The sequence below is a fragment of the Mycobacterium sp. genome (genome assembly GCF_035506235.1).
Lineage (GTDB): Bacteria > Actinomycetota > Actinomycetes > Mycobacteriales > Mycobacteriaceae > Mycobacterium.
The window spans coordinates 1-47,361 of record NZ_DATJPU010000058.1 but is presented as its reverse complement, the minus strand read 5'-3'; the positions used below and the strand labels follow the sequence as shown (position 1 = coordinate 47,361).

General features: G+C 67.0%; 42 protein-coding genes and 3 pseudogenes. 27 read left to right on the top strand and 18 right to left on the bottom strand.

Translation table 11 applies throughout. The annotated features are described in order from the left end of the window. Positions 1 to 537, top strand: a pseudogene (locus VMD50_RS06110) (glucose-6-phosphate isomerase); the annotation flags it as partial. Positions 538 to 558: 21 nt separating this feature from the next. Here VMD50_RS06110 and VMD50_RS06105 read toward each other — a convergent pair. Next, positions 559 to 1,131, bottom strand: coding sequence for a TetR/AcrR family transcriptional regulator (locus VMD50_RS06105; RefSeq protein ID WP_325425864.1), 573 nt, complete (start codon positions 1,129 to 1,131; stop codon positions 559 to 561). 101 nt (positions 1,132 to 1,232) lie between these two features. Between VMD50_RS06105 and VMD50_RS06100 the strand changes: the two genes are divergently transcribed. Beyond that, on the top strand, positions 1,233 to 2,552 hold the full coding sequence (locus tag VMD50_RS06100) for an oxygenase MpaB family protein (RefSeq protein ID WP_325425851.1): 1,320 nt from the start codon (positions 1,233 to 1,235) through the stop codon (positions 2,550 to 2,552). A 23-nt stretch (positions 2,553 to 2,575) separates the two neighbouring features. On the opposite strand, the gene VMD50_RS06095 is transcribed toward VMD50_RS06100, so the two are convergent. The 4 genes and pseudogenes from VMD50_RS06095 to cobF all read right to left on the bottom strand — a co-directional run bounded on the left by VMD50_RS06095 (position 2,576) and on the right by cobF (position 4,967). Beyond that, positions 2,576 to 3,325, bottom strand: coding sequence for an SDR family oxidoreductase (locus VMD50_RS06095; protein ID WP_325425849.1), 750 nt, complete (start codon positions 3,323 to 3,325; stop codon positions 2,576 to 2,578). Between the two features lie 29 nt (positions 3,326 to 3,354). Then, complete coding sequence (locus tag VMD50_RS06090; protein ID WP_325425862.1) at positions 3,355 to 3,825, bottom strand: zinc finger domain-containing protein; 471 nt, start codon at positions 3,823 to 3,825, stop codon at positions 3,355 to 3,357. Positions 3,826 to 3,975: 150 nt separating this feature from the next. Beyond that, a pseudogene (locus tag VMD50_RS06085) lies at positions 3,976 to 4,218 on the bottom strand (DNA-formamidopyrimidine glycosylase family protein); the annotation flags it as partial. Between the two features lie 5 nt (positions 4,219 to 4,223). Then, positions 4,224 to 4,967: a precorrin-6A synthase (deacetylating) gene (gene cobF, locus VMD50_RS06080; RefSeq protein WP_325425847.1), complete on the bottom strand. Its 744-nt coding sequence runs from the start codon at positions 4,965 to 4,967 to the stop codon at positions 4,224 to 4,226. A 105-nt stretch (positions 4,968 to 5,072) separates the two neighbouring features. On the opposite strand from cobF, the gene VMD50_RS06075 reads away from it, so the two are divergent. The 4 genes from VMD50_RS06075 to VMD50_RS06060 all read left to right on the top strand — a co-directional run bounded on the left by VMD50_RS06075 (position 5,073) and on the right by VMD50_RS06060 (position 9,438). Beyond that, positions 5,073 to 5,978, top strand: a complete 906-nt coding sequence (locus VMD50_RS06075; protein ID WP_325425845.1) for an AurF N-oxygenase family protein — start codon at positions 5,073 to 5,075, stop codon at positions 5,976 to 5,978. 230 nt (positions 5,979 to 6,208) lie between these two features. Then, positions 6,209 to 7,177, top strand: a complete 969-nt coding sequence (locus VMD50_RS06070) for a DUF4873 domain-containing protein (protein WP_325425861.1) — start codon at positions 6,209 to 6,211, stop codon at positions 7,175 to 7,177. A gap of 469 nt (positions 7,178 to 7,646) precedes the next feature. Continuing rightward, positions 7,647 to 8,420 carry an STAS domain-containing protein gene (locus tag VMD50_RS06065; RefSeq protein WP_325425843.1) on the top strand — a complete coding sequence of 258 codons (774 nt, stop codon included), beginning with the start codon at positions 7,647 to 7,649 and terminating at the stop codon, positions 8,418 to 8,420. A gap of 151 nt (positions 8,421 to 8,571) precedes the next feature. Next, a complete protein-coding gene (locus VMD50_RS06060; protein ID WP_325425841.1) occupies positions 8,572 to 9,438 on the top strand; it encodes an LLM class flavin-dependent oxidoreductase in 867 nt (288 codons plus the stop codon). Between the two features lie 3 nt (positions 9,439 to 9,441). Here VMD50_RS06060 and VMD50_RS06055 read toward each other — a convergent pair whose 3' ends face one another. Then, positions 9,442 to 10,239 (bottom strand): enoyl-CoA hydratase/isomerase family protein, encoded by a 798-nt coding sequence (locus VMD50_RS06055; RefSeq protein ID WP_325425859.1) that lies wholly within the window; start codon positions 10,237 to 10,239, stop codon positions 9,442 to 9,444. Between the two features lie 84 nt (positions 10,240 to 10,323). On the opposite strand from VMD50_RS06055, the gene VMD50_RS06050 reads away from it, so the two are divergent. Beyond that, positions 10,324 to 11,241 (top strand): class I SAM-dependent methyltransferase, encoded by a 918-nt coding sequence (locus VMD50_RS06050; RefSeq protein WP_325425839.1) that lies wholly within the window; start codon positions 10,324 to 10,326, stop codon positions 11,239 to 11,241. A 63-nt stretch (positions 11,242 to 11,304) separates the two neighbouring features. On the opposite strand, the gene VMD50_RS06045 is transcribed toward VMD50_RS06050, so the two are convergent. Continuing rightward, positions 11,305 to 13,254, bottom strand: coding sequence for a fumarylacetoacetate hydrolase family protein (locus VMD50_RS06045; protein ID WP_325425837.1), 1,950 nt, complete (start codon positions 13,252 to 13,254; stop codon positions 11,305 to 11,307). After that, the gene (locus VMD50_RS06040) at positions 13,251 to 15,539 is read right to left on the bottom strand and encodes an ATP-dependent DNA ligase (protein WP_325425835.1); all 2,289 of its coding nucleotides are present in this window, start codon (positions 15,537 to 15,539) and stop codon (positions 13,251 to 13,253) included. The genes VMD50_RS06045 and VMD50_RS06040 overlap by 4 nt, the downstream gene beginning before the upstream one ends. 128 nt (positions 15,540 to 15,667) lie before the next feature. On the opposite strand from VMD50_RS06040, the gene VMD50_RS06035 reads away from it, so the two are divergent. The 3 genes from VMD50_RS06035 to ku all read left to right on the top strand — a co-directional run bounded on the left by VMD50_RS06035 (position 15,668) and on the right by ku (position 18,989). Beyond that, positions 15,668 to 17,083: a mannitol dehydrogenase family protein gene (locus VMD50_RS06035; RefSeq protein ID WP_325425833.1), complete on the top strand. Its 1,416-nt coding sequence runs from the start codon at positions 15,668 to 15,670 to the stop codon at positions 17,081 to 17,083. A 4-nt stretch (positions 17,084 to 17,087) separates the two neighbouring features. Continuing rightward, positions 17,088 to 17,987 (top strand): carbohydrate kinase family protein, encoded by a 900-nt coding sequence (locus tag VMD50_RS06030; protein WP_325425831.1) that lies wholly within the window; start codon positions 17,088 to 17,090, stop codon positions 17,985 to 17,987. Between the two features lie 84 nt (positions 17,988 to 18,071). After that, the gene (ku, locus tag VMD50_RS06025) at positions 18,072 to 18,989 is read left to right on the top strand and encodes a non-homologous end joining protein Ku (protein WP_325425829.1); all 918 of its coding nucleotides are present in this window, start codon (positions 18,072 to 18,074) and stop codon (positions 18,987 to 18,989) included. Between the two features lie 6 nt (positions 18,990 to 18,995). Here the strand turns inward: ku and pstA are convergent, their stop codons facing one another. Genes pstA through pstS (VMD50_RS06010) form a run of 3 tightly spaced genes read right to left on the bottom strand, consistent with a single transcriptional unit; the run spans position 18,996 to position 22,023 of the window. Then, positions 18,996 to 19,898: a phosphate ABC transporter permease PstA gene (gene pstA / locus VMD50_RS06020; protein ID WP_325425827.1), complete on the bottom strand. Its 903-nt coding sequence runs from the start codon at positions 19,896 to 19,898 to the stop codon at positions 18,996 to 18,998. Continuing rightward, positions 19,895 to 20,887 carry a phosphate ABC transporter permease subunit PstC gene (gene pstC, locus VMD50_RS06015; protein ID WP_325425825.1) on the bottom strand — a complete coding sequence of 331 codons (993 nt, stop codon included), beginning with the start codon at positions 20,885 to 20,887 and terminating at the stop codon, positions 19,895 to 19,897. Before pstC ends, pstA begins: the two co-directional genes overlap by 4 nt. A gap of 11 nt (positions 20,888 to 20,898) precedes the next feature. Continuing rightward, the gene (pstS, locus tag VMD50_RS06010) at positions 20,899 to 22,023 is read right to left on the bottom strand and encodes a phosphate ABC transporter substrate-binding protein PstS (RefSeq protein ID WP_325425823.1); all 1,125 of its coding nucleotides are present in this window, start codon (positions 22,021 to 22,023) and stop codon (positions 20,899 to 20,901) included. 280 nt (positions 22,024 to 22,303) lie between these two features. Between pstS (VMD50_RS06010) and VMD50_RS06005 the strand changes: the two genes are divergently transcribed. Together VMD50_RS06005 and VMD50_RS06000 are read left to right on the top strand one after the other, a co-directional pair. Continuing rightward, entirely contained in the window at positions 22,304 to 23,095 is a 792-nt protein-coding gene (locus tag VMD50_RS06005) for an SDR family oxidoreductase (RefSeq protein WP_325425821.1), read from the top strand. Between the two features lie 35 nt (positions 23,096 to 23,130). Beyond that, the gene (locus tag VMD50_RS06000) at positions 23,131 to 24,207 is read left to right on the top strand and encodes an NAD(P)H-dependent amine dehydrogenase family protein (protein ID WP_325425819.1); all 1,077 of its coding nucleotides are present in this window, start codon (positions 23,131 to 23,133) and stop codon (positions 24,205 to 24,207) included. Between the two features lie 21 nt (positions 24,208 to 24,228). Here the strand turns inward: VMD50_RS06000 and pstS (VMD50_RS05995) are convergent, their stop codons facing one another. Further along, entirely contained in the window at positions 24,229 to 25,347 is a 1,119-nt protein-coding gene (gene pstS / locus VMD50_RS05995; RefSeq protein ID WP_325425817.1) for a phosphate ABC transporter substrate-binding protein PstS, read from the bottom strand. Between the two features lie 238 nt (positions 25,348 to 25,585). Between pstS (VMD50_RS05995) and VMD50_RS05990 the strand changes: the two genes are divergently transcribed. From VMD50_RS05990 to VMD50_RS05970, 5 genes are all read left to right on the top strand, one after another. Then, positions 25,586 to 26,842, top strand: coding sequence for an Nramp family divalent metal transporter (locus tag VMD50_RS05990; RefSeq protein ID WP_325425857.1), 1,257 nt, complete (start codon positions 25,586 to 25,588; stop codon positions 26,840 to 26,842). A gap of 236 nt (positions 26,843 to 27,078) precedes the next feature. Then, the gene (locus tag VMD50_RS05985) at positions 27,079 to 27,801 is read left to right on the top strand and encodes a hypothetical protein (protein WP_325425815.1); all 723 of its coding nucleotides are present in this window, start codon (positions 27,079 to 27,081) and stop codon (positions 27,799 to 27,801) included. 157 nt (positions 27,802 to 27,958) lie between these two features. Further along, positions 27,959 to 29,497 (top strand): RNA polymerase sigma factor, encoded by a 1,539-nt coding sequence (locus tag VMD50_RS05980; protein WP_325425813.1) that lies wholly within the window; start codon positions 27,959 to 27,961, stop codon positions 29,495 to 29,497. 121 nt (positions 29,498 to 29,618) lie between these two features. Then, the gene (locus tag VMD50_RS05975) at positions 29,619 to 30,674 is read left to right on the top strand and encodes a poly-gamma-glutamate hydrolase family protein (protein ID WP_325425811.1); all 1,056 of its coding nucleotides are present in this window, start codon (positions 29,619 to 29,621) and stop codon (positions 30,672 to 30,674) included. Between the two features lie 23 nt (positions 30,675 to 30,697). Continuing rightward, positions 30,698 to 31,522, top strand: a complete 825-nt coding sequence (locus tag VMD50_RS05970) for an LLM class F420-dependent oxidoreductase (RefSeq protein ID WP_325425809.1) — start codon at positions 30,698 to 30,700, stop codon at positions 31,520 to 31,522. A gap of 11 nt (positions 31,523 to 31,533) precedes the next feature. Here the strand turns inward: VMD50_RS05970 and VMD50_RS05965 are convergent, their stop codons facing one another. After that, entirely contained in the window at positions 31,534 to 32,706 is a 1,173-nt protein-coding gene (locus VMD50_RS05965; RefSeq protein ID WP_325425807.1) for a CapA family protein, read from the bottom strand. A 180-nt stretch (positions 32,707 to 32,886) separates the two neighbouring features. On the opposite strand from VMD50_RS05965, the gene VMD50_RS05960 reads away from it, so the two are divergent. The 6 genes from VMD50_RS05960 (at position 32,887) to rtcA (ending at position 38,202) form a co-directional block, all read left to right on the top strand. Continuing rightward, on the top strand, positions 32,887 to 34,224 hold the full coding sequence (locus VMD50_RS05960) for a phosphoribosyltransferase family protein (protein WP_325425855.1): 1,338 nt from the start codon (positions 32,887 to 32,889) through the stop codon (positions 34,222 to 34,224). A 339-nt stretch (positions 34,225 to 34,563) separates the two neighbouring features. Continuing rightward, positions 34,564 to 34,875, top strand: a complete 312-nt coding sequence (locus VMD50_RS05955; RefSeq protein WP_325425805.1) for a hypothetical protein — start codon at positions 34,564 to 34,566, stop codon at positions 34,873 to 34,875. Between the two features lie 200 nt (positions 34,876 to 35,075). After that, positions 35,076 to 35,501: a hypothetical protein gene (locus tag VMD50_RS05950; protein WP_325425803.1), complete on the top strand. Its 426-nt coding sequence runs from the start codon at positions 35,076 to 35,078 to the stop codon at positions 35,499 to 35,501. A 107-nt stretch (positions 35,502 to 35,608) separates the two neighbouring features. Further along, on the top strand, positions 35,609 to 36,040 hold the full coding sequence (locus VMD50_RS05945; RefSeq protein WP_414686009.1) for an Hsp20/alpha crystallin family protein: 432 nt from the start codon (positions 35,609 to 35,611) through the stop codon (positions 36,038 to 36,040). Between the two features lie 75 nt (positions 36,041 to 36,115). Then, positions 36,116 to 37,153, top strand: coding sequence for a hypothetical protein (locus VMD50_RS05940; RefSeq protein WP_325425799.1), 1,038 nt, complete (start codon positions 36,116 to 36,118; stop codon positions 37,151 to 37,153). An 11-nt stretch (positions 37,154 to 37,164) separates the two neighbouring features. Continuing rightward, on the top strand, positions 37,165 to 38,202 hold the full coding sequence (rtcA, locus tag VMD50_RS05935; RefSeq protein ID WP_325425797.1) for an RNA 3'-terminal phosphate cyclase: 1,038 nt from the start codon (positions 37,165 to 37,167) through the stop codon (positions 38,200 to 38,202). Positions 38,203 to 38,246: 44 nt separating this feature from the next. On the opposite strand, the gene VMD50_RS05930 is transcribed toward rtcA, so the two are convergent. After that, on the bottom strand, positions 38,247 to 39,185 hold the full coding sequence (locus VMD50_RS05930; RefSeq protein ID WP_325425795.1) for a ribose-phosphate diphosphokinase: 939 nt from the start codon (positions 39,183 to 39,185) through the stop codon (positions 38,247 to 38,249). Positions 39,186 to 39,534: 349 nt separating this feature from the next. Between VMD50_RS05930 and VMD50_RS05925 the strand changes: the two genes are divergently transcribed. Then, positions 39,535 to 40,008 carry a DUF5709 domain-containing protein gene (locus VMD50_RS05925; RefSeq protein WP_325425793.1) on the top strand — a complete coding sequence of 158 codons (474 nt, stop codon included), beginning with the start codon at positions 39,535 to 39,537 and terminating at the stop codon, positions 40,006 to 40,008. Between the two features lie 28 nt (positions 40,009 to 40,036). Here VMD50_RS05925 and VMD50_RS05920 read toward each other — a convergent pair whose 3' ends face one another. The 3 genes from VMD50_RS05920 to polX form a co-directional block, all read right to left on the bottom strand. Beyond that, a complete protein-coding gene (locus VMD50_RS05920) occupies positions 40,037 to 40,915 on the bottom strand; it encodes a universal stress protein (RefSeq protein WP_325425791.1) in 879 nt (292 codons plus the stop codon). A 248-nt stretch (positions 40,916 to 41,163) separates the two neighbouring features. Continuing rightward, positions 41,164 to 41,571 carry an ANTAR domain-containing protein gene (locus VMD50_RS05915; protein WP_325425789.1) on the bottom strand — a complete coding sequence of 136 codons (408 nt, stop codon included), beginning with the start codon at positions 41,569 to 41,571 and terminating at the stop codon, positions 41,164 to 41,166. Between the two features lie 132 nt (positions 41,572 to 41,703). Further along, the gene (gene polX / locus VMD50_RS05910) at positions 41,704 to 43,464 is read right to left on the bottom strand and encodes a DNA polymerase/3'-5' exonuclease PolX (protein ID WP_325425787.1); all 1,761 of its coding nucleotides are present in this window, start codon (positions 43,462 to 43,464) and stop codon (positions 41,704 to 41,706) included. 198 nt (positions 43,465 to 43,662) lie between these two features. On the opposite strand from polX, the gene VMD50_RS05905 reads away from it, so the two are divergent. Continuing rightward, positions 43,663 to 43,884 carry a hypothetical protein gene (locus tag VMD50_RS05905; RefSeq protein ID WP_325425785.1) on the top strand — a complete coding sequence of 74 codons (222 nt, stop codon included), beginning with the start codon at positions 43,663 to 43,665 and terminating at the stop codon, positions 43,882 to 43,884. Between the two features lie 204 nt (positions 43,885 to 44,088). On the opposite strand, the gene VMD50_RS05900 is transcribed toward VMD50_RS05905, so the two are convergent. Continuing rightward, positions 44,089 to 44,436: a DUF4193 family protein gene (locus VMD50_RS05900; RefSeq protein WP_325425853.1), complete on the bottom strand. Its 348-nt coding sequence runs from the start codon at positions 44,434 to 44,436 to the stop codon at positions 44,089 to 44,091. Positions 44,437 to 44,671: 235 nt separating this feature from the next. On the opposite strand from VMD50_RS05900, the gene VMD50_RS05895 reads away from it, so the two are divergent. Continuing rightward, positions 44,672 to 44,965 (top strand): hypothetical protein, encoded by a 294-nt coding sequence (locus tag VMD50_RS05895; protein WP_325425783.1) that lies wholly within the window; start codon positions 44,672 to 44,674, stop codon positions 44,963 to 44,965. Positions 44,966 to 45,211: 246 nt separating this feature from the next. Continuing rightward, a pseudogene (locus VMD50_RS05890) lies at positions 45,212 to 46,777 on the top strand (APC family permease); the annotation flags it as partial. Between the last annotated feature and the right edge of the window lie 584 nt (positions 46,778 to 47,361).

Sequence of the window (47,361 nt, the reverse complement as noted above, 5' to 3'; positions counted from 1 at the left end):
GAAATCTTTTGGGGCGAACCGGGAACCAACGGCCAGCACGCCTTCTATCAGTTATTGCATCAGGGCACGCGGTTGGTGCCGGCCGATTTCATCGGCTTCAGCCAGCCAATCGACGACCTGCCCACCGCGGACGGCACGGGCAGCATGCACGACCTGCTGATGAGCAACTTCTTCGCCCAGACCCAGGTGCTGGCCTTCGGCAAGACCGCCGAGGAGATCGCCGCCGAGGGCACGCCGGCCGACGTCGTGCCGCACAAGGTGATGCCCGGCAACCGCCCGTCCACCTCGATCCTGGCCGACCGGCTCACGCCGGCCGTGCTGGGGCAACTGATCGCGCTCTACGAGCACCAGGTCTTCACCGAGGGCGTGATCTGGGGCATCGACTCCTTCGACCAGTGGGGCGTGGAACTGGGCAAGACGCAGGCGAAGGCGCTGCTCCCGGTGATCACCGGCGACTCCTCGCCGGCACCGCAGTCGGATAGCTCGACCGACGCGCTGGTGCGCCGCTACCGGACCGAAAGAGGGCGCACGAGCTGAGGTTTCGCCGCGAGCGCGCTCTCATCGGTCCGGGATTACGAGCTCGGAACCGAATCTCCGCACGAACGTGCGCAAACGGTCCACGGTCGCGGTCTGCGGATCGCTGAGGTGCAGCTGCAGCAGTTCGCGACCGGCGGCATGCAAGATCCGAGCGGTGTACTCGGGATCGTGCAGCTGGGGATTGATGCGCAGCAGTTCACGGACGAAGAAGTCGATGACGACGGCCTGAGATTGAGCCAGGCGGGCATACAGCTCCGGTGGGGCGCCCTGCGGCGGGAACAAGAACAGCCGCCACGTCGCCGGCTGGGCGTCGACGGCGGCCAGCACCCCGTCGAACGCGAGCACCAGCGACTGATCTTCGGCGGCATCCAATCCCGAAATCGCTTCGGCGAACTGCGCGCCGGCCCGCGCCGCCTCACGCTCGATCAGTTCGACGAACAGCCCCGCCAAGTCGCCGAACTTCTGATAGATCAACGACCGATTGATGCCGGCCTGCTGCGCGATGCGGTTCGGTGTCGCCGCGTGGAACCCTTCGGCGTCGACGATCGCGTGTGTGACGTCGAGAATCTGCTCGCGCCGGCCCTCGGCGGTCATGCGCCGCCTGGGGTTGGCGGGCAGCGAGCTGGTCACCCTTGACAGCATAACTAACACCTTGTGAGTATTACTCACCAACTGTTAGTTAGCAGGAGGCAGCGATGGGCACGTACTACCCCGAACTCGCGCGACGGGTCCGCAGCCAGCGCGATTTGCAGCCCGACCTCTACGGCGACTTCGACTTCGACCGGCAGCCGGACCGCCTGGCAACCGAGCCGGACGTCGACTCCGCGCTGCCCACCTGGGTCGCCGACCGCGCACCGATCCTGGAAGACGACCGAGTCCTCGAATTGATCAGCACCGCAACGCTGCTCGGCGACGTCGTCGCGGATCCCTACGCGGCACTGATGAATACGCACAGTGTCACGCACCTGATCGACATGCTCAAAACGGCCTGCCGCGAGGGAATCGGGGCCGTCCCCGACGCGCCCCCGGAGCTTGTCGCGTTCATCGCCGCCATGGAGGCCACCCCGGAGTGGATCGACTTCGACCTGGTACGCGAAGGCGCTCGCCAAGAGCGCATCCCCGCGGCGCTGCTGGCCCCGTTCATCACCCGGGGTGCGTTCATCGCGACCTTCACCAACACCTACGCCGCGCTGCCGATGGCCCTGACCGGCGCGCTCTCGGGCAAGCGGGCCGCCCGACGGGTCAACGAAACGGCCAGTTTCTTCGCCGTCACCACGCTGCCCGGTGCGCTGGACCGTTACGGCCCGGGCTTCGAGGCCGCCGCCATGGTCCGGCTGATGCACTCGATGGTCCGCTACAACGCGCTGAAGAAAACGGACAAGTGGGATGCCGCCGTGTACGGCATGCCGGTGCCGCAGGTTGACCAGATGCCCGCGGGAATGATCGGCCAGTACCTCCTGGCCCGCAAGGCGCGCCGGCAAGGTCGGGCGGCATTCAGCAAAGAAGAACGCGCCGTCGTCGAATTCGCCAGGTATCGCTGCTTTCTGCTCGGCCTGCCGGAGGAACTCCTACCCGCGGAGCCGGCCGACATCATCCACGTCATGCACGCGCGCTCGGCACTGCTGCGCTACGGATTCGACACCGTCTGCCAGGAGCTCGTCCGCGGCACCATGGCGGCGTACTTGCGCCCCGACACCTCGCTGTTCGACCGTTGCGCCGAAGCGGTCGAAAAGAGTTTCAGTAAGCTCACTTTCGTTCGCACCTTCTGCAACGGTGATCGTGACATCGCCGAGGCCATGGGCGTCTCGATGGGGCCGACGGATCTCCTGCGCGTCGCCCTCACCGCGCCCTTCATCATCGGGCGTTTCACCGCCGTGAGCCACGCGAGCCGCATCCCGCTGCTCCGGGACGTCACCGACGCATACGTCATCGGGCTCCTCAAGCTCCGGCTGGCGACCTACGGCAGACCCGAATTCACCACCGACGCGGCGCATTACACACCTTTCCCGCACTGACGTCGTGGCGCGGGCAGACGCAATCAGGCGAACCATTTGGTGAGCGGGGGCGGCAGCACCCGCATCACCTGCACCAGCGGCGCCCACGGCCACCATGGCACCACCGCCCGGCCGGGCTCGCGTTCCATGGCGGCGACGAGGGCGTTGACGCCAGTCTCGTTGTCCACCATCAACATTGTGCTGTTCGACTTGGCCGTCATCTCCGACTCGATATAGCCGGGCTCGATCACCGAAACCCTGATGGGGCCCTTGGCGTACTCGGCGCGCAGGGATTCACCCAGCGAGCTCAAGCCGGCCTTGCTTGCGGCGTAGGCGGCCTTCACGCCCGGCACTCCCTTGTTGCCGAGAACCGATGAGATGAGTACCAGATGACCCGAACCGCTCTTGTTGAACATCTCCAGCGCATTCTCGATCTGCACCAGCGCGGCCACCAGGTTGGTCTCGATGGTCGCCATGTTCGCCCAGAGCTTGCCGGAGCCGAGCTTCGCGCCCTTGCCGATGCCGGCGTTGACGACGACGCGATCGATCCCGCCGAGCTCGTCGCTCAGCTCACCGAATACCTTCGGCACCTGTTCGTGGTCGTTGACGTCCAGCGCGGCCACGGCGACCTTGATGCCCGGATACTGTTTCGTCAGTTCGGCTTTCAGCTCGTCGAGTCGTTCGGTGCGACGGGCGCACAACCCCAGGTCGCGGCCCTTGGCGGCGAAGGCGCGCGCCATCCCTGCCCCCAGACCGGAACTGGCGCCCGTGATGAGGATCTTCTGACGAGTCACCCGACCAGCATAGCGACCGCGGCCGCCGGCTACTTGAGCAGCCGCGACATGCGCCGGTCGGCCAACACCTTACCGCCGGTCTGACAGGTCGGACAGTACTGAAAAGACTTGTCCGCGAACGACACTTCTCGCACGGTGTCGCCGCATACCGGGCAGGGCAGCCCGGTGCGGGCATGTACCCGTAACCCGGAGCGCTTCTCCCCCTTGAGCATCGCGGCACCCTGGCCGACGGAACGGCTCACCGCGTCGGTCAGCACCGAGATCATCGCGTCGTGCAGGGCGGTGAGCTGTTCGCCGGTCAGCTTGCCCGCGGTGGCGAACGGCGAGATCTTCGCGACGTGCAGAATCTCGTCGCTGTAGGCGTTGCCGATCCCGGCGATCACCTTCTGGTCGGTGATGACGGTCTTGATCCGGCCGGTGTTGCCGGCCAGCAGCCCGGCCAGCTCGTCGGGGCTGAGGTCCAGCGCGTCGGGGCCCAGGGCGGCGATGCCCGGCACCAGCTGCGGATCGTCGACGAGCCACACCGCCAGCCGCTTCTGGGTGCCGGCCTCGGTGAGGTCGAACCCGGGCGCCTCGCCGGGGGTGCCCAGGTGCACGCGCAGGGCGATCGGGCCCTTGCCGGGGCGCAGCGGCGCCGCGGCCAGCTTGTCGGACCACCGCAACCACCCCGCCCGCGACAAGTGGGCGATCAAGAACAGCCCTCCCGCCTGCAGCCCGAGGTACTTGCCCCACCGCTGGGCCCCGGTCACAGGCTGGCCGTGCAGCGCGCTGGTCGGCGGGTCGAAGGTCTTCAGCACGGACAGCGCGCCGACGTCGACGCGGCCGACCGTCGAACCGACGGCGTGGCGGCGCAAATGGTCGACCAGCGCTTCGATCTCGGGCAGTTCGGGCACGCCCTTCAGTCTGCCGGTCTGAGCAAATAGGTGTCCATGATCCAGCCGTGCCGCGCGCGGGCCTCGGCCCGCAGCGTCGCGATGCGCGCCCCGACCTCCCCGACGGTGCCCGCCACCAGGAGCTCGTCGCCGGTGCCCAGGTAGGCGCCCCACCAGATGCGTGTGCCGGGCGGGCACACCTGAAACGAGCAGTCACCGTCGAGCATCACCACCGCCGAGCGGGCCAAGCCGTGCTCGCGCAGCCGCCGGCCGGTGGTGATCAGGACGGGTTCCCCGACCTCGTTGAGTGGGATGCGGTGCCGGGCCGTCAGCGCCTGCACCGCGGTGATGCCGGGAATGACGTCGAAGGTGAACGCGACTTCGGCCGCGACGGCGTCCAGGATGCGCAAGGTGCTGTCGTACAGCGACGGATCTCCCCACGCCAAAAAGGCGCCCACGCCGTCGGGACCGAGCTCGCCGGCGATGGCCGCCGCCCAGACCCGCGCCCGCGCCGCGTGCCAATCCGAAACCGCCTCGCGGTAGTCGGCCCCGGTGAAGCGCTTCGGGTCCGGGAGCTCGACGAAGCGATACCCGGGCTCTCGGATGAACCGGGCGCAGATCTCCCGGCGCAGGGCCACCAGGTCGCTTTTCGCCTCCCCCTTGTCCATCGCGAAGAACACCTGCGTGTCGTTGAGCGCATCGATCGCCTGGACGGTCAGGTAGTCCGGGTTCCCGGCTCCGATGCCGATCACGTGAATATGCCGACCCACGACGCCAGTCAACCGAATCGAAACCTGAAAGACCTAGTCGGGACCCCCAAGTACCCAGTACCATGGGTACCGTCTGAAGCAACCCGATGAAGGGACGCCGGCGCTATGACGACCGTGGTCAAGCCGAGTGGGCCGAGTCGTGAGGAGTTCTCGGACCGTCTGCTGAAAGGCTCGGTCAAGAAGTCCTACGAGCCCGTCGTCGATATCGACTGGGACGCCCCGCTGGACCCGGACAAGTTCTATCTTCCGCCGCGGCTGGTGTCGTTGTACAACACGCCGATGTGGGACGAGATGACCCGCGAGCAACAGATCGACCTGTCCCGCCAGGAACTGGTCAACACGCTGTCGGCCGGGATCTGGTTCGAGAACATGCTCAACCAATCGTTGTTGCGAACCATCCTGCACGAGGACCCCACGAGCTCCTCGACGCATTACAAGCTGACCGAGCTGGGCGACGAGACCCGCCACATGGTCATGTTCGGCAAGGCCATCGAGCGCATCGGCGCAAAGCCGGTGCGGCCCCGGCTGTTTCACCGATGGATTATCAACGCCCTGCCGCTGGCATTTCAGCGCGGCTCGATGCTGTGGGTGGCCGCCCTCATCGGCGAAGAGATCTTCGACTCGCTGCAGCGCCAGATGATGGATGACCCGGAACTGCAGCCAATCATCCAGCGCCTCATGCGGATTCACGTGACCGAGGAGGCTCGCCACATTCAGTTCGCCCGGGACGGCGCGCGCAAGCGTGTCGCCGAGATGCCGCGGCTCAACCGATGGTTCATGGCCAACATCAACGGCCTCGGCGGCTACTTCTTCAACTACTTGTTCAGCAATCCGATTCCCTATGCGCGAGTGGGTCTGGACGCGAAGCGGGCCCGAAAGACGGCGCGCACCAGCCCCCACCGCCGCGAGATGCAGGTTGCCGGCTTCGCTCCGCTGGCGGCGTTTCTGACCGAGGTGGGCCTGCTGGGTCCCATCGCGCGCCGCGGCTGGAAGCGCAGCAGGTTTCTGTGACGCGGGCGCCCGTCGTCGTCGTCGGCGCGGGAGATGGCGGCCGAAGCGCACTCGCCGCGCTGCGGGCCCTTGGCGTTTCCGACGTCGGGAGGCTCGATGGGGACGTCCTCGGGGCACGGTTCGACGACAGCACCGACACCTGGCTGCTGACGGCGGCCGGCGGCGAGACGATCCGCGCTCGCGTCGTCATCGCCGGCTACCGACCGGTGCAGGTCCCGTGGCTCCCCGATCTGCCCGGGCGTGAGGACTTCCTCGGCGAGTCGTTCCACGCGGCGCGGTGGCCACGCGAATTCGACCCTGCCGATAAGCGCGTCGCGATCATCGGGGTCGACGCCACCGCCGGTCATTACCTGCCGTGGCTGACGAAGTCGGCGGCCTCGGTCACCGTCTTCGCGCACCCGCCGCGCAGGTTCGTCACCGAGTTGCCGCTGCCCGCCACCCGCACCAAACGCTGGCTGCGCCACCGCATCCGGCCGGCCACCAGGGCCGAGCCGCGACCTGCGCTGGCGGGATCGGCCATCACTGCCGTCACCGCTTCGGGCATCCGAACCGCCGACGGCTCGGAGGATTGCGCCCACCGCGCCGACACCATCGTCTTTGCGACCGGTTTCGCGGTGCCCGATGCCACACCGGATGCGGCGCTGGTCGGCGCCGGGGGGGTGACCGCCCGGCAGGCGTGGGCCGACGGCTCGGAGCCCTACTTCGGGGTCGCCGTTCACGGCCTTCCCAACTACTTCTTCGTCGACGGCCCCGACGCCGGGGCGCAAGCGCGCTACGTCGCCGAGTGCGTCGGCCTCATGGAGCACACCGGCAGCACCCGCATCGAAGTGCGGCGCAGCAGCTACCAAGTGTTCAACGAGCGCGCCTACCTGGGGCCCGCCCAGCCCCAGCCCGCGGCATCGGCCTTCGACGTGACCTTCGGCGCACGCGGCGACGACGCGACCTACGAGGGCGCGGCGACGTTGACGACAGCCGGGGCCGAGCACCCCGTGCGCGTGCGGCTTGCGGGCCATTTGGACCCGATCGACGGCCATTACCACTGGCAAGGAACGGTTTTTGGGGGAGCCGCGCTCAACGAAACGAGAACCGCGACGCTGACGGTCGGCGAGCGCAGCGCGGCCGCGCGCATCGTCGAGCAAACGCCGTGGGGCACGTACACCGTCGCCGGTGTGGGCGCCCCACCGTACGCGCTGAGCTGACACGCGAGGGGTTCGGCGCCGATTCTGCGCACAGCGCCGTTACGGGTTTGCCGATGACGATTTTCGGGTAGTCGGGATAGTCTAATTTTCATTCCACAGGGGAGGTTGGCCACACGGGCGAAGCGGGTCGTCCCGTCGCGCGTGTGTGTCACGGCAGGCAAGCGAGCGAGAACGGCATGTTCTGCGCGATAGCGGTCGGCCCGCAAGACGGGCGTGGTATGAGCGTGCGCTTTCGAGGCGTTCCGTCGCATCGCATTTTTGCCGCCGAGGGGGGCGGGTTCTCCAGCAATTAACCGGGCGGGAATTCGAGGAGCGGGGATATGGCAGCGGAAGGCCGGATTACGACATCGCGTCCGTCTTCTTTTGAGTTCGGATTCCGTGCGCCTACGTTGCTATTGAGACACGCGCACCCGTGTGGCACTGTTTCGCAGGTCGCGATCGGCGAGGATGAAGCCGTTGACGGAAAGGGGTGGCTGCGGTGAGCGCGGTAGCTGAGTCGCCGAGTTCGCTCGCCGTGGCGACGCGAACGGACGAGTCGGTCGTCATCCTCACGGTCGAGGGCAAGCTCGATGCCAGCAGTTCCGCGGCGCTTCGGGACATGATCATGAAGACCACGCTCGACCAGCCGTCCGCCGTCATCGTCAATGTCTCCAAACTTCAAGTGCCCGCCGAATCGATATGGTCGAACTTCATCGGAGTTCGCTGGCAGGTTCACACTCGGCCCGACGTTCCGATCGTGCTCGTCTGCGCCGATCGCGGCGCCCGCGAGGCGATCACCCGCAGTGGGGTCGCCCGCTTCATGCCGGTGTATGCGACCGAGAAGGGGGCGGCGAAAGCGCTCGGCCGGCTCGCCAGCCGCGACGTGCGGCATGCCGATGCCGAACTGCCCGCCAACCTGACCAGCCTGCGCGAGTCGCGCCGGCTGGTCCGCGAGTGGCTCACCGCCTGGTCGCAGTCCACGCTCATCCCGGTCGCGTTGGTGGTCGTCAACGTGTTCGTCGAGAACGTGCTGGAACACACCGGAAGCGTGCCGATGATGCGCGTCGAGACCGATGGCACGACCGCCACCATCGCGGTGTCCGACGGCAGCAGCACACCCGCCCTGCGCCTGCCGTCGCCGGACAAGGGCATCGACGTCTCGGGGCTGGCGATCGTCGACGCGTTGTCGCGCGCCTGGGGCAGCACGCCGACGTCGTCCGGAAAGACGGTGTGGGCGGTCATCGGGCCCGAAAACCAGCTTTAGCCAGACGACAATGCAGCCCGCTTTAGCGGGGTGAGGAGGAGTCTGGCAATCCAGCTTGAGCCGGCTTGCGCCTTGTCCGGGGACCCTCGCACGGGTAAAAGTAGAACACGTTCTAATCTGGTGTGACGGTCCCTCGAGGAAGGCAGATGACGTGCGGTTCACCTACGCAGAGGCGATGACGGACTTTCGCTACTACATCCCGCTGGCCAAGGCGGCCGAGGCGGCCGGCTACCACGCCATGACGATCGCCGACAGCATCGCCTACCCTTTCGAGTCCGATTCGAAGTACCCCTACACCCCCGACGGAAATCGCGAGTTCCTGGACGGCAAGGAGTTCATCGAGGCCTTCGTGTTGACATCGGCGTTGGGCGCGGTGACCTCGACGCTGCGGTTCAACTTCTTCGTCCTCAAGTTGCCCATCCGGCCACCGGCGCTGGTGGCCAAGCAAATCGGTTCGCTGGCGGCGATGACCGACAACCGAGTGGGGTTCGGGGTCGGCACCAGTCCGTGGCCCGAGGACTACGAACTGCTGGGAGTTCCCTTTGCCAAGCGCGGCAAGCGGATGGACGAATGCATCGAAATCATTCAGGGCCTGACCACCGGTGACTACTTCGAATTCCACGGCGAGTTTTACGACATCCCGAAGACCAAGATGACCCCGGCCCCAACCAAGCCGATCCCGATCCTGATCGGCGGGCACGCCGATGCCGCGCTCCGGCGTGCGGCGCGTTTGGACGGCTGGATGCACGGCGGGGGCGATCCGGAGGAGCTCGACGGGTTACTCGCCAAGCTCAAGCGATTCCGTGAAGAAGAGGGCACGACCGGCCCGTTCGAGATTCACGTGATCTCGGTCGACGGCTTCACGGTGGACGGCGTCAGGCGGCTCGAGGACAAGGGCGTCACCGACGTGATCGTCGGCTTCCGCATCCCCTACATCACGGGCAAGGACACCGAGCCGCTGGACAACAAGATCCGCAATCTGGAGATGTTCGCCGAAAACGTGATCGCGAAGGTTTAGCGGTCACAAGGGGTCCCACTTGGGCGCCCGTTTCTCCATGTGCGCCCTGGCCGCCTCGGCCGGATTGTTGGTGAAACCGCTGAGGATCTGGGTGCGGTTCTCCAGCTCGATGGCGTGCCGCAAGCTCGGCGCGTCCAGCGCCGCGTTGAGCCCAATCTTGGTCTGCCACACGCCATACGCGTTGTTCTCCGCGATCGAGCGGGCCAGCGCCAGCGCCGCCGGCATCAGGTCATCGGGCGCCACCACCTCGTGCACCAGCTTGATGCGATAGGCCTCGGCCGCGTCGATAATGCGACCGGTCAGCATGAGTTCCCGCGCGACGCCCGCGCCGACGATCTTCGGCAGCAGGTAACTGGTGCCCATATCCATCGACGAGAAGCCGGCCTTGATGAACACCGACCCGAACCGGGCGTGTTCGGATGCGACGCGGATGTCGCTGACGAGCGTGAACGCCAGCCCACCCCCGACGGCGACGCCGTTGACCGCCGCGATCACCGGGATGGGCAGCTCGTAGATCCGGGTGAACAGGTCGGCCAGGCGAACCTGGGAGTCGTAGTTGATCTTGAAGGCCGGGGTGGTCGGTTTGGGCTTGGTCCAGGCTTGGCCCGTGCCGCTCAGATCGGCCCCCGCGCAGAATCCCCGGCCCGCGCCGGTCAGGATCGCGACCCGATAGTCGCCGCCGCCGAGCGCGTCCAGGGCTTCCTCCACGCCGTCGATCAGCGAGCCGTCGATCGCGTTCAGGCGCTCGGGCCGGTTCAGCGTGATGCGGGCGATGTCGCGCTCGAGAGTTTCGAATTCCACTGCGGGCATACCCAAACCGTAGGCGACATGGCTTTTTACCGACGAGGCATACCGTGGTTCTGCCGCCTAAACGAAGGAGACACCATGGCACGAACCGAGGGTGACACCTGGGACCTGGCCACCAGCGTCGGGGCCACCGCCACCATGGTCGCCGCCGCGCGAGCGGCCGCGACCAGGGGCCCGCAGCCGGTCATCACCGACGAGTACGCCGAGCCGCTGGTCCGAGCCGTCGGGTTGGACGTGTTCACCAAGTTGGCCGGCGGCGAGATCAATTCCGGCGACCTCGAGAAGGCCGTCGGATTTCCCCGGATGGTCGACACGTTCGCCGCCCGCGCCCGGTTTTACGACGACTACTTCGCCGCGGCCGGCAAGGAGGGCGTGCGCCAGGTCGTGATCGTGGCATCCGGGCTGGACGCCCGCGCGTATCGGCTTGCGTGGCCGGCCGGGACGACGGTGTACGAGATCGACCAGCCCGAGGTGATCGCGTTCAAGACCGCGACGCTGTCGGCGGTCGGCGCGGCCCCGACCGCCGAGCTCCGCACCATCGGCATCGATCTCCGCGAAGATTGGCCGGCGGCACTGCAGGAGGCCGGCTTCGACCCCGCCCAGCCCACGGCGTGGCTGGCGGAGGGGGTGCTCATCGGTTTCCTCCCGCCCGACGCCGAAGTTCGCCTGCTGGACTCGATCACCCCGCTCTCCAGCGAGGGCAGCCGATTCGCCGCCGACTTCGGAACCATCACCGGGTCCTCGGAGGAGTCGCAGGAGCAGGCGCGGCGCACGACCGAAGGCTGGCGACGGCAGGGGCTCGACATGGACATCGCCGCCCTGACCTATCCGGGCGAACACACCGACGTCGCCGCACACCTGCGCGCCGACGGGTGGGACACGACCACCTATGGGCTCAGCGACCTCTTCGCCGCGGCCGGTCTGCCGCAACTCGACGAGCCGGAGCAGCAGAGCGCGGCGGCGACGATCAGTTTCGTTCGGGCGATCAAGACCTGACCGCGAAAGTGCAACTGCCGAGGGCCTCTCTCGGGACACGCGTTGCCAGTCGCACCCTCGCGATCATGCGGACCGTTTGGCGAGCCACTCGGCCTGCATGACCAGCAGGGCCATGATCTCCAATTGTGGTGTGTCGGGGTCGAGTTCGCGGTAGCGCTGGTAGACGTTGACCACGACCCGCTCGGCATCGAGCCACGTCGCGTACTCGCCGAGGTCGACGGTGTCGGCGGCCTCGGCCCACGACAGTCCCCTGCGATGGGCGGCCTCGGCCTGCTCGGCGACGTGGGCGAGATAGCCACGGACCGCGCGGATCCCATCCGGATCGGTGACGGGGCCGTGGCCGGGCACCACCACCGGCGCGTCCAGAGCGATCATCACGTCGCAGGCCCTGATCCAGTTGGCGATGGGGCCGGCCCACACGATCGGGGTGCAGCCGATGAAGAGCAGGTCGCCGCCGAACAACACCCCCGCGTCGGGCACGTGCACCACCGAGTCCGCGGCCGTGTGAGCCGGACCCAGATTGAGCATGTCGACGCGCCGACCGCCGACCTCGACGGTCAGCTCGGCGTCGAACGTCTGGTCGGCGTTGCGCAGTGTGATGCCGCTGAAGTCGAAGGGCCCGAAGCGATCCCGCGCATACGGGGTGGCAACCGGGCCGAGGTTGGCGGTCTGCACCATGGCCAGCATCTCGGGCGCCATCCCGTGCGCGATCTCCTCGGCGGTGCCCCGGGCGGCGAGGATGCGCACCGGGGTGTCGAGCAGTTGGTTGCCGTGGGTGTGGTCGCCGTTGGAGTGGGTGATCAGCGCGTCGGTGATGGGCGCGCCATCGGTGATGGGCTTCATCGCCACGAGCATCTCGCGGGTCAGCGCCAGGTCGAACAGCGTGTCGACGAGCAGCGACGCACCCTCGCCGGCCACCAGCCCGGCGTTGCTCCACCCGTAGCCCCCGTCGGGCAGCGTCCACGCCCACACCCGGCCTGCGACCTCATGCAGGCCACGGGTGTACGGCACCTTGGCCGGCGCGCGGTTGACCCGGGCGGGGGCGGGCGCGGCGTCCGGGTTGGGCCGGGCGGCCAGGGGGTGCGGCGCGCTGCTGGCGCGCACGGTCTGCCGGGTCTCCCCCAGGCCCTCGACCCTCAGGGTGACGACGTCCCCGTCACGCAGCCAGCCGGGAAACGCTTCCAGCGCAGCGGGATTGAGGTGCTCGATGAGCGTGCAGGTCGGCACGGTCCCGGAGCCGATGACGTCGCCGGGGGTGAGCGCCACCCCGCGCGAGACATAGGAGATGACCTCGCCGAAGGTCCAGTCCATCTGGGCGGTCGAACCCGAACCGATCACGACGTCGTTGACTAGCGCGGTCACCTGCAGGTCGAGCTTGCCGTCCCGGCGGTACGGCTCCAGCTCGTCCGGCGTGACCAGATAGGGGCCCAGGGTGACCCCGCTGTCCTTGCCCTTGCCCTGCCCGATCGCGAGCTGGCCCTCCAGCTGCTGCAGGTCCCGCGCGGACCAGTCGTTGAAGATGGTGTAGCCGATGATGGCCCGTTCGGCTTGCTCGACAGAAAGGTCTTTGAGATCCCCGCCGGCAGTGCCGATGACCGCCGCGATCTCCAATTCGAAATCCTGCCAAGCGCTTCCGGGCGCCGTCGGGGCGTCGTCGTAAGGCCCCAAAACGGTTGCCGGACAGGCGAAGTAGAAGGCGGGAATGCGGTACCAGGTGTCGGCGAGCACCCGGCCGGCGCCCAGCGCCGCTTGGCAGTTGCGCATGTGGTCCAGGAAGCACAGGGAATCCCGGATCGACGGCGGGCGCGGAATCGGCGCCAGCAACCTCACCTCGCCGAGCCGCACCACCGCCGTCGGCGAACCAAACGCCTCCTCGCGGGCCTTGCGCAGACCGTCGGCACCGCGACCGATCAGGTCGAGCAGCGTCACGCCCGGCGGCATCGGATGGATGGTGTCACCGGAGAGCACCCCGATGCGTTCGCCAACAGCATCTCGATAGGTCACCCACTTCACTCGCGCACCACCTCACTTGGTTGCTTATCCGGTCGCAGCCCACGCCAACTCGATTGGCGCAACCGGTCATCCGGGGTCCACTCGCTGTAGCGCACTTCGCCGACCAGGACCGGTTCGACGAACGTCACGCCCTTGGCGTCGCGCGTGGGCAGTGGGCCATCGAACGGCGATTGGTCGCTGTGCAACGGCGCCAACGTCTTTTTCAGCTTGGCCAGGTCGCGCTCGGTGAAGCCGGTCCCGACCCGACCCGCGAAGTGCAACCCGTCGGTCGTCGGGATGCCCATCAGCAGCGAGCCGATGCCGCTGGTGCGCCCGCCCTCCCCGGCCTTCCAGCCGCCGATGACGACCTCCTGGGTGTTCCAGTTCTTGTCCTTGATCCAGGAGGCCGAACGCCGGCCCGGCTGATACGTCGAATCGCGCTTCTTGGCGACCACGCCCTCCCAGCCGTGCTTCCGTGAGTGCTCGAGCGCCTGGGCGCCATCACCGGGCAGCGGGTCGGGAACGATCAGATTGCCGTTGGCGGCAAGGGTTTCCAGCAGCTTGCGCCGGTCTTGGTAGCGTGCCCGAAGCAGCGAGCGGCCGTCCAGGTAGAGCAGGTCGAATGCCCAGTACTCGGCGCGGGAGCCGCGGCCCCGGTTCTGCATTTCGTGGAAGCTGGGCACCCCGTTCTCATCCAGGATGACGGCCTCACCGTCCAGCACCACGTGATGGTCGGCCAGATCGGCCGCGAGCGAACGTAGTTCGGGATATTCCTTGGTGACTTCGCGGCCGCGCCGGGACCGTATCCGCACTGCGCCGTGATCGGCCTCCACCAGGATCCGGTAGCCGTCCCACTTGCCTTCGAATGCCCACTGACCGGCCTTGAGCGCGGCCACCGAGCCCTCCGAGGCGAGCATCGGGGTGATGGAGTCGAAGTCGAAGACCTTCTGATCCTTCATCCGGTGCGCCAGCCACTGGTCGCCGTTGGTCTGAATCAGCGCGTAGCGCCCGGAAATCCGGTTGCCGTGCAGGTTGACGATGACCTCCCCATTTTCGCCGGAGTCATTGAACTTCTCGGCTTCGTAGGTCCCGGAATCCCAGATGACGACCTTGCCGGCGCCGTATTCGCCCTTGGGGATGGTTCCCTCGAACGCGCCGTACTCCAGCGGATGGTCCTCGGTGTGCACCGCCAGGTGATTGACGGACGTGGTTTCGGGCAGGTTCTTGGGCACCGCCCACGACACCAGCACGCCATCGTGCTCCAGCCGGAAGTCGTAATGCAGCCGGCGGGCGTGGTGCTCCTGGATGACAAACGTATTGCCGTGGCCGGTAACGGGTCTCGCCGATTTCCCGGTCGGCACCGGCTCGGGGGTTTTCGACGCGTCGCGCATGGTGCGGTACTTGGTCAGCCGATCCCGGGCGGGCAAGTCCGCGTCGAGCGTTGCCAGCAGATCGCCGTCGCGCGTGACCCGTTCGAGCACCTCGTCGTAGCGCAAATGACGCAGCCCCGGGTCTTTGAGCTCCTCCCACGTGCGCGGCGCCGCGACGGTCGGCTGTTCACGCCCGCGCAGCGAGTACGGCGCGATGGTCGTCTTGGAGCCGTTGTTCTGGCTCCAGTCGACAAACACTCTGCCCGCGCGCAGGCTCTTGGTCATGGTCGACGTGACCAACTTGGGCATGGTCGTTTCCAGTTGCTGGGCAACACGTTTGGCCAACACCGTGGCGCCCCTGCTGCTGACCGGCTTGTCCAGCGGCGCGTAAAGGTGCAAACCCTTGCTGCCGCTGGTGAGCGGGAAAGTGGTCAGCCCGATGTCGGTCATCAGATCCCGCACGGCATGGGCCACTTCGCACAGCTGGGGCATCGTCACGCCTTCGCCGGGGTCCAGGTCGAACACCAATCGCGTTGCGGGGCCGGGCTTGAGCTGCTCGGCCCGGCTCCGGGTCCACTCGGCGACGAACCGCCACTGCGGCACGTGCACCTCCAGCGCGGCCTGCTGGGCGATCCAGGCCAGCGCGTCGGGGCTGTCGATGATGGGATAGGTCGTCGTCCCGGAGCGGTGGGTGACGCCGGCCCGCAGCAGCCAGTCCGGCGCCGAGGATGCCAGCTGCTTTTCGAAGAAGGACTCCTGTTCGACGCCGTTGGGCCAGCGCTTGCGGGTGGCCGGGCGTCCGGCGATGTGCGGCAGCATCACCTCGGCGATGCGGGTGTAGTAGCCGAAAACGTCGGCTTTGGTGGTGCCGGTCGCGGGATACAGCACCTTGTCGGCGTTGGTCAGCCTGACCCGCGCGCGCGGTGTTGAGCCCATGATGTCAACGTACGTCCTGAGCGGGCACACCTGAAGCCACCGCGAAAGCGGTAGCGCACGCGCTACCGGGTCCGCGCCGCGCTGCGCGGTCCGCCCGTTGGGGGCCGGGCGCCGGTACCGTCGACACCGTGGTCCGGCTGAGCAGCGCCACCCTGGGGCGGCTGCCGATCGCGACACCGAGCTATGACCGTGACGGCGTCGTGGTCGGCATCGCGCATTTCGGGGTCGGCGGGTTTCACCGCGCCCATCAGGCGGCCTACCTCGATCGGTTGCTGGAGCGGGGTCTGGCGCGGGACTGGGGCATCTGCGGCATCGGGGTGATGCCGGCCGACCGCCGGATGCGCGACGTGCTGCACGCCCAGGACGGCCTGTACACGCTGATCTTGGAGCATCCCGACGGCAACCGCGAAGCGCGGGTGATCGGCTCGATCGTCGGCTACCGCTTCGCACCCGACGATCCCGCGGCGACGATCGAGCTGCTGGCCGCACCGACGACCCGCATCGTCTCGATGACCATCACCGAGGGCGGCTACCAGATCAGGGACCCGGGGTCGGTTTTCGGTCTGATCGCCGAGGCCCTGGCCCGGCGCCGGGATCGCGGCATCGCCGCGCCGACGATCGTTTCGTGCGACAACATCGAGCACAACGGCGACGTCGCGCGCCGCGCCGTCATCGCGCATGCCGATTTGCTCCGCCCCGGCCTGGGCGACTGGGTCGCCGGGCACGCCCGGTTCCCGTGCTCGATGGTGGACCGCATCACGCCGGTCACCACAGGCGACTTCGTGGCCGCCGTGGAGCGCGACTTCGGGGTCGCCGACCGGTGGCCGGTGCTGGCGGAGGGGTTCGCCTCGTGGGTGATCGAGGACGATTTCGCCGACGGCAGGCCGCCGCTGGAAGAGGCGGGCGTGCTGTTGGTCGACGACGTGACCCCGTACGAGGCGATGAAGCTGCGGCTGCTCAACGCCGGACACCAGTGCCTGTGCTACTTCGCCGCGCTGTTCGGATACCGCATGGTGCACGACGCGGCGCGCGACCCGTTGTTGGCCGAATTCCTGCTGGCCTATTTCGACTCCGAGGCCGTGCCGACGCTGCGCGCCGTTCCCGGCATCGACCTGCGCGCCTACACGCGCGGGCTCATCGAACGCTTCGCCAACCCCGGGGTCGGGGACACCGTGGCGCGGTTGTGCGCCTACTCGTCGGACCGGATCCCGAAATGGCTGCTTCCGGTGATCCGCGACAACCTGCGCACCGGGGGACCGATCCGGCTGGCGTCGGCGACGGTCGCGAGTTGGGCGCGCTACGCCGAGGCGGTCGACGAGCGTGGCGCACCCATCGAGGTCGTCGACAACATGGCGGATTCGCTGGTGGCGGTCGCCCGGTCGCAGCGTCTGCATCCGACCGCGTTCATCGAGAACGCGGAACTGTTCGGCGATCTCGCGCACCAACCCCGCTTCGTCGAGGCCTACCGCCGGGCGCTGGATTCGTTGCATACGCGCGGTGCTCGCGCGACCCTCGACACGTTGCTGCACGGCGGGGAAGACTGATGCCATGGCTCGCGGGCTGGTGATCGGCGAGGCGTTGATCGACATCGTCGACCATGTCGAATACGTCGGCGGCAGTCCGCTCAACGTCGCAGTCGGACTCGCCAGGCTGGGTCGCGATGTCGACTTCTTGACCCACATCGGAGACGACGAACGCGGCCGCCGCATCGCCGACTACGTCAATGCCGCCGGCGCACAACTGGTTGCGGGAAGCGCGTCGGCCGAGCGAACGCCGACCGCGGTGGCGACGATCGCAGAGGACGGGTCGGTGTCCTACACCTTCGACCTGGATTGGCAGCTTTCCGGCACCCCCGAGGTCGCGCCGCCGTTGTTCGTGCACACCGGATCGATCGCGGCCGTGCGCGAGCCGGGCTGCCTGGCGGTCGCGGCGCTGCTCGACACCTACCGGGTGTCGGCCACGGTCAGTCTCGACCCCAACGTGCGCCCGTCGCTCATCGACGATCCGGACGCGGCACGCGACCGCATCGCCCGCCTCGTCGAGCGCAGCGACATCGTCAAGGCCAGCGACGAGGATCTGAGGTGGATCGATCCCGACCACGAACCCGACTGGACGGCCCGAAGCTGGCTGGCGTCGGGGCCCGCGCTCGTCGTCGTGACGATGGGCGGGCGGGGCGCGCTGGCGTTCTGCTCGGCCGGCCGGGTCAGGGTGGCCGCCAGGCCGGTTCCGGTGGTGGACACCGTCGGCGCCGGCGACGCGTTCACGGTCGGACTGCTCGACGCGCTCTGGGGATCACTGGGGGCCGACCGGCGCGCCGCCCTGGGTGGGATCGGGCTCGATGCGCTGACGGCGGCGCTCGAATCCGCCAGCCTGTTGTCGGCGCTGACCGTCGGCCGCGCCGGTGCCGATCTACCCGACCGGGCCGCCCTGCAAGCCCATGCCACCTAGGCACGAAGTTAGCTGTGCGCGAATGTAGCGCCGGGGCGGCACGCTGCGCTGTTTTGCTGGGGGCGGTATGGGCATACTGAGTGCATGCGCTCCATCTGGAAGGGTTCGATCGCGTTCGGGCTGGTGAACGTCCCGGTCAAGGTGTACAGCGCCACCGAGGACCACGACATCAAGTTCCATCAGGTGCACGCCAAGGACAACGGCCGCATCCGCTACCAACGCGTCTGCGAGAAAGACGGCGAGGTCGTCGAATACCGTGACATCGCCCGGGCCTACGAGTCCGACGACGGCCGATCGGTGATCATCACCGACGACGACATCGCGACCCTGCCCGAAGAGCGCACCCGCGAAATCGAAGTGCTCGAGTTCGTTCCGGCCAGCGAGGTCGACCCGATGCTGTTCGACCGCAGCTACTTCCTCGAGCCCGATTCCAAGTCGTCCAAATCCTATGTGCTGCTGGCCAAGACGCTCGCCGAGAGCGATCGGATGGCAATCGTTCACTTCACGCTGCGCAACAAGACGAGGCTGGCCGCGTTGCGCGTTAAGGACTTTGGCAAGCGCGACGTCATGGTGGTGCACACCCTGTTGTGGCCCGACGAGATCCGCGATCCCGACTTCCCGGTGCTGGATAAGGAGGTCGACATCAAGCCCGCCGAGCTCAAGATGGCCGGGCAGGTGGTGGAGTCGATGGCCGATGACTTCAACCCCGACCGCTACCACGACACCTACCAGGAGCAGCTGCAGGAGTTGATCGACGCGAAACTCGAAGGCGGCGAAGCCTTTACCGTCGAGGAGCAGCCAAAGGAACTGGATGAGACCGAAGACGTCTCCGACCTGCTGGCGAAGCTGGAGGCCAGCGTGAAGGCGCGTTCCGGCGACGGCAAGGCGCCGGCCAAGAAGGCTGGAGCCAGTTCGGGGGCCAAGAAGTCCCCCGCGAAGAAGGCTGGAGCCAGTTCGGGGACCAAGAAGGCTCCGGCGAAGAAGGCCGCGGCGAAGTCCTGAGCGGACTCAGCGCCGCCGGGTGGACACGAAGCGAAATCCCGCGGCCATCAGGTTGATCACCGCGACGATGATGATCAGGGTCAGCGCCGCGCCCCAGATCCGCAGGAAACCGGCGTGCTCCGGGTTGGTGAGCTCGGTGTAGATCAGCAGCGGCAGCGAGGCCATGTTGCCGTGGAACATGTCGAGGTTGATCGAGCGGCTGTAGCCCACCAGCACCAGCACCGGGGCCGTTTCGCCGATGACGCGCGCGATCGACAACAAGATCCCGGAGACAATGCCCGGCATCGCGATCGGGATGACGATCCGCACGATCGTCTTCCACTTGGGAACGCCCAGCGCGTAGCTGGCTTCTCGCAGGTCGTCGGGCACCAGCCTAAGCATCTCCTCGGTGGACCGCACCACGACCGGCAACATCAGCAGCACCAACGCCAGCGACACGGCAAAGGCGCTTTGCTGGAAACCCAGGGTGGCGATCCACAGGCTGAAGATGAACAGCGCCGCCACGATCGACGGCACCCCGGCGAGGACGTCGACCATGAAGGTCGTCAGCCGCACCAGCCGGCCGGTGCCGTACTCGACCAAGAACACCGCGGTCATCAGTCCCAGCGGCACCGACAGCAGGCCCGCCACCGCGGCCTGCACTACCGTCCCGTACAGCGCGTGGTACACGCCGCCGGCAAACTGCTCCGGCAGCACGCCGCGCAGCGAGTGGGTCCACCAACCCGATCGGGTGACGGCGTACCAGCCCCGCGCGATCACCACCCCGAGCACCCAGACAAGCGGCACCAGGGCCGCGACGAACGAGGCAACGAAAAACGTCGTCGCGGCGTTGTTGGTGATCCGCCGCCTCAAGCTCAAGGGGCTGAACACGTCTGGTTTGACCGGCAGGTCGAGCGCTTCGATACTCATCCGTTCACCTTCCCGCCGGCGATCGCGCGAGCGGTCGCGTTGACGATGAACGTCAGGACGAACAGCGCAAAGCCGGCGGCGATGTAGGCCCCGGTGGGCAACGGCTCGCTGAATTCCGCCGCCGCGGAAGCGATCTTGGAGGCGAACGTGTAGCCGCCGTCGAACAGTGACCAGCTGCCGGCGCGGGCGGCCGATCGCAGGATGATCAGCACCGCCACGGTTTCTCCCAGCGCGCGGCCCAACCCGAGCATCGACGCCGCGATGACACCGCTGCGACCGAACGGCAGCACGGTCATCCGGATTACTTCCCATTTCGTGGCGCCCAAGGCCTGCGCCGCTTCCATTTGAATGGGTGGGGTCTGCCGGAACACTTCACGCGATACCGAGGTGATGATCGGGAGGATCATCACCGACAGCACGATGCCGGACGTGAAAATGGTGCCACCGCCGGCCAGGGAAACGTTGCCCTGCTTGAACAGGAAGAACCAGCCCAGGTTGCGGTTGAGGAATTTTGCGAAGGGTTCGAGTCGGGGTGCCAGCACGAAGATTCCCCACAACCCGAAAATGATCGACGGCACGGCGGCCAGCAGATCAACCATCGCAGCGAACGGTCGCGCGAGCCGTTTGGGCGCGTACTGCGTGAGGAACACCGCGATCCCGACCGCGACCGGCACCGCGATCACCAATGCGCTCATCGAACTCAGCACCGTGACCATGAACAGGTCGCGGATACCGAACGCGAGGTGGTCCGCCCTCGTGGTGTCGAATTCGGCGCTGGTGAAAAAGTTCGCGTGGTTTGCCCGCAATGACGGGACGGCGCGAACCAACAGGAATATCGCGATCAGCGCGATCGCGATGACGATCGTTGACCCGGCCGCCGCGGCGGCCAACTTGAACAGTCGGTCGCCGCGGTGCGGCTTGTGCAGGTCGCTCGCCTTCAGCGCAGGCTGAGTCCCTGTCGAGGGGGTGGCGAGCGTTCCGCGGGTCATGACATTCCGAATCACGCGATCGCGTTGACCGCAGTCGACAACTTCGACTTGAACGAGTCCGGAATCGGGATGTATCCGTTGTCCGCCAAGCCGTTTTGGCCCGCACCGATGGTGCTCTGCAGGAACGCCTTCACTGCCGTACCGACCTGGGAATCGGGATACTTCGAGCAGACGATCTCATAAGTCGCCAGGACGATCGGGTAGGAGCCGGCTTGCGTCGGCTTGTAGAAGGAGTTGGTGTCGAGCACCAGGTCGTTGCCCTGGCCCTTGACGGTGGCGCCGGAGATCGTCTTGCCGACCGAGTCGGCACTGATGGCGACCGCGTCAGGGCCGGCGGAGGTGGTGATCTTGGCCATGTTCAGGTTCTGGGCCTTGGCGAACGACCATTCGTTGTAGGTGATCGAGCCCTCCGTCGCCTTGATGGCCGCCGAGGTGCCGTCGTTGCCCTTGGCGCCCTCGCCGACGCCGCCGTTGAACGTCTTCCCGGTGCCCTTGCCCCACGCGCCGTTGGACGCCGCATCGAGGTAGTGCTGGAAGTTGTCCGTGGTCCCGGACTGGTCGTTACGGAACACCACGTGGATCGGCTCGGCCGGCAGCGTGGTGCCCGCGTTGAGGCCCGCAATCGCCGGATCGTTCCAGGTGGTGATGGCGCCGTTGAAGATCTTCGCCGCGGTCGGGCCGTCCAGGTTCAGCGAGCTGATCCCCTTGACGTTGTAGGTGATCGCGATCGGCCCGAACACCACCGGCAGGTTCCACGCCGGCGAGCCGCAGCGCTGCTGGGCCGCAGTGTATTCGTTGGGGGCCAACGGCGAGTCCGACCCGCCGAAATCGGTTTGGTTGCCGTTGAATTCGCTGATCCCGGCGCCGGAACCATTGGCCGTGTAGTTGAGGGTCTGACCCGGGCAGGCCTGTTCGAACGCGTTGACGAACCGGGTCATCGCGTTGGCCTGGGCCGTCGAGCCGCTGGCCTTCAGCGTCTTCTTCCCGCCGCAACTCACCTGGCCCGCCGACGCACCCGACGCGCCCGTCGAGGCACCTCCACCGCCTGCCTTGTTGTTTTCACTGCCACACCCGGACACCACTAGGGCGGCGCTAGCCAGAACAGTCAGTGCGGCGCCAAATCGGTTCAGTTTCAATTCGCTTCCTTAACAGTAGGGATGAAACATCGCCGCCGCCGGAGGCTGCGGCGCGGCAACCAGCCATCACTCGCAGCCATGTAGCTAACAGCAACAAGGTTAACGTTCGGAGAATTATGTCCGGCGTTCGTCACCGGGTGGCCGAACGGGCAATTGCCGCCGTCGGGGCCATTGCATCGCGACGCCCGTGTGACAAACTAGAACCTGTTTCAAAAATGCGCTTATGGGCGCAGACGGGGTTTGCTACCGTGTCGCCGACGACTCGAACAGAGAGGCCGCAATGATCCTTGACAGGTTCCGCCTGGACGACAAAGTCGCCGTCATCACGGGTAGCGGCCGCGGCCTCGGTGCGGCCATCGCGCTGGCTTTCGCCGAGGCAGGCGCCGACGTCCTCATCGCGTCGCGCACCCAATCTCAACTAGATGCCGTCGCCGAACAGGTCCGCGCCACGGGCCGGCGCGCCCACGCCGTCGCCGCCGACCTGGCCCACCCGGAGGCCACCGCGGAGCTGGCCGGTGAGGCCGTCGAGGCCTTCGGGAAACTAGACATCGTCGTCAACAACGTCGGCGGGACCATGCCCAACACCCTGCTGACCACCTCGACCAAGGACCTCAAGGACGCGTTCACCTTCAACGTGGCAACCGCCCACGCGCTCACCATCGCGGCGGTGCCGTTGATGCTGGAGCACTCCGGCGGCGGCAGCGTCATCAACATCACCTCCACCATGGGCCGGCTGGCGGGGCGCGGTTTCGCCGCCTACGGCACCGCGAAAGCCGCGCTGTCGCACTACACCAGGCTCGCCGCCCTCGACCTGTGCCCGCGCATCCGGGTCAACGCCATCGCGCCGGGGTCGATCCTGACGTCGGCGCTGGAGGTGGTGGCCTCCAACGAGGAGCTGCGCGCGCCGATGGAGAAGGTGACGCCGATGCGCCGCCTCGGCGATCCCGTCGACATCGCCGCCGCCGCGGTCTATTTGGCGTCCCCGGCCGGCAGCTTCCTGACCGGCAAGACGCTCGAGGTCGACGGCGGCCTCACCTACCCCAACCTCGACATCCCCATCCCGGACCTGTGAACTGAAGACCACCGAAGACCGCTAAGGAGCCCGCCATGGCCATACCCGTCGTCCAGTTGGGCACCGGCAACGTCGGCGTCCACGCACTCAAGGCGCTGATCACCAACCCGGAATTCGAGCTCACCGGCGTGTGGGTGTCCTCGGATGCCAAGGCCGGCAAGGACGCGGCGGAGCTAGCGGGACTTTCGGCTTCGACCGGTGTGCTGGCCAGCACCGATCTCGACGCCGTGCTCGCCACCGGCCCCCGATGCGCCGTCTACAACGTGATGGCCGACAACCGCCTGCCCGAGGCGCTGGAGGACTACCGGCGCGTCCTGGCCGCCGGGATCAACATCGTCGGCAGCGGCCCGGTCTTTCTCCAGTACCCGTGGAACGTGATCCCCGAAGAGCTGATCTCCCCGCTGGAAGATGCGGCGCGCGAGGGTAATTCGAGCCTCTACGTCAACGGCATCGACCCGGGGTTCGCCAACGATCTGCTGCCGCTGGCGCTGGCCGGCACCTGTCAGAACATCCAACAGATTCGATGCATGGAGATCGTCGACTACGCGACCTACGACAGCGCCGTGGTCATGTTCGACGTGATGGGATTCGGCAAGCCGCTCGACGAGATCCCGATGCTGCTGCAGACCGGCGTGCTCAGCCTGGCGTGGGGGTCGGTGGTGCGGCAATTGGCCGCCGGCCTGGGCATTGCGCTCGACTCGGTCGCCGAGGAGTACGTCCGCGTGCCGGCGCCCGAGGACTTCGACATCGCGTCGGGTCATATCCCCAAGGGCACCGCGGCGGCCCTGCGGTTCGAGGTGTTCGGGATGGTCAACGGCGACCCCGTCGTCGTCCTCGAACACGTCACCCGCCTGCGCGAGGATCTGTGCCCCGACTGGCCGCAGCCCGCCCAGCCCGGCGGTTCCTATCGCATCGAAATCACCGGCGAACCGTCGTACGCCATGGACCTGTGCCTGAGCAGCCGCCTGGGCGACCACAATCACGCCGGACTGGTCGCCACCGCGATGCGGGTCGTCAATGCGATTCCCGCGGTGGTGGCCGCCCCGCCGGGCATCGTGACGACCCTCGACCTGCCCCTGGTCACCGGTCGGGGGCTCTACGTCCCGGGATGAGGGCCCGACGGGATCGGCACGTCACGTGATGGCGTTGACCGAGGCTTTCAACCACAACTTCCATGCGTCCGGAACGGGAATGTATCCGTTGTCCGCCAGGCCATTCTGGCCGCCGCCGATGGTGCTCTGCAGGAACGCCCGGACCGCCGCGCCCACCTGGGGATCCGGATACTTCGAGCAGACGATCTCGTACGTCGCCAGCACGATCGGGTAGGCGCCGACCTGCGTCGGCTTGTAGAACGACATCGTGTTGAGCACCAGGTCGTTACCCTTTCCCGAGACCCATGCCCCGGCGATCGTCTTGCCGACCGAGTCGGCGCTGATCGTCACAGGGTCGGGCCCGGCCGACGTGATGACCTTGGCCACGCCCAAGTGCTTCGATTGGGCGTACGACCACTCGTTGTAGGTGATCGCCCCTTCGGTGGCCTGGACAGCCGACGAGGTGCCATCGTTGCCTCTGGCGCCCTCGCCGACGCCGCCGTTGAACGTCTTCCCGGTGCCCTTGCCCCACGCGCCGTTCGAGGCCGTATCGAGGTAGTGCTGGAAGTTGTCCGAAGTCCCGGACAGGTCGCTGCGGAAGATCACGCGGATCGGCTCCGCAGGCAGGTTGACGCTTCTGTTCAACGCCTGGATCGCGGGATCGTTCCAGGCGGTGATGCCGCCGTTGAAGATCCTGGCCGCCGTCGGAGCGTCGAGCGTCAACGAGCTCACACCGTTGACGTTGTAGGTGATGGCGATCGGGCCGAACACCACCGGCAGGTCCCACGCTCGCGAGCCACCGCAGCGCTGCTGGGCCGCGTCGTGTTCGTTGGGGGCCAGGGGTACGTCTGATCCACCGAAATCGGTTTGGTTTCCGGTGAATTCGCTGATGCCGGCGCCCGAACCGTCGGGCGTGTAGTTGAGCGTTTGACCGGGGCAAGCTTGTTCGAACGCTTTGACGAAGCGGGTCATCGCGTTGGCTTGGGCGGTCGACCCGCTGGCCTTCAGCGTCTTCGCCCCGCCACAATTCACCGGTACCGACAACGGTGTGGTCGTCGAGGTTCCGCCGGCCGAGTTGCTGTGGTCGCTGCCGCAGCCTGACACGACGAGCGCGCCGGCGGCGAGGAGACTCAGCGCGCCGCCGAATCGGTTGAGGTTCAATTCGCTTCCTCAGTTCAAAATGTAATGTCAACGCCGCCGTCCTGAGCCGCGGAGCCAACGGTAAAGGCGTTAATGTGAAAAACCGCCGAGGGTTAAGTGTGAAATAGCTGGGAATCGTTCGACGCTGCAGGGCGATCGGAATATTCGGGCCGACGCCACGAGGCGGACTTGGCCGCAGCCACCCTGAATGCCCCGCGGATGCTCGGCGGGTAGCGGGTTCGGCTAACCTCACTTTTTTATTCGGCAACATGGATCGAGGCTCGGCAGGTTGGCACAAGGCACCCACGCCTCGTTCAGGTCGAGCTGGTATCTGCTCGGGCCGGCGTTCGTTGCCGCGATCGCATACGTCGACCCCGGCAACGTCGCCGCCAATGTCAGCGCCGGCACACAGTTCGGTTACCTGCTGCTGTGGGTCATCGTCGCCGCCAACGTGGTCGCGGGCCTCGTGCAGTACCTGTCCGCGAAGCTCGGGCTGGTGATGGGGCGGTCGCTGCCCGCCGCCATCGGCAAGGGGATGAGCCGCCCGCTCCGGCTGACCTTCTGGGCGCAGGCCGAAATCACCGCCATGGCAACCGACGTGGCCGAAGTGATCGGCGGGGCAATCGCCCTACACATCCTGTTCGGTTTGCCGCTGCCGATCGGCGGGATCATCACGGGGGCGGTCTCGTTGCTGTTGCTGACGATCAGAGACCGCCGGGGGCAGCTTCTTTTCGAGCGGGTGATCACGGGCTTGCTGCTCGTCATCGCCATCGGATTCGCGGCCAGTTTCTTCGTCGCCACGCCGCCGCCCGGCGCCGTGCTGGGCGGATTGGTGCCGCGCTTCCGGGGCACCGAAAGCGTGCTGCTGGCCGCCGCCATCCTCGGCGCCACCGTGATGCCGCACGCGGTGTACCTGCACTCCGGCCTCGTCCTGGATCGGCACGGACATCCCGAGCCCGGCCGCGACCGACGCTGGCTGCTGCGCGTCACCCGCGTGGACGTCGTGCTGGCGATGGCCGTAGCCGGAACGGTGAACGCAGCGATGCTGCTGGTTGCCGCGGTCAACTTGCAGGGCCGCCAAGAAACCGCATCCATCGAGGGCGCCTATTCCGCGGTTCACGCCACGCTGGGGCCGCTGATCGCGGTGTTGTTCGCGGTCGGGCTGCTGGCGTCCGGCCTGGCGTCGTCGTCGGTGGGTGCCTACGCCGGCGCCATGATCATGCAGGGACTGCTCCATCGGTCGATTCCCATGCTGGTGCGCCGGCTGCTCACGCTGTGCCCCGCGGTGGCGATCCTGGCCCTCGGTTTCGACCCGACCCGCGCGCTGGTGTTGTCACAGGTCGTGCTGTCCTTCGGCATTCCGTTCGCGGTGCTTCCACTGGTCAGGCTGACCAGCAACCGCGAATTGATGGGCAGCGACGCCAACCATCCCGCCACGACGGTGATCGGCTGGGCGGTCGCCGCAACGGTCAGCCTGCTCAACCTGGTGCTGATCTGGCTGACCGTCGCCGGCTGATCACGATGCGCTACGCCGCAACGGTCTCCCGACGGCACCGCGGGGCGGCCGCAAGAAACTCGCAAGAACTTCGCGAAGACCTGGCAAGCGGTGTGCGCGAGCCTACGGTTGCCGGCCGCCGTGGCGGCCGTGCAAAAAGAATCTTCAAAAAAATTGTCCGACTCGCCCAGGGTGCGCGCTCCTACCTGTGAAAGCGACCCGGCCCGGGCCGCGCCCCACACCGAAAGAAGCACCTCATGAGCACCTTGCACGACATGGACCGGACCGCCCTGGCCCCGCGCGGCGAGGACCCCACCTCGGCGTATGCCTGGGCGTCGAGCCCGCTCGGTGATCCGACCGATCCCTCCGCGGACCTTGCGTACGGTCACGAGTTTCCCACCGGCCCGATCACCCCGGCGGCCAAGCCACCCATCGACAAGGTCTGGGTGGCCGCGGGCCTGGTCGGCACGATCGGTGCGGGCGTCGCGCTCGGCATCGCCCTCTTCGGCGGCTCGCCCCAGCCACAGTCCGTGGCCGTGACCCCGGGCGCCGCCGGCGCCCCGGCCGCCTCCACATTCGCGCCACTGGCACCGGTTCCGGCCGCCGTGGTCGCGTCCCCGCCCGACGCCACCCCTCAGGACGCCGCTCCGGTGGTCGCGCTGCCCGACCCCGCGCCTCAGGTCCCGGCCCCCGCCGCGGTGGTCGCGCCGCCGCCGGACAACCCGGCGCCTGCGGCCGACCCCGGCACCCCGCCGCCCGCCGCGCCTCAGGGCCCGGTCGTCGTCGTGAACGTCCCCCCGCCGCCTGCCGTCTGGGTGCCGGCGCCTCCGCCGCAGCTACCGCCCCCGCCTTCGCTGCCGCCGCTGCCTTCGCCGCCAAAGCTGCCGCCGCTGCCTGCGCCCCCGAAGCTGCCCCCGCCGCCACCGCAGCCGTCGCTGTGCCTGCCTCCGCACCACCTTGTGCAGGGGGTCTGCAAATGAGGTCGCGGGGCTGGGCGAGGCTGGCCTTGATCCTGAGTTCCCACGCCCCCACCACGGACCTGGAATTTCTCGTGCTATTTGACCGCTGTGCGCGCACACTTATTCGCAGCGCCGGTTCTGTGAGGGGCACCGACGCTTCATCGGCCGGGAAAGCGACGTGACGAGCGCACTATCCAACTGGGACATCGTCAGCGACGCGGAGTTGGCCCGCGCGGCCGCGACGGGCGATCGACGCGCGTTTGCCATGATCTATGACCGTTACGCCGACCGGCTGCACGACTTCTGTATCGGCATGGTGCGCGATCGCGACGCCGCGGCCGACTGCGTGCAGGACGTCTTTTGCGCCGCCGCGACCCAGCTGCCCAAGCTGCGGGAGCCTGACCGGCTACGTCCGTGGTTGTATGCCATTGCCCGCAATGAGGCGCTGCGCTGCATCAAGAACCGCCGTCGCGAGCAGGTCTGCGACGAACTCCCCGAGGCGGCGTCGCGCGACGCGGGACCCGACACCCTGGCCGCGCGCAACGAGCTGGCCAACCTCATCGCCGAGGCCGCCGGTGGGCTCGGCGACCGCGACCGCATGGTTCTCGAGCTGGCCTATCGGCACGGCTTGGACGGACCCGAGTTGGCCAACGCGTTGGAGGTCAGCCCCGGCACCGCCAACAAGATGGTGTCGCGGCTGCGGAGCACCATCGAGACTTCGTTGGGCGCGCTGCTGGTCGCCCGCCGCACGCAGCACACGGCGGACAAGTGCGCCGAGTTGGGCGCCATCCTGGCGGGCTGGGACGGACGATTCAGCGTGCTGATGCGCAAACGCATCACCCGACACATCGAATCGTGCTCCGTGTGCGACGAAGAACGGCGCCGCCTCGTCAACCCGGTCGCGCTGCTGGGTGCGGCGCCGGTGATCATCCCCGCGCCCGCCTGGCTGCGGGATCAGACCCTGGGCCAGATCCAGCTGACGTCCGCCGACAGCGACCTCGGCACGGACAGCACCGGAGGCCGGCGCGCCCAGTCCGATCACGGGGCCTATCCGCCGACGGTGGCTTCGGCGTCCGGCGCCGCGGACGAGCACGAGGACGACGGGGGTTACCTTGAAGCCGCCCAACAAGGTCGAGTCCGACGGATCGTCCCGTGGATCGCGCTGTTCGCCGCCGCCTTCTTCGCCTCGCTGGGGTTGATGTATATCTTTCTGTACCACCAAAAAACGGCCATCACGCCGACCGAGTTGAGCCGCACCGCACCGGCTCCCATGAAACCGGCGTCACCGCCGGCCGCCAATCAAATCCGACCGGCGCCCCCCGCGAATCCGGTCGCGCCCCCGCCTCCCGTGTATGCGCCTGCACCCGTTCAACCGCCGGAAGCCGGCGTCCCCGCGCCGATCGCGCCGGCTCCGCCTCCGGTCGCACCACCGCCGGTCCCCCTGCCGCCGCCCGCGGCACCACCGCCGGTCCTCCCGCCGCCGCCAATAGTGGTCGTGCCGCCACCAGTCGTGGTGCCGCCGCCAGTGCTGGTGCCGTCGCCGATCGTGGTGCCTCCGCCCGTGGTGGTGCATCCGCCGCCGCCTGGTCATCCGCCACCGCCGCCGCCGAGACCTCCGATTCCTTCCGGTCGGCCGCCCACACCCGCGCCCGGGCCCACCCCGGCCCCGCCGCCGCCACGGGGATCGCCGGGTGCGCCACCGCCGGTCATCCAATGAACTCCCGCGCGACGCGCGGCTCAGCCGGTACGGCAGGATGGGGAGCGTCGTCATCCGTGGAAAAAGCTCGCGGGGAGTTAGCTTGCGTCGAGACCTCAGCGCCAAGACGGTGACGGCCTAGATGCCGGTCCGCCGGCAGCCCTATTTCGCATACGGGTCCAATCTGTGTTTCAGGCAGATGGCGCTGCGCTGTCCCGGGGCCGCGGATCCCCGGCCGGCAGTGCTGGCAGACCACGACTGGCTGATCAACCAGCGCGGCGTGGCCACCGTCGAGCCATTCGCCGGCGCCCAGGTGCACGGGGTGCTTTGGCAAATCTCCGACGACGACCTCGCGGCGTTGGACAGCGCCGAGGGCGTGCCGGTGCGTTACCGACGCGACCGGCTGACCGTCCGCACCCGCGGGGGGCCGGCACCGGCCTGGGTCTACATCGACCACCGCGTCGATCCCGGCCCGCCCCGACCGGGATACCTGCCCAGGATCATCGACGGCGCCGTGCACCACGGGCTGCCGCAACGATGGGTCGAGTTTCTACGCCGGTGGGATCCCGCGCGCTGGCCCCGTCCGATCGCAGCGAAAACCCCTGCGCCGCAATCGTTTTACGCGTTGTTACGCGAACCGGGGGTGATCGAGGAGAGCCGGCTGCGATCGCGTTTCGGTTTTCTCGCCATCCACGGCGGCGGCCTGGAGGAGATGACCGACGTCATCGCCGAACGGGCCGCCGAGGCCGCCGGGGCGTCGGTGTACCTGCTGCGCCATCCCGACCGCTACCCGCACCACCTCCCATCGGCCCTTTACGACCCGGACGAGTCGCCGCGGCTGGCCGAGTTCCTCGACCATGTCGACGTCGCCGTCTCGCTGCACGGGTACGGGCGCATCGGGCGCGGCACCCAACTGCTCGCCGGGGGGCGCAACCGCGCACTGGCGGGCCACGTGGCCCGGCACGTCAGGCTGGCCGGTTATCAGGTCGTCACCGACATCGGCGAGATTCCGCCGGAACTGCGGGGCCTGCATCCCCGCAACCCCGTCAACCGCGTACGCGGCGGCGGGACGCAACTGGAGCTGTCGGCCCGGGTCAGGGGTCTGAGTCCGCGCAGCCCGCTGCCGGGCGACGACGGCTTGTCGCCGGTCACCACCGCCCTCGTGCGTGGCCTGGCGGCCGCGGCGCGCTCCTGGTAATTGTCATATCCGTCGAACGGAGGTTGTTGGTGGACAAGGATTTTCGCTTCGGGCTGAGCATGCGCTTCTACAAGTCACGCGCGGCGTTGGTCGACAAGGTGAAGCGAGCGGAGGATCTCGGATACGACATCCTCTGTGTGCCCGACCATCTCGGCGCGGCCGCACCGTCGCCGACGCTGACCGCGGTCGCAATGGTGACGACCAGGATCCGCCTGAGCATGTATGTACTCAACGCCGGGTTCTATAAGCCGGCCCTGCTGAGCCGGGACCTCCAGGCGCTCGACCTGCTCGGCGACGGGCGCCTCGAGATCGGGCTCGGCACCGGCTATGTCAAAGAAGAATTCGAGGCCGCCGAGCTGCCGTATCCCAGCGCCGGGGCCCGAGTCGACTACCTCGAACACATGACGACCTATCTGAAGAAGCATCACCCGACGACACCGATCCTCATCGCCGGCAACGGCGATCGGGTGCTGACCCTGGCCGCCCGGCACGCCGACATCATCGGGCTGACCGGCGCCAGGGTGCGAGACGTCGAAGACCCGCTGGCCGAACGCATCGAGTTCGTTCGCAACGCGGCAGGCGATCGGTTCGAGCCGCTGGAGCTGAACATGGTGATCACGGCGATGCCGCCCGAGGGCGAGACGGCGCCCGACTTGAGAATGACCCGTCGGTACGCCCCGGACCTGTCCGACGAGCAGTTGCTGTCCATGCCGTCGGTGCTCGGCGGGTCACCCCGCGAGATGGCCGACACGTTGTCCGCGCTCCGCGAAAAGTACGGGCTGACATCCTTCACCGTGCAGGACAACAACCTGGACGCCTTCGCGAAGGTCATCGCGGAGCTGCGCTGACCGGTAGCCCGTCAGCCTGCTCGGCGGTGCGTGCCGCCGCCGAGCGCCATGACCTCCAACAGATCGTCGGAGCGCGCGGCAACACGGGTTCCGAACCGGCGGCTGGTGTGCTCGATGGTCTTGCGCAGCCACTCGGCGTCGGCCTGCGACGCCCGTTCGAGGCGCATCCGCCGCACGCGCAGCGGGATCATCCGCAACGAGACCTCTTCCCCACCAACGGGATCGATATCGGCCAGATACAGCAGCCTGAGGTCGCCGCGGAACGGTTCGTGCCCGCCGATGCCCTCGTAGTCATCAATGACGTCACCGCAGCCATACAGGATCGGCTTGCCGCGGTAGATCTCGATCGGCCGGGGATGGTGCGAGGAGTGTCCGTGCACGACGTTGATGCCGGCGTCGATCAGCCGGTGCGCGAACGCGACCTCGCTCGGTGCCAGCGCGTAGCCCCAGTTGGAGCCCCAATGCACTGAAACGACGGCGACGTCGCCTTCGCGTTTGTGCGCCAGCACTTCTGCCGCCACCTCGTCGGCGACGTCCCGCAGCGACGGATCCCGGATCAGCCATACCCCCGGCCGGTCGTAACGGGCGGCCCAGGATTCAGGGACGCCGGCCGACTTCATCGCCACCGAGCCGACGAGCACCCGGTGGCCACCGCGAGCGCCGACCACCGCACGGCGGTGTGCGGCGGGCAGGTCCGCTCCCGCACCCACGCCCTGGATGCCCGCCGCGGCGAGGGCTGCCACGGTGTCGGCCAGCCCCTGGTAGCCGAAGTCGAGAATGTGGTTGTTGGCCAGGGCGCAAACGTCGGGCCGCAACGCGGTCAGGGCCGGCATGTTATCCGGGTGCATCCGGTAACAAACCGTTTTGTGCTCGGCGAATTCTCCCCCGGTGGTGATCGTTGTCTCGAGGTTGATCAGTCGAGCGTCGGGGGCTGCCTCGTCCAGAAGCGCCAGCACGTCGCCCCAGGGCCATTGCCAATGGACCGGGCGCGGGATCGGCCCGTTCGCGTGCTCGGCCAGCCGGACGTATCCGCGCGCATCACGCAGATGCGGCTCACGTAGCTCCGCTTCGCCCGGATGGGGCAGGATCTGATCGACGCCGCGCCCGAGCATGACGTCACCGCCCAGGAGCAACGTCACCACACTGGAATCACGCGAACAGCGCGACGACCCATCCGCCTCCATCGCGCCGACCCTAATCGGTCGGCGATCGCCGGTCAGGAGGCGTTGGTCCCCACCGGGAATGGTCCTAAGGCCCTTCGGCGGACCGACCCGTCGCGCCACACTCGGGGGATGACGAAATTGGGCGATAGTGGTGATGGCGGGCGTCCATTGGCCCGGCGGCTCGCTTCGTTACGCGGCAACATGAGGGTGTTCGAGGATCGGGCCGACGCCGGCCGGCACCTGGCCGAACGACTGGACTCGTTGCGCGGCAAGGACATTGTCGTGCTGGGCCTGCCGCGCGGTGGGGTGCCCGTGGCTTTCGAGGTCGCCAAGGCACTGCGGGCGCCGCTGGACGTTCTGGTGGTGCGCAAGCTGGGGGTGCCGTTTCAACCCGAGCTGGCGTTCGGCGCCATCGGCGAGGGCGGCGTGCGGGTGATCAACGACACCGTGGTGGCCGAAGCCGACCTGTCCGAGGATGAGATGGCCCGCGTCGAAGCGGAGCAGCGCGCCGAGCTGGCGCGCCGCTCGGAACGGTTCCGCCGCGGGCATGACCGCATCCCGATTGCGGGGCGTACCGCGGTGATCGTCGACGACGGCGTCGCGACCGGCGCCACCGCCAGGGCCGCCTGCCAGGTGGCCCGCGCCCAGGGTGCGGGCAGGGTGATGCTGGCCGTTCCCATCGGCGGACGCGATATCTTCGCGCGGTTTGCCGGATATGCCGACGAGGTGGTCTGCCTCGAGACACCCGCGTTCTTCTTCGCCGTCGGCCAGGGATACTGCAATTTCACCCAGACCTCCGACGACGAAGTGATCGCGCTGCTCGATCGGGCGCGGGAAGGTTTTCGCGAACCCGAGGCCGCCGGCACGCCTGCCGATCCGCCGCTACGTGATGAGGAGGTCCGGGTGAACGCAGGACCGGTGTCGCTGGCCGGACATCTGACGATCCCGGAGCGGCCAATCGGCGTGGTGGTATTTGCGCACGGCAGTGGGAGCAGCCGCCACAGCCCCCGCAACCGCTACGTGGCCGAGGTCCTGAACGCGGCGGGCCTTGCCACCTTGCTGTTCGACCTGCTTACCCCGGAAGAGGAACGCAACCGCGCCAACGTTTTTGACATTGAGTTGTTGGCGCAGCGGCTCGTGGACGTCACCGGATGGCTGGCCGGCCAGCCCGATACCGCGGCTCTGCCGGTCGGCTACTTCGGTGCCAGCACCGGGGCCGGCGCGGCACTGGTCGCGGCCGCCGACCCCCGTGTGCGGGTCGGGGCGGTGGTGTCCCGCGGCGGTAGGCCCGACCTGGCCGGCGCGGCGCTGTCCAAAGTTCTCGCGCCGACGTTGCTGATCGTGGGCGGTCACGACGAGGCGGTGCTGGGGTTGAATCGACAGGCCCAGGCCATGATGCGCGTTGAGTGCCGGCTGACCGTCGTTCCCGGCGCCACCCACCTGTTCGAAGAGCCGGGGACACTCGAGCAGGTCGCGGTACTGGCCCGCAACTGGTTCATCGATCACCTGAGCCATGTGGCCGTGGGCGCACAACGGTAGCGCGGACCACGAAAAGCGATGAAGCCAAAGAGGTCTCAGGGCATCCCACTCGGCTAGCTCTTGGGCACGTGCTCCCCGGGCCGTGGGCATTCATCAGGCACATGAATCAGTACCGCGTCATCTTCGGCCGTCTCGGCCTGGCCGCGGCGATGCGCGACCAGGTAAAGCCACCCCGGTCCGATGGGCTGCTTACACCGAGCGCACTCTGGGTCGACGGCCATTGCTTCTCCCTTCCTGGGCCCTTCCTGGCCTCAATATCCCGGCTAATTCTCCGCGTATCCGCGGTCGGTGAAGCTCCTTTTCGGAACATCGCCGTCGCGGGCTAGTAGCCTGACGCAGGTGACGATACTCACGCTGACCCTGCCCGAGACGGTTGACGTAGCGGATTTCGAAGGCGAGATCGTCACGGCCATAGCGGACAGGCTCCGGGATGATCACGGATATCAATTGGCGGCGGAGACGCCGACCGCCGGCTCGGGAACGCGAAGCGAGCACCCGCTGCATCCGGCCGGCAGCATCGTCATTGACAGAAAGCCCGGCGAGCTGAAGATCAAGCTCGACGGCGTGAAGGTCGACGCGCATGACCTCTTCACCGGGGTGACCAGTGAGCTGGAGCAGCGGCACGAGGGGCTTCGCGCGGAAATCGGTTGACGCGAGCCCACCGTGACCGGCGGTGCTATTGCGCTGATCGAAACCATTGAGCGGCAACGCGATCGAGACCCGACCGGGCGAACGGCCCGTCGGTTGCCAGCCGAGCAGCAGAACTCGATCGCTTTCGGCACCGGCAAAGGGACCCAAGACGTGACCTTCGGCCCTCGCCGACAGTGACCCGGTCACCCACACTGCACATCATGACCGCACACGACGACACCGCCCAAACCTGGCGCGACGTGGCCGACCAGCTCACCGCTGCGCAGATCGCACGGCTCGAGCGCCTCGAACACGATGAGCCCCAGACGCTGCTGGCAATGGCACGCGAGTGGGCGGCCAAGAACGTCTCCGCTGAGATGCCATTCGACGATGTCGCGCCGCCCGCCGGCGCGGTGCGCACGTTCGGCTGGCAGCTTGACAGGAACTGGTTCCGCGACTTCGAGGGGACCACCCGCCGTGGCACGCACGCCCGCGTTCAAATCTGCGGCCGACAACAGGCCGACGGCTCAACGCGCCGGTGGATCGCCGTGCATACCCGTCACCTGGATGCGCTGGATGCGGCGGCGGCACGCGAACTGGCGGCAGCGCTGGCCGAGGCGGCCGACGAAATGGAGCGGCTCGGCTGAGCCCCAATCGAGCCGATTCGAGGGATGGGACTTCGGCCCCTACCGCTCCCCGATCCATCGTTCAAGGATCAAAGGGGTATTCGATCGCAACCCAAACCGAAGGAGGGATCGTGCCCAATCTCCCCGCGCATCACCAACATCGCTCCTGGAGGCCGGACTGGTCGGATCTGTGGACCGGTTTCCCGTCACTGGCGAGTCTGCGTCCGGGCCATATGATCCGGCTCGAGGATGACATGCAAGACGGCCACTACGTGTTGCGTGCCGAACTGCCCGGCATCGATCCGGCCAAGGACATCGACATCACGGTGCGCGACGGACGATTGACCATCACGGCCGAACGCGGCGAGAAGAAGGACAGCAAAGGACGTTCGGAGTTCTCCTACGGCTCATTCACCCGTTCGGTCACCCTGCCGGCCGGCGCTGACGAGGACGACATCAAAGCGACCTACGACAAGGGCATCCTGACCGTGGACGTGGCCGTCCCCCAGCAGGCTCCGGCGGCGGCCGCAGAAAAGCACATCGCGGTACAAGCCAGCTAACTTCACATACTCGCCATTCGGGAGCCGGGCAGGGCTCCCGAATGGCGACACGTCACACCCGGCGTCGCTGACGACATGAAACACGCAGGCAGACTCGTTGATCGCCTCAAGCTGATGTTCGACTGGTACAAGGGGATGGTCGACCCGCGCACGGGCCGGCTGCTGTACCTCTACGACCCGCGGAGCGATCTCGCGATCGGCGACGGCGAACCCATCCGCGACATCGCCTCGGTGTGGGACATGGAAGTTCTGAGCGCATTTCTCGGCCGCGACGACCTGTCGGATCTGATCCGGCGCTCGCTCGCGCACTTCGATCGACTTGTCATCGGGCGTGACGGCTATGCGATCGTGGCGCCTGAAAGAGAGTCCTCGTCCATCGCGCATAACGCTTTTCTGGCTTTGGCCCTGGCCCGTTCGGATCTTCCCGACAGAGCACGGCGGCTCACACCACTCGCCGACGGCATCGTTCGCCAGCAGAGAGAAGACGGTTCGTACCAGGTCTTCTTCGGTGCCGCGCCGGATGCCGGCGAGGAACTCTACCCCGCCGAGGCGATGCTCGCGCTGCTGGAGGCTTACCGGTTGACCGGGGATGCCCGCTATCTGCATAGCGTGGAACGCGGGTTCGGCCACTACAAGCGCGGCTACTACGACCGCGGGCTCCTCGACCCCGATCTCGTGGTCTTCTTTGCGAACTGGCAGTCACAAGCCGGCAGGGCGCTTTGTGCGGCTACGTCGAGGCCGGAGGTCAAAGATTTCGTCCGCGACTTCCTGTTCGAGCTCCAGGACCGAATTGTCGAAAGTGGCTTCTACGATCGGCTGGCGCGCAGGCCAGAAGAGCAGGCATGCGTAGAGGTGGCGTGCGGGCTCGAAGGGCTCGCCGACACGTACGCCATGGCGGCGGCGACCAGGGATCCCCGCACTGCCGCCTACCGGCGATCTATCACCAGCGCGCTGGGCTTCCTTATCGAGGCGCAGCGGACGACCAACTGCACCGACCGTGAGCGAGGTGGATTCGCAGGGTCGCTCGCGGGCCGCGAGCAGCGCATCGACGTCACCGGGCACGTCGCAAGCGGATTCATCAAATGCGTCGAAAACAGGATCACCGAGCCATAATCGGGTCGCTTGTGGTCACCATCGATGGCTCGCAGATGTCAGGCAGCGGGACAATCGTCCGCTACGCGGTGGCGCTGGCAGCACTGTGCGGCAAGCCCGTCCGCATCATCAATGCGCGAGAGCGACGGAGCAAGCCCGGGCTGCGACCGCAGCACGTGACCGGCGTGCATGCCTGCGCGGAACTCTGCGGGGCCACAGTCGATGGTGTCGAAGTCGGCAGCCGCACAATCGACTTCATCCCGGGGTCGAAGATCCGGGGCGGGAGCTTCGAATGGGACATCGGGACCGCGGGCTCGGCGACCATGTTGGCCCTGAGCGTGCTGCCGGTGGCATGCTTTTCCTCCGCGCCCGTACAAGCGCGAATCACCGGTGGACTGTTTCAAGACTTCGCCCCCTCGCCGTTCCACATGCAACGGGTGCTGGCGCCGCTGGTCCGTTCGATGGGGGCGGACCTGTCACTGGACGTCATCCGCCCGGGCTACGTGCCGGGCGGCGGCGGCGTCATCGAGATGACCGTGATACCCGGGCGTGCCGGACTCGACGGATTGGTGCTCGGCGCCGCCGGTCGGGTCTGCGACGTGGGTGGCATCGCCTTAGCCAGCCACCTGGCAGCACAACAGGTTAGCGAGCGCATGGCAGCCACGTGCGAGGCGGAGATCCGCGGCGCGGGCATGACATGCACCGTCGACCGCGTGGACGATGCCACCGCCGTACACGCGGGCGCCTGCCTGGCGATATGGGCGAAGAGCAGTACCGGAGGCCGGTTCGGCGCCGACCGAGCGGGCAAGCGTGGCCGATCATCGGAGCAGATCGGCCGCTTCGTCGCCGCGACTTTCCTCGAGGACGTCCGCAGCGGAGCGACCGTGGACCGTCATCTGGCCGATCAGCTCGTGCTGTTCTGCGCGTTGGCTCGCGGGATGTCGAGCTACACCGTGCCGCGTGCGACCGCGCATCTCGCGAGCAACCTTTGGCTGGTCACCCAGTTCGGCGCGCAGGCGACGGTGCACGCAAGACGCGTAGAGATTCATGGGATCGGGCTGACCCGGTGAGGCACGGGTTTAGCCGAAGTGGGCAGCACCCCGAATCGTCTCGCTCACGGCGAGCTGATGAGTGGTTTCTGCAGGGGTTTGTCAGCGTGCAGACAGGCGATCGCCTCAGCCAGCATCGGCGCGATCGAGCACACGCGGATGAAGGTGCCCGAAGCCTTGACCGCGACGGTGTCGGCAACGAGCACGTAACGCAGTTCAAGCTCACGCAGGCGGCTGACGGCGGCGTGGACCAAGAGCCCGTGCGTCGCGGCCACGACGGCGTGCGGTGCAGCGCCGCGCACGCGCAGCAGTTCGACCGCCGCTTCAATCGTGGCCCCGGTGGTGATCATGTCGTCGATGATCACCACCGCGCGGCCGCGCACGTCTCCGGCGATGTCCAATGCGGTGACGGCCGTGCCGCTTTCGCGCTGTTTGCGCACCACCGCAACCGGGCCGCGCAGCACCGCCGCATACCGTTCGGCGAGCTTGACCGCACCCAGGTCGGGGGCGACGACCACCGCCCCCTCCTCCAGCTCGGCGGCGAGCTCACCGGACAGGGCGGGGACGGCGGACAGTGTTTCCACCGGGATGCGGCATAAGGCTTCCAGCGTGGGTGTGTGCGGGTCGACAACAACGAGCCGGTCGGCGCCCGCGGCGCCGATCGCATCGGCGATGACTGCTGATCCGACGGCCTGACCCGCCCCGGTGCGTCGATCCTGGCGGGCGTAGCCGAAGTACGGCACCACCGCGGTGACCCGCGCTGCGCGGTCCCGACGGCACGCGTCGAGCAACAACAGCAGTTCGACGACGTGCTCGTTGACCGGTGGCGATGTCGGCTGGATGACGTATACATCTGCGCCACAGACGTTTTCGACGGCAGGACGGAGCTCCCCGTCGGGAAATCGCTGCACGAAGCAGCCATCGGACTCGACTCCCAGATAGTTCGCGATGGCGTTGGCCAGAGCCGGGTTGGCGCTACCGGAGACGATTCGCAGAACGGTCATCGGGCATCCTTTCCGTCGCCGCACAGGGTCCAAATTGGCAACGCGCATGCCGCTTCGGGCCGACCAATCTCGACCATCGCACCGGCGCGGCGTCGGGCCGAGGGGCCGAAAGTCCTCGATGGGCCGCAGTAAGTCATTCCGGGGCGAAGCCGCGACTTTCCGGGCCGCCTGGCCTCGATCAGCCAACGTCGTCGGCGGAAAGGACGAATGGCCCTAGGCGGGCGAAATTGCCATCCTTATGTTTGGACTGCCCACGCGGCGATTACCGCGGCACCGTCAGAATCAGGGAGTAAACAATGACCACGGCCCGCGACTTGGCGCATATCGACCATGAGGTGGCGAGCAGATCATGAGCACTCACTATGAGGCCGGCCCTGCGGCGGGCGAATACAGCGGCGAGGACGAGAATCAGCTTCAGCCAGAGGACACCCTTATCGACCGTGGCATGGACGACATGCTCGACGAGGGCTATTCGCCCCCCGAACGGCCGTATGGGCCCGGCGCCTTCGGGCCGTCCGAAACCATGGACCAGCTGCTTGTGGAGGAAGAGCCTGATCCGGCCGCGCGAATTGATGTCCTGTTCGATGAAGCCGAGCGGCAACGCTCCGACGAAGCCGAGCGCGAAGCCGAATTTCCCCAGGGACGCGAGGTTGGCCGAGCCCGAGCCGGTCGGCTTGTCGCCCCGGACCAGGGATTTGGCGAAGACGCCGAGGCGGAATTGGTCGCTGAGGACGTCGGTATCAGCGGAGGCGCAGCATCTGCCGAGGAAGCCGCGGTTCACATCATCGAAGACGAGGTTTACGTCGTCGAAGACGAAGAATAGCGAACGGGTAAGTCCGCCAGGCAACGCGTCAGTCGCGGCGGGCGACGATCACCGGGATACGGGCTGCGTGTGCCACGGCGGCGCCCACCGATCCGAGCGACATTCCCGGGAATCCGCCCCGGCCATGGCTGCCGACCACGACAAGTTGGGCAGACTCGGATTCCTCGAGGAGGTGGCACGCTGGGCGGTCGAACACCAGCCGGCGGTGAACGGTAACGTCGGGATAGCGTTCCTGCCAGCCGGCCAGGCGCTCCGCCAGAATTTCCGCTGCCCTCGATTGCAGCGCCGACCATTCCTTGCTCAGCACGCCCGAGGTGTCCGAATCAGTCCACGCGTGTACGGCCAGTAGGTCCACACCGCGGAAAGAGGCCTCGTCGAAGGCAATTGCGGTGGCCAGCTCGGATGCCCTCGACCCGTCGATGCCGACCAACACCGGTAACTTCGAGGGCCCCAGCGGAATTGGGGCCTCCCGGTGAATCACGGCGACCGGGCAGTGAGCATGATGGATCAATCCGGTGCTGACCGAGCCGAGCAAGATCCGCTCCGGCGCAACTTGTCCGCGGCACCCGACCACCACCATGTACGCCTCTTCAGACAGGTCGATCAGGGTCGGTACGGGCGGCCCACACGCCAGTTCGCTGTCGATCTCTGGTCGATCGCCCTCCCGCACGACGCTTTCGACGACCTGAACCGCGTCGGCGATGACCCTGCGGGCCTCCTCTTCGTGCAATCGGGAGAGCGCAGCCGGGACGGGGACGCCGGGCCAGGCGGGGTTTGAGACATGTACGACGGTTAGTCCAACGTTGCGCATGATCGCCTCACGCGCGGCCCACTTCGCGGCCGTCGTTGATGACGGTGATCCGTCTACTCCGACCACGACACCCGAGTGTGCGCTGCGAGCGGGCATCGCATCGTCACCAATTCGGTCGATATGGCCCGTTGAGCGACGCCATGTCGTCGATGAAAGAGCGTTGGGTTCCCAGCGAATTGGATTGCCAGACCGGCCAGAAGCCCCTGTCGGCCAACGCCGCGGCGGCACCGCTGCCGTGACTCGAAACCGACAGCGTCTCGATGTCATCGTCGACCGGCCGAGGTTGCCCAGCGACGTCAGCTTCATCGGCTTGCGAAATCGGCTTGATCACGATTCGAATCCCATCAGTTCGAGTTTCCGGCCGGATGCGTTGCCGTCCCCGGCGGTTGTTGCGCCCGGTAGCAGTCACAGTCGTTGCTCGGCCCGCTGGCCAACAAGGTGCCCCAGGCTCGGTCAACGACCGCGGTGAGCGCGTCATTTAAGTCACACGTCACATCGTTTTCGGCGATCGCCACGAGCGCATCGGCCAACTCCAAGGGGGCCACACTGTGCCGTTTGGCCGTTTGCACTATGTCGGCGAACGCCTCGTCGAGGCTGCAGTGGCGAAGGGCAACCAGCACGCCTTCGGCAGCGCCGAGACTGCGCTGGCCGCTGCGGCGAGGATCCCGGCGGTCGGTGCCTACTTGGGGCTTCACGGTGCGATCCCTTCTGAAGCGGTTGCAAAGCTGATCAGAACCGAGCGGCTGCGGCAAGTGTGCTACTTGACGACGTGGTCACAACCTTCATGGCCATGCGGCTGATCTTTCGACGGTGTGCGGCGGACCGGTAGAGACCGAAGTCCCATTTCCCGATGGTCGTTCGTCGCCGCAGAGCTTCCCGCCTGCTCAATGACGGCGGGAGGCGGCGCGCCGGTGCGCGGTGGACAAGTGGCGCCCCTTTCCCAGGAACGCGCGGAGCCGGTCCAGCGGCCAGGTGTTGATCACCTCGCCGGCCGATACCCAGCCGCGCTGCGCGACCGCGACACCGTAGCGGATGTAGTCCAGGTGCGGGACGGCGTGGGCGTCGGTATCGATGGCGAACACAACCCCGTACTCGCGGGCACGACGCACGAGTTCGTCGCTGAGATCCAGCCGGTCGGGAAAAGAGTTGATTTCCAAGGCGGTATGGGTGCGCGCGGCCGCGGCGAACACTGCGTCGACGTCGAACTCGATCGGCGGACGACGAGCCACGACGCGTGTGGTCGGATGGCCGATGATGTTGACGTAGGGGTGCTCGATCGCGGTGATCAGACGCCGGGTCATCTCCTCGGGGGTCTGGTCGAAATCGGAGTGCACGGAAGCAACCAGGACGTCGAAGCCGGCCAAAAAGTCGTCGTCCCAGTCCAGGGAACCGTCGGCGGCGATGTTGAGTTCGGAGCCGTGCAACAACTCGATGCCATGACGCCGAGACAGCTCGGGCAGCTTGCTGCGCTGTTTGAGCGCCTTGTCGATTGTCATCCGTTGCATCGCCAGTTCTGTGGCGTGATCGGTTATGGCGCAGTAACGATATCCGCGGCGCGCTGCGGCCGCGACCATGTCATCCAGGCTGGCAATGCCGTCGGTCAGATTGGTGTGCACATGCAGGTCGCCGAGAATGTCGGCCACCTGCACCAGGTCGGGGAGGTGACCAGCCAGTGCGGCTTCGACTTCGCCGCGGTCTTCGCGCAAAACCGGGGGGATCCACGGCAGCCCGAGCGTGCCGTAGATCTCGGCTTCGTCCGTCGATGCCAGGAGCTTGTTGGTATCGACCCGGAACAGTCCGTACTCGGACAGCTTCAGCCCGGCCCGGACGGCCAATTCGCGGACACGGATGTTGTGAGCTTTCGACCCGGTGAAGTATTGCAGGGCCGCACCCCAGACATTCGCGGGCACAACCCGCAGGTCCACCTGGATGCCCTTCGTGGTCACCACCGAAGATTTCGTCGGGCCGTGTGCCAACACACGATCCACCAACGGCATGGTGCAGAAGTGGTCCATGATCGACGCCGGATCCTCGTCGGCGGCCACCAGCAGGTCGATGTCGCCGACCGTGTCGCGCATCCGCCGCAAGGATCCCGCATAGTCCACCCGGCTGACGTGGGGCAGTGCGGCAATGCGCGCGACCAGATCCTCGGCGACGTCCAGGGCGATCGCCAGCGGGATGCGCCCGCCGACCTCCTGCATCTGGCGTATCGCGCGGGCCAGGTTGCGTTCGCTGGTCTCACCCCAGCCCTTCAGGTTGCGCAGCTGTTCGTCGTGCAGCGCGTCGAGCAGCTCGGGCATCGACGAAATGCCCAGCTCCACATACACCTGATGGGCCCGCTTGGGGCCGAGCCCGGGGATTCCCAGCAGCGTGCGCAGCCCGGCGGGCAACTGGGCGTGCAGCTCCTCGAGAGCGGTGATGCGGCCGGTCTGCCGTAGCTCGAGCAGCTTTTCGGCGGTGTGCGCACCGACCGCCGGGATCGCCATCAAACCTTTGCGGTCCAGAGTGTCCAGCTCAATGGGGTGTCCCGCGACGGAGCGGGCCGCCTTCTCATACGCACGCACCCGGTAGGGGTCGCCGCCGGAGATGGCGATCAGATCGGCCAGTTCCTGCAGCGCCTCGGCCGCAACGTCATTCGAACGCATCGCGCAATCCCGCCAAACTAAGCCGGTACACCTTATGGCTAGGTACAGCATGGAGCGCACCACGGCCGCCGGTCAGCAGGCTAAAGACCCTATTATCGGGACTCCTGACCACGGATGCGCAGGACCTCCGACTCCCCGTTCGCCGCCGCGGCGGTAGCCTCAAGACTTCGATCGGCCCATGCGGAGGATTTTTGCGACATGAAAATGTGGATCCAAATTGACGGCCACGACGAAGATGACGAATATCCGGATGGCGCCACCTATGAAGTGCTCACCGGCGGTGTGTTAAAGGTCAGCAGCGGCAAGGATATTCACCTCTACAGTCCGGCATACTGGCAAGAGGTCACGATCGATACCCGCGCCGCGGGCGAGCGCGACGAACGCGCCCAACAGCTTGACGAAGATCTCAAGTGGCAGTGATCGCCACCGCGCGACGGTAAGCACGGCGAACATTGCGTGTGACATCCACCGGATTGGACAGCCACACCAGCCCCGGAACGGTCGCCGCTCCCACGAGGTGTTAGTTAGGTATTCAAATGTCCCGCGGCCTCCGCGACCTGACGAAAATTCTTGGATGCCTGGTGGCCGCACCGTGTGTCAACTCTGGCCGTCCACCCCCCATCGCTATGCGCAGTCGGTGCAGATCCGCCGACCGCCGTGCGAGCTCGCCAGACGGCTCATGTGGTGGATGAGAAAGCAGCTCGAGCATGTGAACTCGTTTGCTTGCTTTGGGGCGATCGGTACGAAGATGTCTTCGCCGATGACATCGCCGCCGGCCAGCTCAACCGCGCGCTCCATGCCCGATTCCTCGGAATCGTCGATATCAGCCCAACGGGCGGCCAGGTCCCTGCCGGCCAACATTTCGTCCAACGGCTCCTCAATCCGCCGTCGGTTGTCGTCGTAATCCCTACTCGCCGCTTGGGAAGCCTTCCGATCGGAGGCTGGCGACTGAGGCTGTCGGCGAGTCCGCACGGCACGCATCGTGTTCCCTCCTCAGCAGGTCTCAGGGAAGTAGCTTTCGATCGGACCATAACGAGTCGGCCCCCGCTAGGGTCCGAAGTCCCAAGGCCCTGCGGTCATTCAGCTTCGACCACTACCCGAATCCGCGGAAAGGTGACCATCGGCCCTATGACACGTCCCAGTTCGAAGTGCAATCTGACGTCGCTGCGTTCAACACCCTCTCTGAATCCAACCTAGGAGCGCGACCATGACAAGCACTGAGAAAAAGACCGTGGTGGAACGGGCAGCGGGCCTGTCCGATGAGGTGCTCGAATCGGTTGAAGCCGGACGGCGGGCCGCGATCGCCGCGGTGCGCAAGTTCGTTGACACCGTCGATGAGGCGACGCCCGCGCTGGTCGATCCGGCGCTGCGTAAGACCATCGTCGACGCCGCGTTGGATCTGGCCGACTCGCTTGTCACAACTCGTTTGGAGTTTCTGCGCAGCGTGGTGCGCAGCGCCAGTGAGGCGGTGGGCAGCAAACCGAGCGGCGACAAGGAGTAAACAACGGCCGCTGTAGCCAGCGGTAGTGTTCGTTCGCTGCACGAGAATCAGCGAGTCCGATGCGAAAAGCCGCACAACGAAAAGACGGCATTTTCCCCATCAGCGACGCCGGCTTGGCGCGGCGCAACATCGTTGCGGCCCAGGCAAATTGCGTTGAGCCACGCCAAGCTTCCAGCTACTCGACATCATCCACAGCCGCGACTTGCAAACGGTGACCCTCAACGACGTGCTCAAGCATAGGGCGCGATGAACAAAGGTGAGGTCACGACCGGTCGGGACACCGAGGCCGCGTTGACGACCGTCAAGAGCAAAGGCCTCAGGGGTGGCGCGCTCGGCCTGCTCTCCGGCGTCGTGGTCGGCTTGGCGTCCATGGCACCGGCCTACAGCCTTGCCGCGACATTGGGTCTCATCGTGGCCAGTGGCAGTGGACTGCTCTCCGGCGTCAAAGCCCCGGCCGTCGTTCTCATTTCATTCATCCCGATGTACTTGATCGCCGTCGCCTACCAGGAACTCAACAAGGCCGAACCGGACTGCGGCACCACGTTCACGTGGGCGTCGCGGGCATTTGGACCCATCGTCGGATGGCTCGGCGGCTGGGGCATCGTCGCCGCGGAGATTATTGTGATGGCCAACCTGGTCGAGATCGCCGGGGCGTACTCGTTCAGGTTCGCCGGCGACCTGGGCTGGCATTCGCTCGCGAGCCTGGCCAACAGCAGGTTCTGCTCGACGGTCGCGGGTGCCATCTTGATTGTGATGATGACCTATGTCTGCTATCGCGGCATCGAGGTCTCGGCCAGGCTGCTGTACCTTCTACTGTCCATTCAAATGCTGGTGCTGATTGGGCTTTCGGTGGTCGCGCTCGCCAAGACGTATACCCATAGCGCCCAAGGATTTTCGTTGCATCCGTCGCTGTCCTGGTTCTGGCCGGGCGGTCTTGATTTCGGGTCAAGCACCGCCCCAGCAGTTCTCATGGCCATCTTCATGTACTGGGGCTGGGACACCGCTGTTTCTTGCAATGAGGAGTCCGAGGACCCCAGCCGCACGCCGGGCCGCGCCGCCATCATCTCGACTTTCCTGCTGTTGGCGACCTATACCCTGGTGACCGTGTCGGCTGTGGCGTTCGCCGGTGTCGGGACGAAGGGCATCGGGCTGGGCAACCCGCACAACTCGAAAGACATCTTCGCATCCATCGGTCCGGAATTGTTCGGCAACGGCATCCTCGGGAAGATTGCACTGCTGTTCCTTGCGGCGTCGATCCTGACGTCTGCCACCGCGTCGACGCAGACGACGATGTTGAAGACCGCGCGCACCACCCTGTCGATGGGGGCGTATAAGGCGCTGCCTGACTCGTTCGCGAAGACCCACCGTCGCTACCGGACGCCGACCACATCCACGATCGCGGTCGGCGCGGTGTCCATCCTTTTCTACGTCCTGTTCACGCTCCTCAGCGAGAATCTGTTGGCCGCGCTGATCGGATCGGTCGGGTTATTGATCGCGTTCTACTACGGACTTACCGGGTTTGCGTGCGCTTGGTATTACCGCAATACCCTTACCAATTCGGTGCGGGACTTTGTGATGCGCGGCGTCGTCCCGTCGCTGGGCGGCGTGAGCTTAGTGATCGTTCTCATCTACGGGCTTGGCCAGTACGCCAAGCCCGAGTGGCTGACCGACGACGACGGCAACAACATCACGATCCTGGGGTACGGTGCCGTCGCGGCGGTCGGTATCGGCGCGCTGGTGCTCGGATTGATCCTGATGGTCGTCTGGTGGGCGATAGCCCCCGGTTTCTTCCGCGGCCGCACCATGACGCGCGGCTGCCCGGGAGCGGATTCCGATGCGGACGCCGTTCGAGCAGCAAGCCCGTGATGCTTTGTGTCGTGACTCGGCTCACGATTCGGGTTCGCGGTTTCGCAGCGGGTTGACCTTTTTGTTTCTCGGTTTGGGCGGCGGGGGTCTACGCACTCAAGCCCGGGGGGCCGGGGCTGCCCTGGTGGCGGATGTGCGCGTCGTGAAGACCGCTTGGGCGCGACCGCGGTGTAGATCGTGTGGTTTTCGCGACGGGGATCGCATCCGGTCGAGCACCGTGGTTGGGCGCATGGTGGAGCGGAGGGCGCCGTGCTGATGGCTGCAGTGGCAAGCGTCTCGTGGCCAGTCAGGGCTGTCCCGCTAAGCCGATGATGACGGGCGTACCCAGGGTCACGACCTGCGCAGTAACGCTGTTCCATCATCAATGTCGTACCCCGCTGCGAGGATGGGGTTATGTCTTCGACCGCATCGTCTGCTGTGGCGGTGAGCCCTAAAGAGCGTCTGGCGGTGTTGTTTGAGGAGTTGGCGGAGTTGGCCGGGCAGCGCAACGCCATTGATGGGCGCCTCGTGGACATCGTCGCTGAGATCGA

What these genes read in the sequence shown, in the direction of transcription:
- VMD50_RS05930 (WP_325425795.1), bottom strand. Translation starts at nt 39,185, where the DNA reads ATGACCGTTCTGCGAATCGTCTCCGGTAGCGCCAACCCGGCTCTGGCC.
- VMD50_RS06005 (WP_325425821.1), top strand. Translation starts at nt 22,304, where the DNA reads ATGATCCTTGACAGGTTCCGCCTGGACGACAAAGTCGCCGTCATCACG.
- VMD50_RS05905 (WP_325425785.1), top strand. Translation starts at nt 43,663, where the DNA reads ATGAAAATGTGGATCCAAATTGACGGCCACGACGAAGATGACGAATAT.
- VMD50_RS05925 (WP_325425793.1), top strand. Translation starts at nt 39,535, where the DNA reads ATGAGCACTCACTATGAGGCCGGCCCTGCGGCGGGCGAATACAGCGGC.
- VMD50_RS06075 (WP_325425845.1), top strand. Translation starts at nt 5,073, where the DNA reads ATGACGACCGTGGTCAAGCCGAGTGGGCCGAGTCGTGAGGAGTTCTCG.
- VMD50_RS06000 (WP_325425819.1), top strand. Translation starts at nt 23,131, where the DNA reads ATGGCCATACCCGTCGTCCAGTTGGGCACCGGCAACGTCGGCGTCCAC.
- VMD50_RS05965 (WP_325425807.1), bottom strand. Translation starts at nt 32,706, where the DNA reads ATGGAGGCGGATGGGTCGTCGCGCTGTTCGCGTGATTCCAGTGTGGTG.
- VMD50_RS05975 (WP_325425811.1), top strand. Translation starts at nt 29,619, where the DNA reads ATGCCGGTCCGCCGGCAGCCCTATTTCGCATACGGGTCCAATCTGTGT.
- VMD50_RS05895 (WP_325425783.1), top strand. Translation starts at nt 44,672, where the DNA reads ATGACAAGCACTGAGAAAAAGACCGTGGTGGAACGGGCAGCGGGCCTG.
- VMD50_RS05950 (WP_325425803.1), top strand. Translation starts at nt 35,076, where the DNA reads ATGACCGCACACGACGACACCGCCCAAACCTGGCGCGACGTGGCCGAC.
- VMD50_RS06100 (WP_325425851.1), top strand. Translation starts at nt 1,233, where the DNA reads ATGGGCACGTACTACCCCGAACTCGCGCGACGGGTCCGCAGCCAGCGC.
- VMD50_RS05985 (WP_325425815.1), top strand. Translation starts at nt 27,079, where the DNA reads ATGAGCACCTTGCACGACATGGACCGGACCGCCCTGGCCCCGCGCGGC.
- VMD50_RS06050 (WP_325425839.1), top strand. Translation starts at nt 10,324, where the DNA reads ATGGCACGAACCGAGGGTGACACCTGGGACCTGGCCACCAGCGTCGGG.
- VMD50_RS06040 (WP_325425835.1), bottom strand. Translation starts at nt 15,539, where the DNA reads ATGGGCTCAACACCGCGCGCGCGGGTCAGGCTGACCAACGCCGACAAG.
- pstC (WP_325425825.1), bottom strand. Translation starts at nt 20,887, where the DNA reads ATGACCCGCGGAACGCTCGCCACCCCCTCGACAGGGACTCAGCCTGCG.
- ku (WP_325425829.1), top strand. Translation starts at nt 18,072, where the DNA reads ATGCGCTCCATCTGGAAGGGTTCGATCGCGTTCGGGCTGGTGAACGTC.
- VMD50_RS05940 (WP_325425799.1), top strand. Translation starts at nt 36,116, where the DNA reads ATGAAACACGCAGGCAGACTCGTTGATCGCCTCAAGCTGATGTTCGAC.
- polX (WP_325425787.1), bottom strand. Translation starts at nt 43,464, where the DNA reads ATGCGTTCGAATGACGTTGCGGCCGAGGCGCTGCAGGAACTGGCCGAT.
- VMD50_RS05920 (WP_325425791.1), bottom strand. Translation starts at nt 40,915, where the DNA reads ATGCCCGCTCGCAGCGCACACTCGGGTGTCGTGGTCGGAGTAGACGGA.
- VMD50_RS05960 (WP_325425855.1), top strand. Translation starts at nt 32,887, where the DNA reads ATGAGGGTGTTCGAGGATCGGGCCGACGCCGGCCGGCACCTGGCCGAA.
- VMD50_RS06030 (WP_325425831.1), top strand. Translation starts at nt 17,088, where the DNA reads ATGGCTCGCGGGCTGGTGATCGGCGAGGCGTTGATCGACATCGTCGAC.
- VMD50_RS06105 (WP_325425864.1), bottom strand. Translation starts at nt 1,131, where the DNA reads ATGACCGCCGAGGGCCGGCGCGAGCAGATTCTCGACGTCACACACGCG.
- pstA (WP_325425827.1), bottom strand. Translation starts at nt 19,898, where the DNA reads ATGAGTATCGAAGCGCTCGACCTGCCGGTCAAACCAGACGTGTTCAGC.